This window comes from Streptococcus uberis (assembly GCF_900475595.1).
Lineage (GTDB): Bacteria > Bacillota > Bacilli > Lactobacillales > Streptococcaceae > Streptococcus > Streptococcus uberis.
Window position 1 is genome coordinate 1,131,435 of sequence record NZ_LS483397.1, and the last position, 57,671, is coordinate 1,189,105.

52 protein-coding genes, 1 tRNA gene and 1 pseudogene (2 of these 54 cut by a window edge) are annotated in these 57,671 nt (G+C 37.7%); 9 read left to right on the forward strand and 45 right to left on the reverse strand.

From position 1 onward, the window contains the following. Nucleotides 1-79, forward strand: the final stretch of a protein-coding gene (locus tag DQM95_RS05975) for a YSIRK-targeted surface antigen transcriptional regulator (protein ID WP_037591981.1). Its footprint begins 1,085 nt before the window's first position; the window shows 79 of its 1,164 coding nt (coding positions 1,086-1,164); its start codon lies beyond the left edge, outside the window; the stop codon is at nt 77-79. Between the two features lie 59 nt (nt 80-138). On the opposite strand, the gene DQM95_RS05980 is transcribed toward DQM95_RS05975, so the two are convergent. From DQM95_RS05980 to trpX, 13 genes and pseudogenes are all read right to left on the reverse strand, one after another. Next, nucleotides 139-1,128 (reverse strand): lipoate--protein ligase, encoded by a 990-nt coding sequence (locus tag DQM95_RS05980; RefSeq protein WP_037591979.1) that lies wholly within the window; start codon nt 1,126-1,128, stop codon nt 139-141. Nucleotides 1,129-1,337: 209 nt separating this feature from the next. Continuing rightward, nucleotides 1,338-4,097: a cation-translocating P-type ATPase gene (locus DQM95_RS05985; protein ID WP_111685970.1), complete on the reverse strand. Its 2,760-nt coding sequence runs from the start codon at nt 4,095-4,097 to the stop codon at nt 1,338-1,340. A 134-nt stretch (nt 4,098-4,231) separates the two neighbouring features. Next, a complete protein-coding gene (gene lpdA, locus DQM95_RS05990; RefSeq protein WP_037591976.1) occupies nt 4,232-5,992 on the reverse strand; it encodes a dihydrolipoyl dehydrogenase in 1,761 nt (586 codons plus the stop codon). A 102-nt stretch (nt 5,993-6,094) separates the two neighbouring features. After that, on the reverse strand, nt 6,095-7,510 hold the full coding sequence (locus tag DQM95_RS05995; protein ID WP_037591975.1) for a dihydrolipoamide acetyltransferase: 1,416 nt from the start codon (nt 7,508-7,510) through the stop codon (nt 6,095-6,097). A gap of 110 nt (nt 7,511-7,620) precedes the next feature. Further along, nucleotides 7,621-8,622, reverse strand: a complete 1,002-nt coding sequence (locus DQM95_RS06000; RefSeq protein ID WP_012658589.1) for an alpha-ketoacid dehydrogenase subunit beta — start codon at nt 8,620-8,622, stop codon at nt 7,621-7,623. A gap of 63 nt (nt 8,623-8,685) precedes the next feature. Next, nucleotides 8,686-9,654 (reverse strand): annotated as a pseudogene (locus DQM95_RS06005) (thiamine pyrophosphate-dependent dehydrogenase E1 component subunit alpha). A 223-nt stretch (nt 9,655-9,877) separates the two neighbouring features. After that, nucleotides 9,878-11,785, reverse strand: coding sequence for an ABC-F family ATP-binding cassette domain-containing protein (locus DQM95_RS06010; RefSeq protein ID WP_037591974.1), 1,908 nt, complete (start codon nt 11,783-11,785; stop codon nt 9,878-9,880). Nucleotides 11,786-11,833: 48 nt separating this feature from the next. Next, complete coding sequence (locus DQM95_RS06015) at nt 11,834-12,565, reverse strand: matrixin family metalloprotease (RefSeq protein WP_037591973.1); 732 nt, start codon at nt 12,563-12,565, stop codon at nt 11,834-11,836. A 21-nt stretch (nt 12,566-12,586) separates the two neighbouring features. Continuing rightward, nucleotides 12,587-13,372: an alpha/beta hydrolase gene (locus DQM95_RS06020; RefSeq protein ID WP_012658593.1), complete on the reverse strand. Its 786-nt coding sequence runs from the start codon at nt 13,370-13,372 to the stop codon at nt 12,587-12,589. A 92-nt stretch (nt 13,373-13,464) separates the two neighbouring features. Then, the gene (locus DQM95_RS06025; RefSeq protein ID WP_037591972.1) at nt 13,465-15,129 is read right to left on the reverse strand and encodes a ribonuclease J; all 1,665 of its coding nucleotides are present in this window, start codon (nt 15,127-15,129) and stop codon (nt 13,465-13,467) included. 190 nt (nt 15,130-15,319) lie between these two features. Then, entirely contained in the window at nt 15,320-16,078 is a 759-nt protein-coding gene (locus DQM95_RS06030; RefSeq protein ID WP_012658595.1) for an ABC transporter ATP-binding protein, read from the reverse strand. Continuing rightward, a complete protein-coding gene (locus DQM95_RS06035) occupies nt 16,075-16,944 on the reverse strand; it encodes an ABC transporter permease (protein WP_037591970.1) in 870 nt (289 codons plus the stop codon). Before DQM95_RS06035 ends, DQM95_RS06030 begins: the two co-directional genes overlap by 4 nt. A gap of 15 nt (nt 16,945-16,959) precedes the next feature. Next, nucleotides 16,960-17,955: a tryptophan ABC transporter substrate-binding protein gene (gene trpX / locus DQM95_RS06040; protein ID WP_037591968.1), complete on the reverse strand. Its 996-nt coding sequence runs from the start codon at nt 17,953-17,955 to the stop codon at nt 16,960-16,962. A 330-nt stretch (nt 17,956-18,285) separates the two neighbouring features. Between trpX and DQM95_RS06045 the strand changes: the two genes are divergently transcribed. Continuing rightward, nucleotides 18,286-19,938, forward strand: a complete 1,653-nt coding sequence (locus DQM95_RS06045; RefSeq protein ID WP_037591967.1) for an NFACT RNA binding domain-containing protein — start codon at nt 18,286-18,288, stop codon at nt 19,936-19,938. Between the two features lie 163 nt (nt 19,939-20,101). Here the strand turns inward: DQM95_RS06045 and budA are convergent, their stop codons facing one another. The 5 genes from budA to DQM95_RS06070 form a co-directional block, all read right to left on the reverse strand. Continuing rightward, on the reverse strand, nt 20,102-20,821 hold the full coding sequence (gene budA / locus DQM95_RS06050; protein ID WP_037591965.1) for an acetolactate decarboxylase: 720 nt from the start codon (nt 20,819-20,821) through the stop codon (nt 20,102-20,104). Nucleotides 20,822-20,832: 11 nt separating this feature from the next. Beyond that, nucleotides 20,833-22,509 carry an acetolactate synthase AlsS gene (gene alsS, locus DQM95_RS06055; protein WP_037591963.1) on the reverse strand — a complete coding sequence of 559 codons (1,677 nt, stop codon included), beginning with the start codon at nt 22,507-22,509 and terminating at the stop codon, nt 20,833-20,835. A gap of 107 nt (nt 22,510-22,616) precedes the next feature. Continuing rightward, nucleotides 22,617-23,858: a tetratricopeptide repeat protein gene (locus DQM95_RS06060; RefSeq protein ID WP_037591962.1), complete on the reverse strand. Its 1,242-nt coding sequence runs from the start codon at nt 23,856-23,858 to the stop codon at nt 22,617-22,619. Beyond that, nucleotides 23,848-25,029 carry an AI-2E family transporter gene (locus DQM95_RS06065; RefSeq protein ID WP_012658602.1) on the reverse strand — a complete coding sequence of 394 codons (1,182 nt, stop codon included), beginning with the start codon at nt 25,027-25,029 and terminating at the stop codon, nt 23,848-23,850. The genes DQM95_RS06060 and DQM95_RS06065 overlap by 11 nt, the downstream gene beginning before the upstream one ends. A 37-nt stretch (nt 25,030-25,066) precedes the next feature. Then, a complete protein-coding gene (locus tag DQM95_RS06070; protein ID WP_012658603.1) occupies nt 25,067-25,549 on the reverse strand; it encodes an NUDIX hydrolase in 483 nt (160 codons plus the stop codon). Between the two features lie 82 nt (nt 25,550-25,631). Here DQM95_RS06070 and DQM95_RS06075 point away from each other — a divergent pair, with 82 nt between their 5' ends. Beyond that, nucleotides 25,632-26,639, forward strand: coding sequence for a lactonase family protein (locus DQM95_RS06075; protein WP_111685971.1), 1,008 nt, complete (start codon nt 25,632-25,634; stop codon nt 26,637-26,639). 60 nt (nt 26,640-26,699) lie between these two features. Next, the gene (locus DQM95_RS06080) at nt 26,700-26,891 is read left to right on the forward strand and encodes a hypothetical protein (RefSeq protein WP_012658605.1); all 192 of its coding nucleotides are present in this window, start codon (nt 26,700-26,702) and stop codon (nt 26,889-26,891) included. A 69-nt stretch (nt 26,892-26,960) separates the two neighbouring features. Here DQM95_RS06080 and DQM95_RS06085 read toward each other — a convergent pair. From DQM95_RS06085 to miaA, 17 genes are all read right to left on the reverse strand, one after another. After that, nucleotides 26,961-27,033, reverse strand: a tRNA-Thr gene (locus tag DQM95_RS06085). Between the two features lie 78 nt (nt 27,034-27,111). Next, nucleotides 27,112-28,158 carry a dTDP-glucose 4,6-dehydratase gene (rfbB, locus tag DQM95_RS06090; RefSeq protein WP_012658606.1) on the reverse strand — a complete coding sequence of 349 codons (1,047 nt, stop codon included), beginning with the start codon at nt 28,156-28,158 and terminating at the stop codon, nt 27,112-27,114. A gap of 46 nt (nt 28,159-28,204) precedes the next feature. Then, entirely contained in the window at nt 28,205-28,798 is a 594-nt protein-coding gene (locus DQM95_RS06095; RefSeq protein ID WP_037591959.1) for a dTDP-4-dehydrorhamnose 3,5-epimerase family protein, read from the reverse strand. Next, on the reverse strand, nt 28,798-29,667 hold the full coding sequence (gene rfbA, locus DQM95_RS06100; protein WP_037591956.1) for a glucose-1-phosphate thymidylyltransferase RfbA: 870 nt from the start codon (nt 29,665-29,667) through the stop codon (nt 28,798-28,800). Before rfbA ends, DQM95_RS06095 begins: the two co-directional genes overlap by 1 nt. A gap of 56 nt (nt 29,668-29,723) precedes the next feature. Then, nucleotides 29,724-30,824, reverse strand: a complete 1,101-nt coding sequence (locus DQM95_RS06105) for an NAD(P)/FAD-dependent oxidoreductase (protein WP_037591955.1) — start codon at nt 30,822-30,824, stop codon at nt 29,724-29,726. A 10-nt stretch (nt 30,825-30,834) separates the two neighbouring features. Continuing rightward, nucleotides 30,835-31,656 carry a ZIP family metal transporter gene (locus tag DQM95_RS06110; protein WP_037591952.1) on the reverse strand — a complete coding sequence of 274 codons (822 nt, stop codon included), beginning with the start codon at nt 31,654-31,656 and terminating at the stop codon, nt 30,835-30,837. 12 nt (nt 31,657-31,668) lie between these two features. Next, nucleotides 31,669-32,457 (reverse strand): Nif3-like dinuclear metal center hexameric protein, encoded by a 789-nt coding sequence (locus DQM95_RS06115; RefSeq protein ID WP_012658611.1) that lies wholly within the window; start codon nt 32,455-32,457, stop codon nt 31,669-31,671. After that, nucleotides 32,447-33,133 (reverse strand): tRNA (adenine(22)-N(1))-methyltransferase, encoded by a 687-nt coding sequence (locus DQM95_RS06120; RefSeq protein ID WP_037591949.1) that lies wholly within the window; start codon nt 33,131-33,133, stop codon nt 32,447-32,449. Before DQM95_RS06120 ends, DQM95_RS06115 begins: the two co-directional genes overlap by 11 nt. A 66-nt stretch (nt 33,134-33,199) precedes the next feature. Next, on the reverse strand, nt 33,200-33,856 hold the full coding sequence (gene nth / locus DQM95_RS06125; RefSeq protein WP_037591947.1) for an endonuclease III: 657 nt from the start codon (nt 33,854-33,856) through the stop codon (nt 33,200-33,202). After that, nucleotides 33,856-34,536 carry a DnaD domain-containing protein gene (locus tag DQM95_RS06130; protein ID WP_037591945.1) on the reverse strand — a complete coding sequence of 227 codons (681 nt, stop codon included), beginning with the start codon at nt 34,534-34,536 and terminating at the stop codon, nt 33,856-33,858. The genes nth and DQM95_RS06130 overlap by 1 nt, the downstream gene beginning before the upstream one ends. Nucleotides 34,537-34,592: 56 nt before the next feature. Then, on the reverse strand, nt 34,593-35,111 hold the full coding sequence (locus tag DQM95_RS06135) for an adenine phosphoribosyltransferase (RefSeq protein WP_012658615.1): 519 nt from the start codon (nt 35,109-35,111) through the stop codon (nt 34,593-34,595). Between the two features lie 104 nt (nt 35,112-35,215). Further along, complete coding sequence (gene recJ, locus DQM95_RS06140) at nt 35,216-37,447, reverse strand: single-stranded-DNA-specific exonuclease RecJ (protein ID WP_111685972.1); 2,232 nt, start codon at nt 37,445-37,447, stop codon at nt 35,216-35,218. Beyond that, on the reverse strand, nt 37,444-38,208 hold the full coding sequence (locus DQM95_RS06145; RefSeq protein WP_012658617.1) for an SDR family NAD(P)-dependent oxidoreductase: 765 nt from the start codon (nt 38,206-38,208) through the stop codon (nt 37,444-37,446). Before DQM95_RS06145 ends, recJ begins: the two co-directional genes overlap by 4 nt. Then, nucleotides 38,208-39,137 (reverse strand): ribonuclease Z, encoded by a 930-nt coding sequence (gene rnz / locus DQM95_RS06150; RefSeq protein WP_012658618.1) that lies wholly within the window; start codon nt 39,135-39,137, stop codon nt 38,208-38,210. The genes DQM95_RS06145 and rnz overlap by 1 nt, the downstream gene beginning before the upstream one ends. Before the next feature lie 18 nt (nt 39,138-39,155). After that, nucleotides 39,156-39,788, reverse strand: coding sequence for a cystathionine beta-lyase (locus DQM95_RS06155; RefSeq protein WP_037591943.1), 633 nt, complete (start codon nt 39,786-39,788; stop codon nt 39,156-39,158). Continuing rightward, the gene (gene hflX / locus DQM95_RS06160) at nt 39,781-41,019 is read right to left on the reverse strand and encodes a GTPase HflX (protein ID WP_012658620.1); all 1,239 of its coding nucleotides are present in this window, start codon (nt 41,017-41,019) and stop codon (nt 39,781-39,783) included. The genes DQM95_RS06155 and hflX overlap by 8 nt, the downstream gene beginning before the upstream one ends. Before the next feature lie 72 nt (nt 41,020-41,091). After that, nucleotides 41,092-41,997: a tRNA (adenosine(37)-N6)-dimethylallyltransferase MiaA gene (gene miaA, locus DQM95_RS06165; RefSeq protein WP_037592493.1), complete on the reverse strand. Its 906-nt coding sequence runs from the start codon at nt 41,995-41,997 to the stop codon at nt 41,092-41,094. A gap of 132 nt (nt 41,998-42,129) precedes the next feature. Between miaA and DQM95_RS06170 the strand changes: the two genes are divergently transcribed. Further along, nucleotides 42,130-42,306 (forward strand): DUF3042 family protein, encoded by a 177-nt coding sequence (locus tag DQM95_RS06170; RefSeq protein WP_012658622.1) that lies wholly within the window; start codon nt 42,130-42,132, stop codon nt 42,304-42,306. Between the two features lie 25 nt (nt 42,307-42,331). Here DQM95_RS06170 and DQM95_RS06175 read toward each other — a convergent pair whose 3' ends face one another. The 3 genes from DQM95_RS06175 to trhO form a co-directional block, all read right to left on the reverse strand. Further along, complete coding sequence (locus DQM95_RS06175) at nt 42,332-43,243, reverse strand: TDT family transporter (protein WP_037591938.1); 912 nt, start codon at nt 43,241-43,243, stop codon at nt 42,332-42,334. Between the two features lie 10 nt (nt 43,244-43,253). Next, nucleotides 43,254-44,057: a cation transporter gene (locus tag DQM95_RS06180; protein ID WP_037591936.1), complete on the reverse strand. Its 804-nt coding sequence runs from the start codon at nt 44,055-44,057 to the stop codon at nt 43,254-43,256. 85 nt (nt 44,058-44,142) lie between these two features. Next, nucleotides 44,143-45,129: an oxygen-dependent tRNA uridine(34) hydroxylase TrhO gene (trhO, locus tag DQM95_RS06185; RefSeq protein ID WP_037591933.1), complete on the reverse strand. Its 987-nt coding sequence runs from the start codon at nt 45,127-45,129 to the stop codon at nt 44,143-44,145. A 200-nt stretch (nt 45,130-45,329) separates the two neighbouring features. Between trhO and DQM95_RS06190 the strand changes: the two genes are divergently transcribed. Next, on the forward strand, nt 45,330-45,635 hold the full coding sequence (locus DQM95_RS06190; RefSeq protein ID WP_012658626.1) for a hypothetical protein: 306 nt from the start codon (nt 45,330-45,332) through the stop codon (nt 45,633-45,635). A 46-nt stretch (nt 45,636-45,681) separates the two neighbouring features. Here the strand turns inward: DQM95_RS06190 and glgP are convergent, their stop codons facing one another. The 3 genes from glgP to DQM95_RS06205 all read right to left on the reverse strand — a co-directional run bounded on the left by glgP (nt 45,682) and on the right by DQM95_RS06205 (nt 50,586). Beyond that, nucleotides 45,682-47,946 (reverse strand): glycogen/starch/alpha-glucan family phosphorylase, encoded by a 2,265-nt coding sequence (glgP, locus tag DQM95_RS06195; RefSeq protein WP_037591930.1) that lies wholly within the window; start codon nt 47,944-47,946, stop codon nt 45,682-45,684. Nucleotides 47,947-47,968: 22 nt separating this feature from the next. Next, on the reverse strand, nt 47,969-49,477 hold the full coding sequence (gene malQ, locus DQM95_RS06200) for a 4-alpha-glucanotransferase (RefSeq protein WP_046388136.1): 1,509 nt from the start codon (nt 49,475-49,477) through the stop codon (nt 47,969-47,971). 89 nt (nt 49,478-49,566) lie between these two features. Next, nucleotides 49,567-50,586 (reverse strand): LacI family DNA-binding transcriptional regulator, encoded by a 1,020-nt coding sequence (locus DQM95_RS06205; protein WP_012658629.1) that lies wholly within the window; start codon nt 50,584-50,586, stop codon nt 49,567-49,569. A 196-nt stretch (nt 50,587-50,782) separates the two neighbouring features. Here DQM95_RS06205 and DQM95_RS06210 point away from each other — a divergent pair, with 196 nt between their 5' ends. The 3 genes from DQM95_RS06210 to DQM95_RS06220 all read left to right on the forward strand — a co-directional run bounded on the left by DQM95_RS06210 (nt 50,783) and on the right by DQM95_RS06220 (nt 54,498). Beyond that, a complete protein-coding gene (locus DQM95_RS06210; RefSeq protein ID WP_037591928.1) occupies nt 50,783-52,033 on the forward strand; it encodes an extracellular solute-binding protein in 1,251 nt (416 codons plus the stop codon). A 267-nt stretch (nt 52,034-52,300) separates the two neighbouring features. Further along, nucleotides 52,301-53,662, forward strand: coding sequence for a carbohydrate ABC transporter permease (locus tag DQM95_RS06215; RefSeq protein ID WP_012658631.1), 1,362 nt, complete (start codon nt 52,301-52,303; stop codon nt 53,660-53,662). Beyond that, complete coding sequence (locus DQM95_RS06220) at nt 53,662-54,498, forward strand: sugar ABC transporter permease (protein WP_012658632.1); 837 nt, start codon at nt 53,662-53,664, stop codon at nt 54,496-54,498. Before DQM95_RS06215 ends, DQM95_RS06220 begins: the two co-directional genes overlap by 1 nt. Before the next feature lie 115 nt (nt 54,499-54,613). Here the strand turns inward: DQM95_RS06220 and dltD are convergent, their stop codons facing one another. The 4 genes in view from dltD to dltA are tightly spaced (at most 15 nt apart) and all read right to left on the reverse strand, a layout consistent with a single transcriptional unit that may run on beyond the window. After that, nucleotides 54,614-55,879 (reverse strand): D-alanyl-lipoteichoic acid biosynthesis protein DltD, encoded by a 1,266-nt coding sequence (dltD, locus tag DQM95_RS06225; protein WP_037591926.1) that lies wholly within the window; start codon nt 55,877-55,879, stop codon nt 54,614-54,616. Beyond that, nucleotides 55,872-56,111, reverse strand: a complete 240-nt coding sequence (gene dltC, locus DQM95_RS06230; RefSeq protein WP_012658634.1) for a D-alanine--poly(phosphoribitol) ligase subunit DltC — start codon at nt 56,109-56,111, stop codon at nt 55,872-55,874. The genes dltD and dltC overlap by 8 nt, the downstream gene beginning before the upstream one ends. 15 nt (nt 56,112-56,126) lie before the next feature. Continuing rightward, nucleotides 56,127-57,389, reverse strand: coding sequence for a D-alanyl-lipoteichoic acid biosynthesis protein DltB (gene dltB / locus DQM95_RS06235; RefSeq protein ID WP_037591924.1), 1,263 nt, complete (start codon nt 57,387-57,389; stop codon nt 56,127-56,129). Then, nucleotides 57,386-57,671: the 3' portion of a D-alanine--poly(phosphoribitol) ligase subunit DltA gene (gene dltA, locus DQM95_RS06240; RefSeq protein WP_111685973.1), read on the reverse strand. 1,253 nt of this gene lie beyond the right edge of the window; only the last 286 of its 1,539 coding nucleotides appear in the window; its start codon lies off the right edge, out of view; its stop codon occupies nt 57,386-57,388. The genes dltB and dltA overlap by 4 nt, the downstream gene beginning before the upstream one ends.

A 57,671-nucleotide genomic window follows, 5' to 3' on the forward strand; every position in this document is an offset into this window, starting at 1 on the left:
CTTTTCACGAACTTTTAAGGCCCATGTGGGTTTATCTCCTAAACAGTATCAGAGATCACCCATTAAGGATATTCTTTAGGCAGAAGCATGTGCAGGATATGACAAAAACACCTAGACCGTTTAGTCTAGGTGTTTCTTTTAGGCTACGATGGCTTTGGCTACTTCTTCCACGGTCATGCCTGAGAAGTATTGGGTTGTGTCAATGGTTTTGAGTTTTTCAAGCACATCTTTGTTCTCGTATCGAGTTCCAACAAGAAGTTCTTCAATGTCTTGAACATCTTTGATTCCGAAGAAGTCTCCGTAGATTTTGATGTTTTTGATGACGGATTTTTCAACATTGGCAAAGGTATTGATTTTACCAGCTGGATAGCGGACATTACGTTCGATAGTGTACTCTGGTGCTTTTCCATAAACCCAATCCCAGTTACCGAATTGCTCATCTGCTGATTTTTGGATTTTAGCCAACTCGTCTTCTGATAGGACATACTCGGTCATGTCAGGGTAAGTTTCTTTCATTTTTGCTAGAATTTTATCGGAGAATTCATTAACAGTGATTTTTTCTGGGAGTTCATCTAAGATATTGGTCACACGCGCTCTAACGGACTTAATCCCTTTAGATTCAATTTTATCTTTGCTGACTTTTAGGGCATCTCCGAGGACTGTCATGTCTACATCAAACAAGAGGCAACCATGGTGCATCATGCGACCTTTGTAATAAGCTTGGGCATTACCACAGAATTTTTTGCCGTTGATTTCTAAGTCGTTACGTCCTGTGAACTCTGCTTTAACCCCAAGGTCTGCTAGGGTTTCAATCACGGGTTGTGAGAAGGTTTTGAAGTCAAAGGCCCCTTCTTCTGATTTGTTAGAGATGATGGTGTAGTTGAGGTTGTTCAAATCATGGTATACGGCACCGCCACCTGATAAACGACGGGCAACATGGATACCGTGGGCATCGATGTATTCTTTGTTGATTTCTTGGATGGTGTTTTGGTGTTTACCAATAATGATGGCTGGCTCGTTAATCCAGAGGATAAAAATTTCGTCTTCAGAAAGCAATTCACGAAAAGCATAGGCTTCTAAGGCGATGTTATAAGCCGGATTGTTACTTTTGTTTACAATGTATTTCATTTTATTCTCCTGTTTTTGTCAATAATCACTGTATCTATTTTAATGCAATGGCTACCAAAAAACAAGCCAGTGGCTTGTTTTTTGCCTTACTTTATTGATTTGATTTTTTATACTTTTCTGTGCTCCTTTCACTCGCAATCTTCGCTTTTGAACAGGTGAGGTGTGTTACTATTAGTTTATTTAAATAGCAATAAGTCATCACACCTATTCTATGGTTTTCTACCTTTCTTGATAGCTAGTCTGATTTCTTCCATGCCGACCATGAGGAATGGGCAGAGAAGGAGATAGAGCCAGTCAATAAGGCTAATTGGAGCGGTGTTAAAGATTTTTTGTAGGAAGGGGGTGTAAAGGAGGGCTATAAAGAGGCCAATTTCTAAAAGGATACCTGATGTAATCAATTTGTTGGCAAAGATTGGCAGATGCCTGATGGAATGACCATCTGATCTGGCTATCATAACCATACCCATTTGCGCAAAGATAATGGCACCAAGGGTCATGGTTGTGGCTTCTTTATAAAGACTTCCAGAAGCAGCCAAATACTTGAGATGGCCCTGACTGGTCCAATAGGTCACAAAGAAACCAATCATGGCTAAGAGAGACTCTAACATGCCATACCAGAAGAAGGCTTTCAGAATCAAGGAGCGATCAAGCAGGCGGTCGCTCATCTTACGAGGTGGCCTTTCCATTACCCCTTTGAGAGGCGGCTCAATGCCCAAGCCAAGAGCTGGCAACATATCTGTCCCCAGGTCAATAGTGAGGATTTGCATAACCGTCAAAGGAAGTGGCACCCAGCCTTTTGAAAAGAGGAAAAAGGCGGAAGGCACAGCTTCTGGTCCATTTGAGGTGATGATGTAGGATAGGAATTTTTGGATATTGCGGTAGACGGCACGGCCTTCTTCAACTGCGTGAACAATAGAAGCAAAGTTGTCATCTGTCAGAATCATATCAGCTGATTCCTTGGCCACATCAGTTCCCGTAATGCCCATGGCAACACCAATGTCAGCCTTTTTAAGGGCAGGGGCATCATTGACGCCGTCACCAGTAACAGCTACCACTTCGCCCATTTCTTGCAAGGCTTTGACCACACGGAATTTTTGTTCAGGAGCTACACGGGCAAAGACAACTTCGCCTTTAAGCACCTCTTTGAGTTTCTGATCCGTCATCTTACCTAATTCCAAACCAGAAACCACTTTGGCATCTTGACCTTTAACAATGCCAATTTTCTTAGCAATGCTGAGGGCAGTGATGCCGTAGTCACCTGTCACCATGATGATGCGGATGCTCGCCTTGTGGCAGTTTTCAATGGCTTCCATGACCCCTTCTCTTGGGGGATCACTCATGCTAATTAAACCAACAAAGGTCAAGTCTTGCTCCAAGCTTTCCTGGTCACTTGAATACTTACTGTTGTCATCTAGGTTTTTGTAGGCAAGTGCTAAGACGCGCAGCCCTTCTTGGGCAAAAGTATCATTTGCTTGGAGGGCTTGGTTAAAGTAGTCGCTGGTCATGGGGTGGACACCATTGTCATCCAAATAAGCCGTGGCTTTTTCCAGAATTTCTTTAGGTGCACCTTTGGTGATAGACAGCATTTTTTGGCCATGTTGGTGAAGGGTGGTCATCCGTTTGCGGACGGAGTCAAAGGGGTACTCGTCTAGGCGTGGGTAGTTTTGGTTGTTGGCCTCAAGAGACATGCCCACTTTTTCAGCCAAAACGCTGAGGCAGGCTTCAGTCGGGTCACCTAGAACGCTGTAATGCGGGTTTTCAGCTGTTGGGTCTAGGACCTTGGCGTTGGAACAGAGTTGGGCATAAGTAATCAGTTTTTCCAGGCTTTGAGACTGATTGAGGTCGAAGGCTTTTCCCTCTTTGAGCAACTGGCCTTTTCGGGCGTAGCCGAGTCCTGTGACGTCAATCTTCTGGTCTATGGTCCATAAATGGTTAACCGTCATCTCATTTTGGGTGAGGGTGCCGGTTTTATCGGAGCAAATGACAGAGGTGGCCCCTAAGGTTTCCACAGAGGATAATTTTTTCACCAAGGCATTTTCTTTTGCCATGCGTTGGACTGCCATAGCTAAAGATAGCGTCACAGTTGGCAAGAGTCCTTCTGGGATAAAGGCAACAATCATCCCTAAGGCAAAGATAAAGGCTTGGGCAAAGGGTTGTCCGACAAAGAACATGGAGGCAAGTAGGAAGAAAAGTCCTATGGATACTGCAATGACAGTGATTTGCTTGGTTAAGAGATCCAGCTCTTTTTGAAGGGGACTCTTTTCCTCTTCCATGTTTTGGGTCAGGTGGGCAATCTGACCAAAGGCGGTATCCATACCGATGGCTGAGACTAGCATTTTTCCTGATCCAGAGGAGACTGTTGTTCCGGCAAAGACCATGTTGTCATATTCCAAGTCTGTTTTTTCTGGGTCTAGGTCTGCCTGAGCTGTTTTATCAATTGGATTGGATTCACCTGGTAGGGCAGACTGATTGACTTTCAAGGCCCTTGCAAAAATCAGGCGGCCATCAGCTGATATGCGGTCTCCTTCTTCTATCATGACCAGGTCACCAGGCACCAGATTTTCAGCCAATTCTTTTACTTCTTTGCCATCTCGAACCAGCCGAACATAGGATGGCAACATCTTTTTGAGGGCTTCTGTGGCCTTACTAGCCCGATGTTCTTGAACAAAACTAAAGATACCATTGATGATATTAACCATCCAAATGGCAATACCTAATTCCGGGCTATGGGAATAAATGGCAATGGCTCCGGCTACCCATAAGAGGATGGCCATGAGCCCTGTAAAATTTTTGATGAAAACTAGGATCAATGGTTCTTTTTTAGCCTCATTGATGATGTTTTTGCCCAATTGGGCTTGTCGTTGGCTGGCTTCTTTTTGCGTCAGTCCTTTTTCAGATGTGTTTAATCTCTCATATGCCTCTTTTTCACTACAAGCATGAATTGTTTTGAGAGTCTCATGGTCTATCATCATCATTTCTTGAACCTCGCTTTCTTAAGCGCTTTCATTTTATGACTCAATTATACTCCTTTTTTCAGAAAGTGAACCAAAAAAAGTTTAGGATTTCTCCTAAACTTTATGAGTTTTTTGTCCTGAAATCAGGCTTATTTTTTGCGTTTTGGTGGGTTATGGATAGCTTCACCTAACACATCTGCAAAAGCTTCGTACATAACTTCAGAGAATGTTGGGTGACCATGGATTGATAATAACAATTCATCTACTGTCAATTCTGATTCCATGATTGTTGCTGCTTCGTTGATCATTTCAGCTGCTGCTGGACCAATAATGTGAACACCAAGGATTTCGTGGAATTTAGCATCCGCAATTACTTTTACAAAACCATGTGCTTCGTTAGATGCGATGGCACGTCCGTTACCAGTAAAGCTGTTACGTCCAACTAGGATGTCACCATATTTAGCACGTGCATCTTCTTCTGTGATACCAACCATTGCCACTTCTGGATGTGTGTAAACAGCAGCTGGAGTGAATTGAAGGTTAGCTTTACGCACATTTCCGTGCATTGCATTTTCAGCTGCCACTTCACCCATACGGTATGCAGCGTGAGCAAGCATTTTAGTTCCGTTAACATCACCTGGTGCATAGATACCTGGGATTGATGTTTCTTGATAGTCATTAACTTTGATACGGTTGCGATCCATTTCAAGGTTAAGATTTTCAAGTCCATTCATTTGTGGAACACGTCCAATTGAAAGAAGGGCTTTTTCTGCAACAACTTCTTCACCATTGTTCAATTTCAATGTTAATTGGTTGTTTTCTTCAACAATTTCAGAAACGCCAACTGATGTTTTGATCTTCATGCCTTTCTTAGAAAGGATTTTTTGCAATTCAGTTGATACTTCTTTGTCCATTGCTGGAATGATGCGGTCAGCCATTTCAATAACGGTTACATCAACTCCATAAGATGCCCAAACAAGACCAAGCTCGATACCTACAACACCACCACCCATAACAGCAAGTGATTTAGGCATTTCACGTAAGTCTAAGATATCGTCTGATGTTAAGACAAGTTTAGAATCAATACCTGGGATGTTGATACGTGATACTTTTGATCCTGTTGCAAGGATAACATTACGTCCTTTAATGGTTTGTGAGCCAATTGTAACTGTCTTGTCTGGGTTAACTTGTCCAAGTCCGTTGAAGATAGTTACTTTGTTAGCTTTAAGAAGCCCTTGAACGCCACCTGTTAAGGTTTTAACAACAGAGTTTTTGAAATCAACAGTTTTGTCCATGTCAATGGTATAGTTTGTTGATGCTAAATTGATACCACGACCTGCTGCAATCTTGATACCATCAAGAATTTCAGCATTTTTAAGGTAAGTTTTAGTTGGGATACATCCAACGTTTAAGCAAGTACCACCAAATTCAGATTTTTCAACAATGGCAATTTTACCACCAAGTTGTGCACCACGGATGGCAGCATAGTAACCAGCAGGTCCGCCACCAACGACAATGATATCATACTCATCGTCTGCTAATGGAGCTTTGTTTTCTTTAGCAGGTGCTTCACTTGCTACAGGTGCTTTTGGTACTTCAAGACCAGCTGCTTCTAAGTCTGCTGTTGCTTTTTCAGTTGCAGCACTTGAACTGTTATCTTCAACAACTTCACCTTCAGCACCAATGTAACCAATAACTTCTGTTACAGGAACAACATCACCTTCTTGGCGAACAATTTTAAGAAGTACACCTGAATCTTCTGCTTCAATTTCCATGTTTGTTTTATCTGAATTGATTTCAAGAAGAACGTCACCTTCGTTTACAGTATCACCGACTTGTTTTTTCCACTCGATGATTTCACCTTCTTGCATGTCAACACCAAGTTTTGGCATAATAATTTCAACAGCCATTTTTTTCTCCTTCTTTGTTTACCAGCCTTTCAGTTTTGTTGTTCTGAAAGACTTTATGCTTCTATTATATCGCTTTTTACTCTGCTTAGTCTTTTAAAAAACTTAGATTAACAAACCAAATGGGTTTTCCATTAAGTTTTTAAGGTCAACCATGAATTTAGCACCATTCATACCGTCAACTAAACGGTGGTCGATGGTCAAGCACATTGCCATGATTGGACGAGGCACAATTTCACCATCAACAACTGTTGGTGTTGGAATGGTTGCACCGATACCCAAGATAGCTGAGTTTGGTTGGTTGATAATTGGGTTAAAGGTTTTCGTTCCAAACATACCAAGGTTGGTGATTGAGAATGTTGAACCAGACATTTCTGCAGCTTTTAGCTTACCAGCTTGTGTTTTCTTGATAACATCTTTTGAAGCGACCACGAAGTCTGCTAGTGTCATTTTATCTGCATTGTGAACAACTGGTACAATCAATCCATCATCTAATCCTACGGCAATACCAATATTGACAAATTTGTGTAATTCAATTTCTTGAGCATCATTGATTAATGAAGCATTCATGTAACGGTGCTCAGGTTTCATCAAGGTTTTAACGACTGCCATACCGATCAAATCAGTGAAGCTGACTTTCAAGCCAGTTTTTTCCATGATTGGATCAATTAATTTCTTACGAAGTGCAATCATCTCTGTCATGTCGATGTCATAGTTAAGCGTGAATGTAGGTGCCGTCAAGTAAGAGTTGGTCATACCTTTAGAAATGGCTTTACGCATTGCAGACATCTTAATGATTTCCACACCTTCAGGTAATTCTGCTTTAGCTTTTTCTTCTTTAGCAGGTTTTGCTGCTACAGCTTGGGCAGGCTTGCTTGCTTCGATGGCAGCAAGGATATCTTCTTTCATAACTTTGCCTTTGAAGCCTGTTCCTGAAATGGATGCTAGGTCAAGACCTGCATCTGCAGCCATTTTACGAGCAAGTGGTGATGCTTTAGGTTGTGCATTTTTGAAGTTTTCAACGTCTTCAACATGTACACGACCTTTTGGTCCTGAACCTGGGATTTGACCAAGGCTAAGTCCCATTTCTTTTGCAGCTTTGCGGGCAGCTGGTGTGGCACGAATTGGAGAACCGTCATCTTGAGGAAGAGTTGTTTGCGCAGTAGCAAGAGCTGGTCTTTCGACATCTTCTTTTGGTGCTACTGTTGGTGCTGCGTCTGCAGATTGTGGTGCAGGGATTTCACTTGTTTTTTCGCTTGAAGCAATGTTGTCAACGGATTCACCTTCTGCACCGATGTAACCAATAACTTCTGTTACAGGCACCACATCACCTTCTTGACGGATGATTTTAAGGAGGACACCTGAATCTTCCGCTTCGATTTCCATGTTTGTTTTGTCAGAATTAATTTCAAGGAGGACGTCACCTTCGTTTACAGTGTCACCTTCTTGTTTTTTCCACTCGATGATTTCGCCTTCTTGCATGTCAACACCGAGTTTGGGCATAATGATTTCGACTGCCATAATTTTCCTTTCCTATTATCTCAGACCATGAATTCTTCAGAAGTCATGTCGTCATAATTCTCTACCGAATACACTGAAGGAAGCCTCCAGATAGAGACTTCATTCTTTTGTTATGCATTACCATTTTTTGCCATTTTAACAATAGCAGCTTTGATTTTTTCAACATCTGGTAAGATAGCTTGTTCTAAGACACGTGCATATGGTACTGGCACATCTTCACTTGCCAAACGTACGATTGGGTGATCAAGGTAATCAAAGGCTTCGCTTTCTGTGATCATGGTTGCAATTTCACCAATGTATCCACCAGTTTTGTAAGCGTCGTTGACTAACATGACTTTTCCAGTTTTCTTAACTGATTCGATGATCAATTCTTTGTCAAGTGGTACTAATGTACGTGGGTCAAGTACTTCAACATTGATGCCTTCTTCTGCAACTTCTTCTGCTGCTTGAAGAACGCGTTCTAACATACGTCCGTAAGAGATGATTGTTAAGTCGGTACCTTCACGTTTGATTTCACCTTTTCCAAGTGGAATGTAGAAATCAGGATCTTGGTTAACTTCTTCTTTTTTACCATAAAGGGCTTTTGGCTCCATGAAAAGAACGATATTGTTATCTTGGATGGCAGATTTTAACAAACCTTTAGCGTCGTTAGCATTTCCTGGTGCGACTACTTTGATACCTGGAATGTGTGTTAACCAAGCTTCTAATGATTGTGAGTGTTGTGCTGCTGATCCGATACCTGAACCTGATGCCACACGGAATGTTACGGGAGTTTTAAGTCCTCCACCAAACATGTAGTTGTTTTTGGCACCATTGTTAACGATTGCATCCATCATGATGGTTAAGAAATCCATGAAGGTTACGTCAACGATTGGACGAAGTCCTGTGATGGCAGAACCAATTGCTGCACCTGAGATAGCAGCTTCTGAGATTGGTGTGTCTTTAACACGTTTTGGTCCAAACTCTTCAATCATTCCTACTGATGTTCCAAAGTCACCACCATAAATACCAACATCTTCTCCCATGAGGTAGATGTTTTCATCTTTGCGCATTTCTTCTGTCATGGCAAGATTGACAGCTTCACGTAAAGCCATTAATTTTGTTTCACTCATTATTTACTCCTAGTTTTAATCGTATTCTTGTTAATCTAAAACGGTTTACGGCTAAATCCGAATTTAGTCTACCCAAACGTCTTCAAAGGCTACTGAAAGTTCTGGGTCTGGACTGTTTTGAGCATATTCATAAGCATCATCAATTTCTTTAACGACCTGTGCTTGAATTGCATCCAATTCTTCTTCAGTTGCAATGCCTTCTTTTGTAAGGTATTGACGGTATTTAACAATTGGGTCTTTTGCTTTCCAAGAATCAACTTCTTCTTTAGTACGGTATTTACCAGCATCGGCAGTTGAGTGACCAAACCAACGGTAAGATTCTACTTCGACAATTGCAGGTCCGTTACCACCACGAACGTGTTTAACCGCTTGATCCATAGTTTCGTAAACTGCTAATACATCATTTCCATCTTCACAGTAGAAACCTGGGATACCTTATGCTTCTGCACGTGTGTACAAGTGTGGTGTGTTAGTAGCATTGTTAATGTTCATTGAGATACCATAACGGTTATTAATGATAAAGAAGATAACAGGTAGTTTCCAAGTAGCTGCCATGTTAACAGACTCATGGAATGATCCTTCGTTAGTTGCACCGTCTCCTGAGAAGGCAACAACGATGTTGTTTGTTTCTTTATATTGTTGTGTTAAGGCTGCACCTACTGCAAGAGCGTAACCACCACCAACGATACCGTTAGTTCCGTAGTTTCCTTTTTCAAAGTCTGCTAAGTGCATTGAACCACCACGACCTTTAGAGACACCTGTAGCTTTACCAGCTAACTCAGCCATCATTTTGTTAAGGTCCATGTCTTTTGCGATTGATTGTCCATGTCCACGGTGATTTGAGAAAATAATATCATCATAAGTTAAGTGTGCTACTGCACCAACATTGGCCGCTTCTTCACCTACTGAGAAGTGAGTCATTCCTTGTACAAATCCTCGACGTACAAGCTTGTTAATTCGTGAATCAAATTCACGGATACGTTCCATTTTTAAAAACATATCCAAATGTTGTTCTTTAGAAACTGTTACCATTTTGGCCTCCATTTTTTCATATTACTCATTAATACTAACTTATTTTTTCACTATTTGCAAGAATTTAAAACCGCTTTCTATACCGTAAAATAAGCATTTCAATAAAATCCACTCCTTGTGAATAGGATAACAAAATCTGTTATAGTGCCAAAGCTATTTATATATAACAGATAAAAAAGAGAGGATTCCTTTTGTCATCCCCTCTTTGGCTATTTTTTTCTTTTTACAAATCTAATTGTGTACCAATTTCTTCCCACTCCAACATGAGACTCTCTTGTTTCTGATTTAAGAGATCTAATTCTTTTTGGTCATCAATTAATTGTCCTGGATCATTGGTTGATTGCATGCGGTTTTCAATTTCTACAATGCTTTGATCCACTTCTTCTAACTGGTTTTCCACTTCTTGTAATCGTCTTTGCAGTTTGCGGATTTCCTTTTGGTTTTCTTTTTGTAAGTGATAATTATTCTGAAGGGTCTCCGCTGGCTGCTCACTTTTTTCTTCTTCCTGGAGGCGAGCTAATTCTTCTAGCTCTGCTTTCTTCTCTAGGTAATAATCATAATCACCTAGGTAAAGGGTGGAACCTGTTTCAGAGATTTCCAATACTTTGGTGGCTATGCGATTGATAAAATAACGGTCATGGCTGACAAACAAGAGCGTGCCATCGTAGTCCAAGAGTGCATTTTCCAGTACTTCTTTGCTGTCGATGTCTAGATGGTTGGTAGGCTCATCAAGGAGCATGACATTTTTATTTTCCATGGACAATTTGGCTAGTAAGAGGCGGGCTCTTTCTCCCCCTGATAGCATGCCAACAGATTTTTTGACATCGTCCCCGGAAAAAAGGAAGGCTCCTAGTCGGTTATGAATGTCGACTTCTGCTGTTCTTGGGAAGTCTCCCCAAAGTTCTTCTAAGACACTATTGCTTTTAGTGAGTCGAGATTGGGTTTGGTCGTAATAACCGATGTCCACATTTGCACCATATTTGACTTGACCTTTGATAAATGGAATCTGTTTGATAATGGATTTCATTAGGGTTGACTTTCCAATACCGTTAGGTCCCACAATAGCAATGGCATCGTATTTTGTTACTTCTAGATTAATGGGTTCTGACAAAACCTCTTGGTCATAGCCAATGGCGGCATCCGTCACCGTTAAAACGACATTTCCTGATGGTTTTTCAGCATGAAAGGTCATGTGAGCAGACTTTTGTGAAGAAACCGGATTATCGAGCCGTTCTATTTTTTCCAACTGCTTGCGTCTTGCCTGAGCCCGTTTAGTAGTAGAAGCCCGAACAATATTTTTTTGGACAAAGTCTTCCAATTTGGCAATTTCTTTTTGTTGCTTTTCAAATTGTTTGGCTTGACTAGCAATTTTCTCGGCCTTTAAGTCAATGAATCTTGAATAGTTCCCGACATAACGATCAATCCCTTGTCGGTTCAAATCCAATGTAATGGTTGCAACCTTATCTAGGAAATATCGGTCGTGACTAACAATGATTAGGGCACCTTGATAGTTAGCTAAGTAATTTTCCAACCAGGCAATGGTGTCAATATCCAAGTGGTTTGTCGGCTCGTCCAAAACTAATAACTCTGGTTTTTCCAGAAGCATTTTGGCTAAAGCCAGACGGGTGTTTTGTCCCCCTGATAAGGCAGCAATGGGCATATCCCACATGGACTCATCGAATTTAAAACCATTCAAAATGGCTTTAATATCTGATTCATAAGAAAAACCGTTCCTAAGGCGAAAGCTTTCTGTCAGACGGTCATAATCATGCATCAGCTTGTCAAGATCAGTGCCTGTTAACATGCCCATATCCGCTTCCATTTGCCGCAATTTTTGTTCATCTTGGCGCAAATCATCAAAGACATGTAACATTTCTTGGTAAATGGTTTGATCCGACTGGAAACGACTATCCTGGGCTAAATAAGATAAGGTTAAATCCTTCTTGCGTGTGATTTCTCCACTGGTTGGACTTTCTTCACCAACCAAAATTTTTAATAGCGTGGATTTCCCGGCACCATTAGGACCAACCAGGGCAATGCGGTCACGCTCATCTACTTGGAGATTGATATTTTCAAAAAGGACGTCACCTGAAAAAGAACGTTCAATTTTAGAGGCTTGTAAAATAATCATACCTCCATTGTAGCAAAAAATACCCCGTTCTGGGGCATTTTTAGAATGCTATTTCTCATTTTGATAAAGAGCACGCACAGCTTCCATATCTGTCTCTTGAATCCCATAAAAAGATCCTGAAGATTGCATGACGGATTCCTTATCGTCTTTATGGTCTAAACCAATACTATGACCCAGTTCATGCTCTGCCGTATGGACAATCCTTTCAGAATTATAGCCGTACTGGTTATCAAGCAAATAATAGGCGTTCAAGTATACATCAGCATGACGAATCACTTTTAAGAGTTCTTGACTCTGTACCTTGGCAATGCCGGCCGCATCAAGACTGGCATCACTAGTCTCATCCGCAACAATATCAGCCTGGTCTTCTGAATCAACTAGCTTGAACTGAAAGAGTCCTGTACTGTTCCAATTATTTAGGGCTGCTTGATAAGCATTGACAAAAATGGGATTTGTGGTTTTGATGTAAACACCGGCCTCATTTTTAGTCCATTTAACCCCATCTTGATGCTGGTAATGATCAGAAGTTACTTTCTGACTAAGTTTGTCTTGCAACTTAGCATCCGAATCTTTCCAAATATTATAGAAAGTAACGACCTGATTACTGATGTTAGAGATGGTATTAGCCAACTGAGAATCACTATGGTTAGCATAATAAAGCAAGCCAAAAATAATAATGGCTAATAAAAGGATAGTTTGAATAAACCCCCAAATAATAGACCAAAGCCATTTTAAGAGGGTTAAAGGTAACCACAAAATAGCTTTAATAAATCGTTTCATATCACATCCAACTTCCTATCTTTAAGACAGCCTTTCTTCCTTCACATAATGTATTGGTAGCCAATCTAAAAGACGATCCAACTGTTGGTTCCAGTAATACCAATCATGTGTACCATGATCTTTTTGATAGTCAAGGTCTAAGCCCATGTCTTTTAATTGAGCAACAGCTATCTCATTAGCCTGGAACAAAAAATCCTCATAGCCACACCAAGCATAGAATTTGGTTTTCAAGTCAGATTCCGAAACCATGCTTGTCAAGAAATGCTTTTCAATGTCTGGCATTTCAATGGAACCAAAAACGCCTGTCCAATAAGCCTTTTCCTCTTCTAATACCTCTTCTAAAGCAAAGTCAGGACTTGCTAGGGCTCCTGAAAAAGAAGCAGCATAAGAAAAACGATTGGTCTTCAAGGCCAATTTAAAGGCACCGTAACCACCCATCGATAAACCAGCAATAAAGGTTTTCTCGCGTTTTTGTGTCATATTTGGAAAGAAATTATACAAAACTTCCGGTAACTCTTCTGCAATGGCTTTATAGTATTTCAAACCATAGGCTGTATCGGTATACCATCCTAAATCAGTGGAAGGCATAACAATAATAAGATTGGTATGACGCACTAAGCGTTCAATATTAGTCCGTTTTTGCCAAGAATTTTCATTACCACCCATGCCATGCAAGAGGTAAAGAACAGGAATATCCTGATCCCCTCTTTCAGCCTCTTCAAGACTAGATTGATCTGGATAGATGACATTAACTTGTCTTTCCATTTGCAAGACTTCTGAACGGTATTCAATATGAATGGATGCCATAACTCCTCCTAAATTTATATGAACTGATTTGTGATAAAGAAAGAGGTTATCACTAACCTCTTAAGTAAGATATCATTTTTGTCTTCTTTATGTTACTGACGCACTTCCATGACAACAGGTAAAATGGCTGGACGACGTTTGGTTTGATCAAACAAGAACTTCGATAATTCATCTCGAACAGAAGCTTTCAATTCACCCCAATCAAAATTATCTTGTTGCAAGTAATTTTCAACAGTCGTGTTAACCAGATCAGCACTTTCTCTTAAAATGTCACGGCTTTTCTTAACATAGACAAAGCCTCTTGTGTTGACTTTAGCTTTAGAAACAATGCGTTTTTCACGTTTATTAACGGTAATGGCCACGATAAAAATCCCATCTTCGGATAAGACTTTACGGTCTCTAAGAACGATATTACCAACATCACCGATGGCATTACCATCAATCATGACATCACTTGCTGGAACGCCCCCTTCGTGCAGGAAACCTTCCTCATTTAAGATCATAATATCGCCACGTTTCATAATGTAGATATTTTCAGGGTAAAGACCAACTTCCTCAGCCAAAGCCGCATGAGCGGCCAAGTCCCTGTATTCCCCTTGAACTGGGAAGAGATACTTAGGTCTAATCAAGTTAATCATTAGCTGCAAGTCACGACTGTTGGCATGACCAGAAACCCGTAAGTTTTGTGTAATGAGTTTAACACTGCCACCTGCTTTATAAATCAAGTTTTCAACACGCGCTACCATAGCTTCTTTTGACACATTTGGAGTTGTCACGATATAGACCAAGTCTCCTGTTGTGATGTTCACATAACGGTGACGACCCGATGCCATTTTTTGCAAGCTATTAATAGGTTCACCCATTCGACCAGCTTCTAAAATGATGAGCTCATGATCTTCATATTTTGCCATATCTTTTGGTTTGATCAATAATTTTTCATCAACGATGGTCAATTTTTTCAAACGAATGGCTGTACGGATAATATTCTCAATATCAGACCCCGTTAAAACAACACGTCTGCCATGACAAGCCGCTGAATCAAAAACTTGCTGAATACGAACCAAGTTGGAAGCAACCGCAGCTACGATCACTCGTCCTTCTGCTTCACCGATAACATGATCCATTTCCTCACCAACTTCTGATTCACTGGCAATTTGGATGTTTGATGTGGCATTGGCTGACGCCGAAAGCAGAGCTAAAACACCTTCCTTACCGATTTCAGCAAGTCGGGAAAGATCAGTTTGGTAAAACTCACGCGCTGCTTGGTCAAATTTAAAATCACCAGTATAAACAATATTCCCTTGGTCAGTACCAATGACTATCCCTAAACTATCTGGAATAGAATGGGTGGTTTTAAAGAAAGAAACCAATCCATCTTTAAACTCAATTTCTGTTTCACTGTCAACCACATGGAAATTTTTGAATTTCTTAGTGCTATTGTTGGCTTTGACAAATAATTTGGCCAACTCAATGGTCAACTCAGAACCAAATACAGGCACAGAGACTTCTGATAATAAGTAAGGCAAAGCACCAATAGCATCCGCATGTCCATGGGTCAGGAAGACACCTTGAACCTTGTCTTTGTTTTCAATCACATAATCTAAATTAGGGATGACAACATCAACCCCCAATTGTTCATTTTCTGGGTATTTCAATCCTGAATCCAAGATAAAAATTGACTCATTCACTTCAACCAAATAGAAGTTTTTCCCATACTCACGCACGCCACCAAGGGCGATTATTTTAATATCACTCATGTTACTCCTTTAAACATTTTTTATTACATACGGTCCTTATCATTGTAAGTCGATTTACTGCTTTGTAGCTAAGCTACAGTCTTAAATAGTATACCACATTTTTCCAACTTTTTCTTGGGTGAATGCCCTATTAAGGCCACTTTTTTTAAGGAAAAAAGCCTCTAACCTAAAGGCTAGAGACTAATCTTTTTTAGTCAAATAATAAATAGTAATCCGAAATAGTCATTTGAGCTTTCTGCTCTTTATTGAGATCTTTGATGATTTTACCATCTTTCATGACAATGAGACGATTGCCATAAGTCAAAGCATCTTCCATATGGTGTGTAATCATGAGGGCTGTTAATTGGTCCTGACTAACAAAATGATCCGTTAAAGCCATGAGGGAACGGCTGGTCCTAGGATCTAGAGCTGCAGTATGTTCATCTAATAACAATAGGTCCGGCTTCTTTAAAGTTGCCATTAACAGACTTAAAGCCTGACGCTGACCTCCAGATAAGAGACCTGTCGGCGTGTCTAAGTGATTTTCTAAACCATTGCCCGTTCGTGCCAATAATGCCTTAAAGGTATCTTTTTTGCTAGCGATACTGCGTTTTAGCAATTGTCGTTTCTGTCCCCGTTTTTCTGCAATCAAGAGGTTTTCAGCAACCGTCATACGAGGTGCTGTTCCCATTTTGGGATCCTGAAAAACACGTGCTAAGAAGCTGGCTCTTTTTTCAGCTGGCATATAGGTCACATCTTGCCCCAAAATCTTGATTTGACCACTGCTCAAAGTGAGGTTGCCAGCAATAACATTAAACAACGTCGATTTGCCTGCCCCATTACCACCTAAAACGGTAATGAAATCATGTTCATAGATGGTCAAGGTAACCTTGTCCAAGATGGTTTTAGAATCGTCAAATCCATTATTAACCACCAAACTAGCATCAATGAGTTCAATTATTTTTTTCATCTGCTCACCTTAATCCCTTTAAAGAAACGTTGTCTCAAAACAGGTACCATGAGACAAAGCGCTAAGACAATGGCACTAAATAATTTCAAATAGTTGGTATTGAAGCCCAAGGCAATTACAAGCATAATAAGAAATTGGTAGAGGATTGAACCTACTATAATAGCGACCAAGCGTTCAAAAAGCGTCAATCCTGTCGAGTAGAGAACTTCACCAATAATGATGCTTGCCAAACCGATGACAATAACACCAATCCCTTTGGAAACATCTGCATAACCATCTTGTTGACTGACAAGAGCACCTGATAAACCAATCAAGGCATTTGAGACAAGCAGTCCCATCATTTCCATGCGGTCCGTATGTATGCCAAAACTCTTAGCCATCTCACGGTTATCACCCGTGGCAATATAAGCCTGGCCAAGATCAGTATAGAGAAAATAAATCAGTAAGAAGATAATGACCAGAACGGCTAGGAATCCCATGAGAAGATTATTAACCTCTGAAGAAAATGGAAGGTAATCTTGCAGGCGTTTTAAGTCATGAAGCCCTAAATTGGCCCGTCCCATAACCATTAGCATAATAGAGTTACAAGAGGTCATAACCAAAATCCCCGCCAAAATAGTTGGAATTTTTCCCTTGGTATATAAAAGACCCGTTATGAGACCTGCCAAAGCTCCCGCTGCCATCCCTAAAATGGTTGCTAATATAGGATTAAGGCCCTGATTAAGGGCTGTAACAGCTACTGCTCCCCCTAAAGGAAAGGAGCCTTCTGTGGTCATATCAGGAAAATTTAAAATACGAAAGGTCAAATAGATGCCTAAACCAAGTACACCCCATAAAAGACCTTGTGAAACTGCTGAGATAATCATAAGTACCCCTTTCTCCTATTTGTTAAGAATATCAGATTCTTTTTGCAAAGCTTCTGGGATCGTCACTCCCAGTTTATCAGCCACAGCTTTATTAATGACGGGTTTCCCATTGTCAACGACTTTAACAGGTACTTGTGAAACGGATTTACCAGCCAATAACTTCTTAACCTGCTTGGCTGTTTCTACCCCTAGTTGGTATTGGTTTTGGTTAACGGATGCCAGACTACCATCTCTAACCATAGTATCGACGCTGGAGTAGACTGGCAAGTTGGCAGCATTGCTTGCGCTGACCACAGAGGCAAAGGCCGAAGCAATGGTGTTGTCTTGTGGGATAAATAAAGCATCTACCTTCTGTGTCAGAACTGACATGGTTGATGGTACTTCATTTGTTGAAGGAACTGCATAAGGGATAACTTCAAACCCTTTTACTTTGGCAAAAGCTGTAAAGTCTTTAACTTGTGAAAGGGAATTGTCCTCATTGCTAGCATAGAGCACTCCGATTTTTCTCACTTGTGGCGTTAGACTTTTAATCAGTTGAACGGTTTGTTTTAAGGGCACCTTGTTGGATAATCCTGTAACATTTCCCTCTGGTTTGTCTAGGTTTTTTACTAACTTTGCACCTATGGGATCCGAAATAGCCGACATGACAACAGGTACTTTTTTACTGCTAGTTGCTAATCCTTGGGCTGCTGGTGTAGCAATTCCAATGACGATATCATTGCCTTTGTCTACCAGTTGGTGGCTCATGGTCTGTATTTTACTTTGGTCGCCTTCAGCATTCATTAGTGTGATTTGCAGTTTTTGATGAGAACTTGGATTTTTTTGCAGTTCGTCTTCAATGCCTTTTTCAATTTGGTCAAGTGCCTCATGAGTTACCAATTGTAAGATACCGATTTTGACCACTGGTTTTTGTTTTAATGCTAGTTGTTTATTGTCTTTCTCAAAAAAGAGGGATAAAAAAACCAGACTTGTGATCATAATGAGTGTTGCTATTAAACTTTTATTTTTCATTCATATCTCCTTTCATTGTCCTGTTTATGCAAAAAGAAAAAGCACCCAGTCAGAGAATCTACTAAGCGCTTTTTTATCAGAGTATTAGCGCATAGATACTTTTTAGAAGTGCTCTAAAAGTCGTATCTATGCGAGTCCATAAACACAACTTTATCTATGCCAGCTTTGCCAATTTGTCATCATAGTTGTGTTCATTTCTTGGACTTCCTTTCGTTTTTTTATTCATTATAGCTTAATTTTTAGAAATTGCAAGACTTTAGAGAAAATTTTTTCAAGTGGGACCTGCCTTTATGTTATAATGATAGGACGAAACGACAGAAAGGAGAAACCATGTCTTTTGACGGCTTTTTCTTACATTATTTAACTGAGGAGCTTTCTGATAAACTTCTGAATGGACGAATTCAAAAAGTGAACCAACCCTACGAGCGTGAATTAGTTCTAGGCGTCCGAAATCATCGCCAGAATTTTAAAGTCCTCATTTCAGCCCATCCTGTTTTTGGGCGCATTCAATTAACGGATAGCAATTTTCAAAACCCACAGGTGCCAAACACCTTTACCATGATTATGAGAAAATACCTTCAAGGTGCTGTCATTGAATCATTTAAGCAAATAGATAATGACCGAATTATCGAGATTGGTGTCTCCAATAAGAATGAAATTGGTGATGACATCAAAACGACCTTAATCATTGAAATTATGGGTAAGCACAGCAATATCATCTTAGTAGATCGCAATCAAAATAAAATTATTGAGTCTATTAAGCATGTTGGCTTCTCACAAAATTCTTACAGAACTATTTTACCTGGCTCAACATATATCGAGCCACCTAAGACAGGGGCAAAAAATCCTTTTACCATTGAGGATGAACCCCTTTTTGAAATCTTACAAACCCAGGACCTTTCTCCTAAAAACCTTCAAAAACTTTTCCAAGGCTTAGGTCGTGATACAGCTAACCAACTGGCAGAGCGGTTGACAACAGATAAATTAAAGGTATTTAGACAGTTCTTCAATCAGGAAGTCTCACCTCATCTCACTCAAAATGCTTTCTCAGCAGTTCCTTTTTCAGATAGTGGCCAATCCTTTGAACAGCTCTCTGAACTTTTAGATTATTACTACTTAGAAAAAGCAGAGCGTGACCGAGTTAGTCAACAAGCCAGTGATTTAATACACCGTGTCCAAAATGAATTGGATAAAAACCGTCTCAAATTAAGGAAACAAGAAGCCGAATTGAAAGCTACTGAAAATGCTGAAGACTTTCGGCAAAAAGGAGAATTGCTGACCACCTATCTTTCCTTGGTTCCTAATAATAAAGAATCGGTTACCTTAGATAACTATTACACTGGTGAACCACTTACCATTTCTTTAGATTTAGCCCTTAGCCCTAATCAAAATGCCCAACGCTACTTTAAAAAATACCAAAAACTAAAAGAAGCTGTTAAACATTTATCTGGCCTAATTGAAGAAACTAAGCAAAGCATTCATTATTATGAAAGTGTTGAGTACAATCTCTCACAGGCTAACCTTGATGAAATCGAAGATATTCGAGAAGAATTGGTTCAAGCTGGTTTTATGAAGCGTCGTGCAACAGACAAACGCCACAAACGTAAAAAACCAGAGCAATACCTTGCTAGCGACGGCAAAACCATTATCTTAGTTGGACGAAACAATCTCCAAAATGAAGAGCTGACCTTCAAAATGGCTAAAAAAGGAGAACTCTGGTTCCATGCTAAAGATATTCCCGGTAGTCACGTCATCATCAAAGATAATTTAAATCCTAGTGATGAGGTTAAAACGGATGCCGCAGAGTTGGCAGCTTATTTTTCTAAAGGGCGCTACTCCAACCTCTTACAAGTGGACATGATTGAAGCCAAAAAATTGCATAAACCAAGTGGAGCAAAACCAGGTTTTGTAACTTACACAGGCCAAAAGACACTACGGGTAACTCCGGAAAAAGAAAAAATTGACCAAATGAAAATCAATTAAAGGCAGTGGAATCATTCCACCGCCTTTTAGTATTGATCATATATAGGACTATGATTATATCTCCTTTACATTGACTATAAACTGTCACAAAACCTTTGATTGAATAAAAAACACTCATCAAGTCTGTATCAATCAGTCAAGAAAGGCTTTCCTAGACCTTTCGTTATTCTGAATCACTAATATCGTTTTTCAGTTGTTCCACATTAAAACTTGCCTCTTTAAAATTAGCATCCTGACTTGGAAAATCTTGAACCAAGGCATCAATGTGGCCAATTTCGACACTAGCCTGATCACAGACAAAATCCATAACATGTCCGCCGAAAGTTTTATCATCCGAAATAAAATGCAAATGATAGCCTGCCACACTTACTCCATGAAAAAGTTCAGGAGTCCAAAATCCGACCAAAGTACCTGAAATATCTTCTTCTGTAAACTCAGGCTGTTGGTTAGAAATCTCTGCAAAGCGTTTGCCAATTGGCGATTTTGGAATCATGCGCACATGCATTTGCTTGAAATGACCTTTAATCTTAATGGATTGGAATAAATTTTTACTTGAAAAAAAGCTTTCCAACTGAGCTTTTAAAAGCTCGTGATCCATAGGTTCGTTTAAGTCAAATCGTTGATCTGCCCTATGATTGACAATGGCAGCATATGGAACAGTTTCATTACCCGAAAGTTCAATCACTTCTGCTTGCTGACCAGTACCAATAGCTTGATAAGCTTTTCCATCACAAATAATTAATTCACCATCAATACCATCTAAGGTTCCAATTCCCAAATCACCATGTTCTAATAATTTTTCTAAAGGAAGGGTACCCTTGTAGAGACCAGCCATTAAAGAAGCTAATGTATTATGTTGAAATAAAATACTGCTATTAGACATTTTGCACCTTCTTAATAAAATTCGTCTGGTAAAATCGTCTCGCCAAGACGACCATTATCTTTGTAATCAATTGGGATATCAATTAATACTGGCCCGTTTGCTGATTCTTTGATGGCTTGTTCTAAAGTCTCTTTGAAACTTTCTTTGCTATCAACACGGTAACCTTTTGCTCCAAAAGCCTCTGCGTATTTAACAAAATCAACATCACCCAATTGAACGCCAGCTGAACGACCATACTTCATTTCTTCTTGGAATTCTACCATGTTGTAACGGCCATCATTCCAGATCATGTGAACAATTGGTAATTTCAAACGAACCGCTACTTCTAATTCTTGTGCAGAGAAGAGGAAGCCACCATCACCTGATACAGAAAGCACTGTTTTGTTAGGTCTCACTAAGGCTGCAGAAATAGCCCATGGTAAAGCAACACCTAATGTCTGCATACCATTTGAGAAAAGCAAATGACGAGCTTCGTAGGATTTAAAATAACGGGCCATCCAAATATAGTGGCTACCGACATCAACTGTCACAGTCATATCATCTTTTGCTTGATCTTGAAGAATATCAATAACATCTAATGGATGCACAAGTCCTTCTTTTGATTGACGATCAAATTTAATATCACCATCTAAGTTTTTCTTCAAATTTTGAAGGTATTCAACTGATCCTTGAGGTAGAGCATAGCCATTGACAGCTGGAAGCAATAAATCAATGGTATCAGCAATATTACCAATCAATTCTCTTTCTGGTTGGAAGTAAGTATCAATTTCAGCTTGTGCCACATCAATAACGATGACACGGGCTGAAATTTCAGCATTCCAGTTGCGTGCCTCATATTCAATTGGATCATAACCAATCGCAATGACCAAATCAGATTTTTTCAATAACATATCGCCAGGTTGATTACGGAAAAGTCCGACACGACCAAAGAAGGTTTCTTCCTCTAACTCACGGGATACAATCCCAGCACCTTGGAAGGTTTCAACAACTGGTAATTTAACAGATTCTAATAATTTACGGATAGAGGCTGTTACTTTCTCATCAGAAGCACCATTTCCTAAAAGTAAAACAGGTAGAACAGCATTACGAATGGCCTGTGCTAGATAATTAATATCTTCCACAGAGGCAGAACCCAACTTGGGAGCAGTTAATGGTTTAATAGCTTTGACGCTGACAGGACTATCAGTCACATCCTGAGGAATGGAAATAAAACTTGCTCCAGGTTTGCCTGATTTGGCACGTCGGTAAGCATTTGCAATCGTTTCAGAAAGTGTATTAGCGTCTTGAACCTCAGCTGAGTACTTCGTAATAGGCTCTAACATAGCCACGTTATTCATGGATTGGTGAGAACGTTTCAATAAATCACTACGCTTAACTTGACCACCAATAGCCAGCACGGGATCTCCTTCAGCTGTTGCTGTAACAAGTCCAGTTGCAAGGTTTGAAATACCAGGTCCACTTGTCGCAATGACAACACCTGGCTTGCCTGTGATTCGACCAATTCCTTGTGCCATGAAAGTTGCGTTTTGTTCATGTCTAGAAACAATCAATTGTGGTCCTTTATCCTCTAAAGTATCAAAGACACGGTCGATTTTAGCTCCAGGAATACCAAAAACATATTTGACATCATGGTTAATTAGACTATCAACAACTAAGTCAGCCCCGTATAATTTTTCTGAATCTGTCATTTTTAACTCCTTATTTCACAATATGAAACTATTATAGCACTTCAAAAATCATAGTTCCTGAAATTGATTTGTGAATATTTTCATTTTTTCTGTAAATTTTCAGGAAGTTAAAAATCACTCTTTAAATCATCTAAGAGTACTTGCATGTTCATATCGTCTGGAACTAAGTTCAAATACGTTTTAGCGACTGATATTGCTTTATCTTTCATTCCAAATAGACGTAACATCCTAAGATAATCTTCAAGGAATTCTGGGTTGTCAGCCAAATCTTTTTCCAAGTCTCGATATAAGCTTAATGCTTGGTCATCTCTTTCTAATTCTTGATAGGCACGGGCGATATTCCATTTGGTTAAAAGATTTTCAATATCATTTTCCTCTAAAGCAATCACATCATGATACCGCTCATTATCTAAATAAAGCGTCGAAAGTCGCATATGGACCTCTTCCAAATCAGTGGCCACTCCTTTTGCCTTAAGTAAATACGATTCAGAGGCCTCCGTATCATGATTTTCAAATGCCAATTGAGAAGCTAATAATAATAACTGACTATCAAACTCATTTTTTCTTAAGGCCTGTTGCACCAGTCTCATAGCTTCCTCAGCTTTGTGTTCTGCATGAAGACTTTGAGCATAAACATATTCATAACCCAAATAATCCGGATTCATGGTTTCTAATTGTTTAAAATAGAGGTTGGCTTTCTGATACTCCTCTTGTTCAAAAAGCAAGGTAGCTAATTCGTAAACCGTATCATCATCATACTCAATGCTATTAGCTTTTTCTAAGAACTCGATGGCAGCCTCAAATTTTCCTAAAGCAGCATAAGCTCGACCAATCCGTTGGTAAGTTGAAACGCCTGTAATAGCTAAAATGTCACGATTATCCAAAGAGGCATATAGATCAATAGCTTCTTTAAAATGATTAAGGGACATCTCGGTCTCAGCAAGTCCAAAAATAATTAAAGGATCCTGACTGATTTTACGAGCTTCTAACAGTTTTTCTCTAGCAACATCTGTCAAACCTTCTAAATCATATAAGTCAGCCATGACCAAAAGTGCATTGACATAATCATCACTTTCAGGTGAAATATGGTCTAAATATAAAAAGGCTTCTTCAATTTGATTATCATCAGCAGCAATTTGTGCTAAATTCAGATATACTTCCGGATAGTCTTCCTTTAATGCCAAATAGATTTCTTTTGCCTGTGGGAAAAAACCAATTGACTCCAAATAGTCTCCTAAAGCCAATAAAGTCTGATCATCATCCGTTTTCAAAGCTTTTTGAAAGTATTTATTGGCATGTTCCAAATCTTGTTGTTCTATTGAAGCAATCATTTTTTCACTATTTAACACGTTCTTTTTTCTCCTTTATGATAATTTTCTTATCAACATACAAATTACTTACCGATTTATACCATTCAAACAATTCTTTAACAATGACTTTGACTGAAGCATAGAAAGGAATAACGAGGAAGACTCCCCAAACACCAAACATAGCACCAGCTGTTAAGAGTAGGAACATAATGGTAATGGGATGAATACTTAATTTATTACCTAAGACTAATGGTGTGACAAAACGCCCTTCAATGGTTTGCTCAATTGTAAAGATAATAAGGACTTTGATTAACATAATAGGACCTTGAACCATAGCCATAATAACAACAGGAATCATAGCTAAGAAACTCCCTAAGTAAGGGACCATATTTAGAAATCCAGCTGCAATACTAAAAGTAATGGAATATTTAAGACCAACTATACTAAACATGATGCCAAACATAAATCCAACAATAATAGCAACGGTCACTTGACCTTGGACATAGCCTGATAGTTGCTGGTTAATATCACCCAAAACACGTGAAATTGGAATTCTTACTTTTGTTGGTAAGACATTAACAAGGCCATCTTTCATCATGCTACTATCTCTTAAGAAATAAAAGAGAATAAAGGGGGAAATAATGATTGAAACTGTAATGCGAGCAATGGCGCTAGCAAAATTACCAGCCCAATTAATGGCATTTTTTGAAAAACTTTCTGCATAATCCAATGCTTTTTGACTAATATTAGTCAGCATATCTTGCAATTCTGCTTTATAGTTGACCAACCATTTGTTTTCGAGCAATTTGGTTGCTTCTTTGTCCATCGTTTCAACATATTTAGGAAGATCTGATATAAATGTGGTCGTCTGATCACTGATCATAGGTATCAATCCTGAAAAAGCCCATATCAAAACACATATAATCAAACCAAAGACAATGACTATTGAAACAGAGCGATTTGGTCCTAATTTTTCAATAAAATCAACTAATGGTTTTGTTAAATAATACAGGATTGTCGAAATGACCAATGGTAGCATTAAAATGGTCAAAAAAGAACCAACTGCTGAAAACAGAAAAGAAATTTTTGTAAAGACAAAAATGGTTAGAAAAACCACTAACAAAATCATCAGACCGACAACAGCCTTATTATTTAAAATCCACTTGTAAAACCAACTTTCCTTCAACTGATCGTTTGTATTTTTTTGCATTAACAATTATCCTCACTTATCTATTCGAAATCTATTTCTATTTTTGATAAAATGTAACCTGTTTTTCGATTAATTCGTTAGCTTGGTTATAGTGAAACTTTGCTGAGAAAAATGGACGGTCTTCCAAAATCCATTTAAAGATTTCATAATCCCCTTCCCAAGTTGGTTTTTCTAAGACTTGTTCATAAGGAACCCACTCTAATGTCCCTTCTCGAGATTCTTCGTTGGAAATCAAGTCACCTGAAAAACCTGTTATTTTAAAAACATAGGTATACCAATCATGTCCTGGCGTAAACTCTGGAAAGGTAATAATGCCTCTAAAATCCATTTTTTCAACGGTTAAATGTGTTTCTTCATAAATTTCACGAATGGCACATTCCTCAGGTGTCTCACCTTCTTCCAATTTACCACCTACTGAGATCCATTTGCCTTCGTGGACGTCATTCTCTTTTTTATTGCGATGCAACAATAAAAGGGACTCTCCGTTATCAATGTAACAAATGGTTGCTAATTTTGTCATACTATTCTCCCTTTTTTCTTTGTATCTATTATACCAATCTAGGAAAAATATGCTATGATAAAATCACTTGGAGGACTTAAGCATGAAAACAAAAGTATATTTCGGTACATATACACATGGAAAATCGGAAGGTATCTATCAGGCAGAATTGGATGAAAACAGTGGTCAACTACATAATCTCCAATTGCTGGTCAAAACAAATAGTCCAACTTATCTTGGTATTTCAAAGGATCTTATCTATTCCGTTCATAAAGATGGTGAGCAAGGAGGCATTGCTGCACACCATAAATCCGGTCAATTAATCAATACTGTTTTATTGGATGGGGCCCCACTTTGCCACTTATTCGTAGATGAAAAAAGATCCCTAGTTTATGGGGCCAATTACCACAAGGGACAAATCACTGTTTACAGAAAAAAAGATGATGGGGCTTTAACTCTAACAGATTTGGTACAACTTGAAGGCAGTGGGCCTCACCCAAACCAAAAAAGTGCCCATGCTCATTTTGTGGGGCTAACCCCTGATCAATATTTAGTGACATGTGATTTGGGAACTGATACAGTAACTAGCTATGATATTAGTGCAGAAGGAAAGCTTAAACCAATTGCAACCTATCATTCTCTGCCAGGAGCTGGCAGTCGTCACTTGGTTTTCCATCCCAAAGAAAAATTGGCTTATCTCCTGTGTGAATTGAATGCCCAAGTTGAAGTCCTTATATACAATGGTTGCGGTCACTTCGAAAGACTTCAGACCATTTCAACACTTCCTGAAAACTTCCAGGGAGACAATGCAACAGCTGCCATTCGTATTTCATCAGATGGCAAATTCCTATATACGAGCAATCGTGGGCATGATTCCATTGCTTCATTTAAAATTCGAAAAGATGGCCAACTCGAAAAATTGGAAATCGTTCCCTGTGGCGGACATATACCAAGAGATTTTAACATCAGTCCAAGCCAGGATTATCTGATCGTTGCCCATCAAGAATCTGACAATGCAAGTGTCTTCAAAAGAGATAAAGAAAATGGGCAATTAAGCCTATTATCAAATGATTTTTACCTTCCAGAATCAATTTGTGTTTTCTTCGACTAAATTGCTTGAATGGTAAGCTATTTTATGGTTTAATGAGGATAGAAAGAGAGAGGTAAAAAAATGAACCCACAAGAATTATTCGACCAAGTTAAAGACCTTATTGCTAACAAAGATTTCGCTGGTGCCAAAGATTTTATTGAAGAACATAAAGGTGATTTAGGTAACTATTTTGAACAAGCTAAATCATTGATTGAAGGTTCTGAAGGTGTTGGTGGCATTATGGACAAAGTTAAAGGTTTGTTCGGAAAATAAAACGTCATAATTATTAAAAAAGGCATCTTTTAAAAAAGATGCCTTTTTGATATGCTTAGTAATCATCTATGCCGATTGCAGGGATCGAACCTGTGACCTACGCGTTACGAGTGCGTTGCTCTACCAACTGAGCTAAATCGGCAAATATCTAACAGAGATATTTTATCACTTTCATCTTATTTGTCAATCTAAAAAAACTCCTGAAAATCAGGAGCTTTCTTTATTTGATAACTTTTTGAGTTTGGGCATATTTAGCTTCAACAGCTTCTTTTTCAGCCTTCCACCAATCTTCATGATCAGTATACCATTTGATGGTTTCTTCTAAACCTTCCTCAAAGTTTGTGAATTCAGGAGTCCATCCTAATTCATCACGCAATTTGCTAGAATCAATGGCATAACGAAGGTCATGACCGGCACGGTCTGTAACGTGGTCATAAGCATCTTTAGGTTGTCCCATTTTTTCTAAAATCAATTCAAGGACTTCTTTATTGTTTTTCTCACCATCTGCACCAATAAGGTAAGTTTCACCAATTTTACCTTTGGTTAAGATTGCCCAAACACCAGTTGAATGGTCATTAGTATGGATCCAGTCACGCACATTTTTCCCTTCACCATAAAGTTTTGGTTTAATACCAGCTAAGATATTCGTAATTTGGCGTGGAATGAATTTTTCAATATGTTGATAAGGACCATAGTTATTTGAACAGTTTGAAATGGTTGCCTTAACGCCAAAAGAGCGAACCCAAGCTTTTACAATTAAGTCTGAAGCTGCTTTTGTTGAAGAATAAGGAGATGATGGGTTGTATTTCGTTTCTGCAGTGAATTTTTCACCCTCACCTTCACCATGACCAGGTAAATCTTCACGAAGAGGAAGATCACCATATACCTCATCCGTTGACACATGATGGAAACGAATATCATACTTACGTGCTGCTTCTAAAAGCGTATAGGTTCCAATAAAGTTGGTGTGAATAAACGGACTTGGATCGTTTAATGAATTATCATTATGACTTTCAGCTGCGTAGTGGACAATAGCATCCGCTTTGGAAGCTAGTTGATCAACTAAAGCTGCATCAGCAATATCACCCACAACAAGTTCAACACGATCACCTAAAATAGAAGCAATGTTTTCTTTGTTACCTGCATATGTTAATTTATCAAGGACCGTTACGTGAACATCAGGATGATTGTTGTAAACATAGTGCACAAAGTTAGAACCAATGAAGCCTGCTCCACCAGTAACAATAATATTTTTAAATTCCGACATGTCTAATATTTCTCCTAAATTTAGAGTAAGACTCTAAATGATATACTTATAAATCTTCTTTTTTAAGGGGTTTCACATCCTTCAAGAAAGGATGGTTTTTATCTGCTTCTGAAACTTCTGCTTCTTCCAAATTTTCCCATGAAATATTCAAACTTGGATCAGCATAATTAACAAAGGCATATTTAGGTTTTAATTCCAGTGCCCAATAATCATTGACAAGGTAACTGTAGGCTACTTTATCAGAAAGAACTTGGAAGCCATTGGCAACACCGCGAGGAACAAAAATTCCTTTCGAAGCATCAATAACAGTTTGATAAACCTGACCAAAACTATCCCCTTCACGAAGATCAACCCAGGTGCCTAACACTTTTCCTTCATCAGCAACTGAGATGTATTTATCCCATGGTTCTGCGTGTAGGCCACGTAAAACATGTTTACGTGAAAAACTAACATTGTTTTGAAGTTTATCTTCAGCGAAAAATGACTCAGGAAATCCTAAAGGAATCATTTTTTCTTTTTGAAAGTTCTCTTTAAACCAGCCACGATTATCACCATGTACAGGGATATCAAACTCAATTAGACCTGGAATAGCATCAATAGGATGAGCGGCTAATTCTTTACCAAAAAAAGTTTCTGACATTAAGCTTCTCCAATCAATCGTAACAAGTATTGACCATATTCATTTTTCTTAAGGGGTTGAGCCAATTCTGAAACTTGTTCTTTAGTAATGTAACCCATACGGTATGCAATTTCTTCAAGGTTAGCTACTTGTGCATTTTGTAGACGTTGTACGGTTTCTATGTATTGTGCCGCTTCAAGAAGGCTTTCATGTGTACCTGTATCAAGCCATGCGAAACCACGACCCATTAATTCAACTGACAGATCGCCACGTTCCAAATAAGCTTTGTTAACATCGGTAATTTCAAGTTCGCCACGTTCTGATGGTTTAATGTTTTTAGCTATCTCAACAACATCATTATCATAGAAATACAAGCCAGTTACCGCAAAATTGGATTTAGGCACTTTTGGTTTTTCTTCAATTGAAATGGCATTCATTTGCTCATCAAACTCAACAACGCCAAAGCGTTCTGGATCTTTTACTTGATAACCAAAAACTGTTGCTCCTGTTTCTTTTGAAGCAGCTTTTTGAAGCATTTTCGTTAGGCCATTTCCATGATAGATATTATCACCTAAAATAAGTGCAACATTATCATCACCAATAAAGTCTTCACCAATAATAAAGGCCTGTGCCAATCCATCTGGACTTGGTTGCTCAGCATATGATAAAGAGATTCCAAATTCACTACCATCACCTAGTAAATCTTTAAAACGCGGAAGATCTTGAGGTGTTGAAATGATTAAAATATCCTTAATCCCTGCTAACATAAGTGTTGATAATGGGTAATAAATCATTGGTTTGTCATAAATTGGCATCAACTGTTTTGAAGCTGCACGTGTTAGTGGATATAGACGAGTCCCTGATCCACCTGCTAGAATAATACCTTTCATTGGTTATCTCCTATTCTTTGATATCTTTAACATTTTACCATTTTTTAGGTGTGATGTCACATATTTCCGTAGCTTATATAGTTTTGGATGGGGTAGTTTTCAAATGGCAAGCGTAATGGGTCCCCCAGTAGCATTGCGACTAGTTCTCTGGCGATGAGTGGTCCTACTGTTAAACCAGACGATCCAAGGCCACTGCTGGCATAGCAATTGCTCATTCCGGGAATTTGACCATAGAATGGCAAGAAATCACTGGTATAGGCTCTAGTTCCAACCCGATAGTCCTTTTCATCACTAGTTGCTAGTTTAGGAAGAAAGGCTCTTCCATCTTTTTCTAACCCTTCTAAAACCGATTGATCTGGGGTCAGATCGTAGCCAAGCTCATTTTCATGACTAGCCCCTATAGACACACGGCCATCTGTAAAGGGAATAATATCAATTTCTCCCTCTGGCATTACCACTGGCAAGTGGTCACTTTCAAAACTTAAAAGACGAAAATCTATGAGCTGCCCTTTTTGTGGCCTAATATCTACTTGATAGCCTAAGGGTTCAAGTATTTCTGGTAACCAAGCACCGGTTGCTAAAAGAACTTTGTCATAAACCTGACCATCAACAAGATATTGCTTGCCTTGTCTTTGAATTGTGACTTTCTTTGTAATGACGGGATATTGTGATGCGGCTATTAATTGTTGGCATAATTTTTTACCATCAACTCTTGCTCCGCCTTCTGCGTAAATAGCCTTTTCACAGCCTTGCAAATGAGGAAAAAAAGCTTGAATCTCACTTTTGGTTAAAAGAGCCAGTTCACCAATCAAAGGAGATTGGCTTTTACGATTTTGTGCAAGCTGATAAAGTTGGTCTAGTTTACTTGGGTCTTTTTTTAATAAAAGAACACCATTACGTGCATAAAAATCGCAAGCAATTCCCATGCACTCTAAATCTTCTATTAGCTCTAGGTAAAAATCGGCCCCTTGACTGGCTAATGCATACCAAGCTTTGTTGCGTCTTTTGGAAAACCAGGGACAAATAATACCTGCTGCAGCTTTCGTAGCCTGTCCTTTACCATAATCAAAGATGGTCACATCTGACATCTGATGTTTTCTCAAATAGAAGGCTGCTGTTGCACCTACTATTCCTGCTCCAATGATTGCAATTTTCACTTCATTCTCCTTATCCTAATGCAACATCCATGACCATCATAATAACAAAACCAAGCATCAATCCCATTGTGGCCAAGTCTGTATTACCGTTTGTTTGAGATTCAGGAATTAATTCTTCGACAACTACAAAAAGCATGGCTCCCGCTGCAAAAGACAAAGCATAAGGTAAAATGGGCAACATCATAATCACTAAGGCAGCGCCAATGACTGCACCAATAGGTTCAACAATGGCAGACATGGACCCCCAATAAAAGGCTTTAAGGCGTGATTTCCCATCGGCTCTAATTGGAATAGAGAGTGCCGCTCCTTCTGGTATATTTTGTAAACCAATTCCAAGTGCGAGACTTAAAGCACCTATCAAAGCTGCTTGTGTCATATTCCCTTGTGATAGTGCACCAAAAGTGACACCAACAGCCAATCCTTCTGGTATATTATGAATAGTGATTGCTAAAAAAAGCAAGGCTGTTTTGGACAATTTTTTATCAGGTTGTATCCCTTCCATTTGTGATAACTCTTTATCCAAATGCAAGTGGGGGACAATAGCGTCGATGGCTCTCAAAAATAAAGCACCAAATGAAAAACCAACTGCTGCTGGTATCCAGGCTAGAGAACCATAATCCGCCTTAGCAAAGTCAATCGAAGGAGCCAATAAGGACCAAAATGATGCCGCTATCATGACTCCAGCGGCAAAGCCCATCATGGTATCTAGCAATTTTCGACTAATTCTTTTGAAAAAAAATACGATAGCGGCTCCAAAAATTGTACAGACCCATGTAAAGAGACCTGCTAAAAAGGCTAAAAAGACTGGATTTTGCTGATGTAACCAGTTCATGAGAAACTCCTACTATAGATGTGAAAATGGGTTGGTTGAAACTTGACTGGCAATAATGTCAATAGACCACTTGTCTTCATTCTTCCATTTTTCTAATAATTGACAGATGTTACTGATAAAAAGCGATTCAATATGATGACCAGGATCAATTGCCAAAAGGCCATCCGTTAGCATTTCTTGAGCAGTATGGTAATAGATATCTCCAGTCACATAGAGATCTGCACCTTTGGCAAGGGCATCTTTATAAAAATCATCGCCACTGCCACCACAAATAGCAACTCGTGATATGCTCGGATTTTGCTTATCATAACGAATTAAACGAACAGCATCTAGAGAAAAAGTGTCTTTCACCTTCAATGCAAAATCTTCCATAGGCATTGGTTCGATATCTCCAACACGACCGATGCCTTGACCTTCCTGTGTTTCAGATAAATATTCTGTATTTTTGATGTCTAAAAGCTGACAGAACCAGTCATTTAAACCATTGTTAACAATATCAATGTTGGTATGACTAACATAAACAGCAATATCATGCTTAACCAGATCCAATAAGATATCACGTTGTGGACTGGAGACCAAATCTTTAATACCTTTAAAAATAGGGGCGTGTTTGGTAATGATTAAATCTACGCCTTTTTCGATGGCTTCAGCCACGGTTTGTTCTCGAACATCTAAAGTGACCATGACCTTCTGAACATCCTGATCAAGATGGCCAATTTGAAGTCCTACCACATCTCCAGACATTGATAATGCCTTAGGACAGTACGCTTCATAGCGTTCAATGACTTGACTAGCTTTCATATTGGATCATCTCCTTTATTGTTTCTATTTTTTGGAGAATGGCTGAGCGGTCATCCTTGTTTTCAAGTGGAACACACGCTAGGGCTTGTTGCCATTTTTCAGACTCACGTTGCCACTTAGCCATAAAGTGGGGTGATTTTTCTTTTGCCAAGAAAGGACCAAAACGACATTCGGTCTCATTGAGTCGCATTTCCCCAGGTTCTACAACTATTATTTCGTAAAATTTGTCGTTTTCATAGACTATTTTTTCAGCAACAATGCGAAGGTTATTCTCACATAACCATTGGCGTAACTCATCTTCACGGTTATTGGGTTGTAAAACAAGTCGGTCAATCTTTTCTAATTTTGATTTGCCAGCTTCTAAAATGTTACTGATCAATCTGCCACCCATACCACAGATAGTAATGACATTGACCTGATCTGAAGCTTCCATAGCATCTAAGCCACTGGCTAAACGCGCCTCAATCTGATCAGCATAGTCTGTTTGCGCGATATTATGTTGGGCTGATTCAAAGGGGCCCTTGACAACTTCACCGGCAATTGCTGCAGTGATTATTTGCTGTTCCAAGAGATAAAGGGGTAAATAGGCATGATCGCTTCCTACATCTAATAATTTAGTCCCTTTTGGAATAAAGGCTGCTACTTCTTGTAAACGGTGTGATAAATTAATTTCCATGTGTCATATCTTTCTAATGGTGTCTTGTTTTATTATAACAAAATCAAGCCTATAAAAAAAGAAAGCTTACGGTTTCAGCTTTCCTTCTTTGTTTTTATAATAAAGACAATAACTTTGAAGTGGGCAAACCTCACATTTAGGATTTTTAGCCAAACAATGGTAACGGCCGAAAAAAATCAAACGATGATGACTGATAACCCAATCCTTTTTAGGAATTTTTTGCATTAAGTCAGCTTCAATTTCTTTAACATCAGCATCTTGCGAGGAAATATTGAGTCGTTTAGCTACTCGAGAGACATGTGTATCTACTGCAATTCCAGGAATAGCATATACTTCTCCAAGCACAACATTTGCCGTTTTTCTACCAACTCCTGGTAAGGTTTCCAATTCTTTGTGCGTTTTGGGCACTTGACCATTGTAATTGTCCACTAAAATTTGAGCTGTTTTGATAATATTTCGAGCCTTGGTTTTGTAAAGACCAATACTTTTTAGGATTAATTCGACATCAGTAAGATTTGCACTCGCCAAATCCTCTAAATTAGGGTATTTTGCCCATAAAAATGGGGTAACTTTGTTAACAGCTTTATCTGTCGTTTGAGCTGACAAGATGACAGCAATTAATAACTGATAGGGTTTTTCCCATTCCAGTTCTCCTTTTGCTTCTGGGAACATGTCAGTAATAATAGCCATTATTTTTTTAAGCCTTACTTTTCCAATCTTCATTAGTCACTCCAAAGATTCATTGCTGAAAGAAAATCATCTGAAAGGGAAACTTGAGACGTATTAGCTTCTTCACGCGCCCTCTTTCTTTCTTCAACTTGATAAAGATTGGTAATGCCTTCTTTACGCCAATTTCTTAAAATGGCTTGAATGTATTTCCAGTTTGTTTTGCCATTAAAAACAGCTTCCTTTAAGGCTTCACGAATCAGGTCGATATCAGTTTTATCCTCTTTAACAGTCTTTTCCAAGTCTTCCAATTCAAAAGGACTGAGAAAACGTCCAAGTTCTCTTTCAAATTCCGAAACAATCTGTTTGAACTGATTTCCTTGATCCTCATCATGAACTGGTTGCTCCTTAGATTGGGTCACCAACTGATCCAATTTTTCTAAAACTGGACTAGCATCAATAATGGTCTCTATTTCATCTCCCACTTTGATGGTTTTGATATCTAAAAGCTCCTGACTGGTTAGACTGGAAATGGAACGATTGACATCAGCTACTGATTTACCGAGTGCGGTAGCAATCTGACTTGGGGCTAGGTCATCTATTCGTGTTGTATTTTGCAAATAGAAAAACTGCCAAACCAGAAAATCGTCTGTATTTGTAAAAATATCTTTAAAATGAAAAAGTAAGGCACTTGGATAAACCAAATTGCCTGACTTGTAGTTTTCAAAAAAGCTCATAATACCTCTACTCTAAGATTTTACAAGGAAAATCTCTTCTTTTTTAGATGAAAGGCTTAGCCAGGGAAGTTCATTAGAACCTTATAATCAATATCACCAAGAGCTTGGCGACCATTTAAACCATCTAGTTCAATAAGGAAGGCACAACCAGCAACAACACCACCAAGCTTTTCAACCATTTCAATAGTGGCTTTGACCGTTCCTCCAGTTGCTAACAAGTCATCTACAATCAAAACGCGTTGGCCTGGTTTAATGGCATCAGAATGCATTGTTAAGGTGTCTAAACCATATTCTTTCTCATAGTCTGCTGAGACAACTTCACGTGGCAATTTACCTGGTTTACGAACTGGTGCAAAACCAATTCCTAATTCCACTGCAACAGGGCATCCAATGATAAATCCACGCGCTTCAGGTCCGACAATCATGTCAATTTCTTTATCAGCAGCGTATTGACAGATTTCACGAATAGCATAGCTATAAGCTTTACCATCAGCCATTAATGGGGAAATGTCACGGAAGGTAATCCCTTCTTTGGGATAATTTTCAATTGATGCAATGTAATGTGTTAAATTCATAATCTTTCTTGTTTCTTTCTAGCAAAAGTTGCTTAATAAAATACTCTTTATTATATCACGAATAATAGCTTTCGTAAATTCTGAAAAAGCAGGGAAGCTCAATCTCAACTGTCTACTTCATTCTCCTTAGCTTTGCTATTTTCCTTGAGAAATTGATAGATTTCTTGTGGTGTTCCTAAGGCCATTATTTCTTGAATTTTAACCAATTCTTTTAGATTTTGATAGATTTGACTGTTTGCTATTGCTTTTTTGCTTGCCCCTTTATTGACAGTCATAACTCCATCTATAATGGTAACAAATTCCAGTTCTTCAAATATTTGAATCATTTTGATTAGTAATATTTTATCAATTTTCAAATAGTTGCTCAGTTCAGTTAGTTTATAACGGACATCAAATTCTGGAAATTGGTAAATGGTTTTATAAAGTCTGGTAAATTGATCCTTTGTCCCATAACCACTTAGGTAATAGGGCTTATCGATGAGATTTTTGAAATAGATAGCTGTGAATTCGCGATCCTTAAAAGCTTCAAATAGACGGTGCGTCTCCTCTGGTATATAATCCAAAACAGCTTCTTTACTGTCATTACTGTCAAATACGGAATGCAGGTGATTTGGAATGTCATATTTCTTTGCCCTAATATCATATAATTGAATTCCCATCACACGCGCATCAATCAGCATTAATTGCAGACTAGTGCATCCATTCCAGACATTGACAGAAAGGGTAACTGCTAATTCTAGTCCTTGACTTTGTTGGAATTCTTGCAAGAGATGACCTTGGTTAAAGGCCAAAACATCTACCTCTGAGGAACCCTTTCTTATTCTAAATTTCAAGTGTTTATTATCAGCGCCCAGGGTCCTAGCTTGAATGACCTGAAAATCTTTCATCAGAAAAATAGGCTGAGGATGATCCATACCAAACGGTGCCAAAAAATTGAGGTTTTTAATGGTTTCAAGGCTTATCTCTTCTAACTGAAGTTCATGATCAATCTTGAGACTATTTTTAACAGTCCAATCTATTTCATTCTCAGTCACATAATGACAAAGGGCCTCAGATAATAAGGGAATATTTTCAACGGGTAAGGTCATTCCGGCTGCACCTTCATGCCCACCGAAAGCTGTTAATAAGTCCTTACTATGGTTTAAAGCCTTAAAAATATTAATAGCTTCAATACTGCGTGCCGAACCCTTGGCGAAACCATTCTCGATAGCTAAAACTAGGACTGTTTGACTCGTTTCCTCCATGATGCGGCCAGCAACAATCCCCAATACTCCAGGATGCCAACCTTCTTTAGCCAAGACTTGAACAGGTTTCTGAGTGTCCACCATGGCGATAGCTTCCTCAAAAATGGTTTGAACCAGAGCTTTCCGCTCTTCATTCTTACCATTAATCATCCTGGCTATGCCTTGCGCCTCTTCCTCATCAAAACCCGTTAACAGTTCAATAGCTGGATTTGGATCATCCAATCGTCCTAAAGCATTTAGTTGAGGGGCTAATTTAAAACCAACCACTTCTTCATCAAAATGGTCAAAGTCCACTTGTGATAAAGCCATTAACTCTTGAAGGCCCACTCGCTCACTTGATTTCAAAACATGAAGCCCATTTTTGACTAAAATCCGATTTTCATCTGTCAAACTGACCATATCAGCAATGGTGCCAATGGCGACTAAATCCAATAATTCGGTAGGAACACCATCAAGCAAAGCCGTAGCTAATTTAAAAGCAACGCCACAACCCGCTAACTTTTTAAAAGGGTAATCTGCATTTGGATGCTCTGGGTGGATAATAGCAAAAGCTTCTGGTAGTTGATTAGGAAGACTATGGTGATCGGTCACAATCACATCAACCCCATTGGCTTGCGCATAAGAAATAGCCTCATGCCCAGAAACACCATTGTCAACTGTCAGAATCAAGGAAACCTTCTCTTGATTCATAAAATATTTATAAACACTCAGATTAGGACCATAGCCATCAGTGAATCGATTTGGGAGATAGACTAAGACTTCTGCCCCTAACATTTCAAGGGTTTCTTTCATAATAGATGCTGATGTCATACCATCAGCATCATAATCACCATAAATCAAAATCTGTTCATAGTTTTCAATAGCTTGACGAATCCTATTAACGGCTTTTTCCATGTCATTGAGCAGAAAAGGATCATGTAAATCAGCTAAATCCGCTCTTAAGAAATGGTCCATAGCTTCTTGACTACTAATACCTCTCTCAAAAAGAATTTGCGCAGACAGTTCAGTTAGTCCATTTTTTTTGGCAAGCTTAAAGAAGCCATCATCTGGCTTCTCTTGCTCTATTTTCCAATCATATTTGGCTTCTATCATTTATAATTGAATACCTTTCTTGCAAGAAAATCAGAAATATGCGGAAAGAGGGTGTAGCATTTGTGGGTCACAGCAAGCGTCAATGGGAGATTGATTTCCCGCTTATTTTTTCCAAAAGAAGCAACAATTTTTTTAGCAACTTGTTGGGGTGATAAGGTGAACTTTTCAACACTTTTCAGGTAGTTACCACTTGGATCCGCTTGATCAAAAAATTGGGTGGCAATAGGTCCAGGATTAACAGTTGTGACAAAGACATGGTGGTCGGCAAGTTCTAAACGTAAAGCATTTGAAAATCCAATCATGGCAAACTTAGTTGCCGAATAGATACTGGATTTGGTAGATGCTATTAATCCAGCCATTGAAACAATATTGATAATATGTCCCTGTTTTCGCCTTTCCATATCCTTGGCCACTAATCTAGCAAAATCAATGGAAGCCAAGGTATTAACCTTAAACATGTCTTCGATTTCAGATCTAGTAAATTCCTGATAAGTCTTAAAAGCCCCAAAGCCGGCATTGTTTATGAGAATATCAATGAACCCATAACGGTTTTGAATGTCCGCTAAGGTCTGTTGAATGGCTTGACCATCTGTGATATCCAAACCAATACATACTTTATGGGGATGATTGACATACATTTCTTCCAGTTTATCTTGATCACGACCAAGTAATATTAAGAAATCTTCTTGGGGCAGTTGATTAATGATAGCTTGCGCTAATCCTCCTGATGCCCCAGTTATTAATATTGTGCGTTGTGACATTATATTGTTACTTCCTCTAGATCTTTGACAATTTTAACATTTTCAAACAGGCTAGCCGCATCTTTTTCCATTTGACGACAATCACGACTCAAAAATCGTGCTGACACATGATTTAAGAGTAGACGTTTTACATTGGCATCTTTTGCAATTTGTGCTGCTTGCATATTTGTAGAATGACCATGATTTCTAGCAATTCGGTCATCACCTTTCCCATAGGTGGATTCATGAACTAAAACATCTGCATTTAACGCCAAGCGTTGGCTAGCAGGTGTTTTTCGAGTATCTCCAAGAATGGTAATGACCTTCCCTTTTTTAGGCTCAGAAATATAATCTTTTGCAAGTATCTGGCGACCATCATCTAAAACAATGTCTTGCCCATTCTTAATTTTCCCAAATAGGGGACCGAAAGGAACTCCAGCTTTCTTTAAAGCCTCTGCGTCCAAGGTTCCCTCTAAATCTTTTTGGACGACTCGATAACCCATACAAAAAATGGTATGCGCTAGCTTTTCGGCATAGACAAGAAATTTATCCGTTTCCATGATTTTACCCATATCTTTGTCCGTAAATTCATGAAAATGGATTTTATATGGCAAACGTGTCCCAGAAATGGCTAAACTATTTTGGACAAAGGATTTAATACCCAAGGGGCCAAATATTTCAATATCTGTCTGCTCTTCACTGGCTTGAAAGGCACGACTTGAAAGAAAACCAGGCAAACCAAAGATATGATCCCCATGTAAATGGGTAATAAAAATTTTTTGAATTTTACGAGGTTTGATGCTTGTCTCTAAAATCTGTCTTTGTGTTCCTTCTCCGCAATCAAACATCCAGACTTCGTTAATTTCGTCTAATAGTTTCAAAACAAGGCTAGAGACATTGCGCTGTTTTGCTGGCTGTCCCGCACCTGTTCCTAAAAATTGTAATTCCATTGGTCTTATCTGTTCCTTCTAATTCACTTGATAGATGATACATTCTCTTTGGTGAAACTGATAATAGCTTTTTCCAGGGTAGTTTTTGGCAAGTTGTGATACTTCGTCAGCATTATATCCCTTTATAAGCGTTAAATTGTCTCCAACAAAGACACGGCTTAAGAGTACTTCAGGCAGATTAAGTTCTTTAAGATTATCATCATTAAAGGTCAATTCCTGCATTTTGATAGTGTTTTCTTCTTGGTAAATGACATAATGGGGAAAAATTTCTGCTAACTGAAAAAGGAGAGTTTCATTAGTTGTCGTCTCTTTTTCAGCAAAAACCCTAGCAATTTCCTGTCCTTTTTCATAGGAAAAACCATAGGATTCTCCAGCTAAATTCAAGCGAACAAAGGGTTTAAACTCCTTAAAGGAGGGTTGATCCTGATAAAGTTCTAAAGCCTGTGTTAGCTGAAAATAATAATCTGTAGCAGCTTTCGGTCCTTGTTTTTGATACATCTCTGCAAAATAAGCATTGATAACACTTGGTGGAGGCGTGATTACTTTTAATTTTTGATCATGTGTCAAACCTGTCAAAAGAACATTGAGGTATTGACTATCTAAGGTGGTAAAACCTCCATAGGTCTTTGCTAAATTGATGTAATCAATCATATAATTCTTCTAATCTCCATCTGTTTTTTGGGGCAATATAACCCGAAATCATTTCGTATTCCTCTTCAAAATCATAAGGCTCAAGCAAGGCAACTTTGTTTAAATCAAAGAGTTTGTAGGCTTTATCTTGATGCACATTAATACTAAATGGCTCTAAAATATCTCTGATTTGATCAACAATGATACGCCGTAAAAGATTACGGCTTCCTTTTTCTTTAGCAGAAAGCCTTACGTTTGGAAAAGCTGTCGCTGTTAGATGATTGGTCTGATCCATTTTATTGTAAATAGCTAATCGAGGAATGTCTAACATCTCTAAATCTTTTAAAATATCAAGAACCACTTTTTCGTGTTCAGAATGATTTGGATCACTCGCATCAATAACATGTAAGAGTAAGTCAACGTGTCGACTCTCTTCTAATGTCGATTTAAAAGCTGCTACCAATTCTGTTGGTAAATCTTGAATAAAACCAACAGTATCCGTTAAAGTTGCCTGGAACTGGTTTTGTAAATAGATTTGTTTAGTAGTGGCATCAAGTGTTGCAAACAATTCATTAGCTTCATACTGCTTATCATCTGTTAGAACATTCATAATGGTTGATTTACCAGCATTAGTGTATCCAATTAAGCCAATTTTAAAGGTATCAGAAGCAATTCTTTTATCTCTAATGGTTTGACGGTTTTTTTCAACCAAGGCCAGCTGTCTTTCAATATCAGAAATTTGATGCCGAATAGACCGTCTATTTAATTCCAACTGACTTTCACCAGGTCCTCTACTCCCGATCCCGCCCGCTTGACGACTGAGCATGATCCCCTGTCCCACTAATCGTGGCAGCATGTATTTGAGTTGCGCTAGATGGACCTGTAATTTACCCTCATGACTCCTAGCCCTCATGGCAAATATATCTAAAATTAACTGCATGCGGTCAATGACTTTCACTTCCAGTGCAGCTTCTAAATTAGAATTTTGCCGCGGTGTGAGACGATTATTGACAATAACAGTATCCACTTCCTCAGCTTCTACCATTGCTTTTAATTCTTCTAACTTTCCAGATCCAATAAAGGTTTTACTGTCATATTTTTCACGCTTTTGAGTATAGGAGCCGACAACTTCCGCACCAGCTGTTTTGGCTAAACTAGCTAATTCTTCCATAGACATGTCGACATTTTCTGTTTTTTGAAGAGCTACCCCTAACAGAATGACCCGTTCTTGTTTGACATTTGTTTCTGTCATTACCATTGCTCTTTCCTCCAAATTCCGTAATCTCTATTATAACATAATTTCTGAAGCTAATAGGAGGAAAAGCTAGTCATCTTGAGCCTTATTTTCCAGAAATATCTTGATATCATTTATGATTCTTATGGGATAGGATTCTTCACTAATAGGATAGAAGGTTACATCCATTCGGTTACGAAACCAAGTTAATTGTCTCTTAGCAAAGCGTCGCGTATTTTGTTTCAAGTTTTGACTAGCTTCTTCAAGAGAGATTTCTCCCTCAAAATAAGGAAAAAGTTCCTTATAACCAATCCCACGACTAGCCTGGACCTGAGGATAATGTTCATAGAGCCACTTTGCTTCTTCAATGAGACCCATTTCTAGCATTTGGTCTACCCGTTGATTAATACGTTCATAAATGTAAGAACGGTCATCATTTAATCCAATGAGCATGAATTCGTAAGGAAATTCCTGATTCTGCAGATCTTTACCAAAACGGTCTAACTCTATGGCTCGTATAGCTCGCCTTCTTGTCCATTCCTTTAGGGAAATGTTTTTTTCAGCCATTAAATCAAGTAATGCCTCATCAGATAATGATTCAAGCTCTTGACGATAAGCTAATAGAGCGCTTTGATCCAGGTTTCCACCTAAATGATAGCCCTCTAATAGACTTTGGATATAAAGACCTGTGCCACCTACAATGATTGGAATTTTCCCTCTTGAAAGGATGTCTTTAATAGCCTCTAGAGCATCCTGAACAAAATCAAAAGCCGAATAGTTTTGGGTTACATCTCTGATATCAATAAGATGGTGTACCGCACTTTCTTGTTCTTCTTGGCTAGCCTTTGCAGTACCAATGTCTAAATGGCGGTAGACCTGCTGACTATCTCCAGAAATAATCTCTCCATTAAAGGCTTGAGCCACTTGGATCCCCAAAGCTGTTTTACCAACTGCAGTGGGTCCGACAATTACAATAATTTTTTCTTTTTTTGTCATTTCAAACTTTCTGATGAAAAAGCCTGCTAAAAACATCTTTTTCTTGATATTTAACCTTTTTTTCGTTACCATATATTATAACATAAGACTTGGCCTAATTTTTAGGGCTAAAGTTAGAAACGGAGAAAGATTATGTCAAAAAATTATTCATTTATTAAAGGGTTAGCAACAGGAGTTGTGGCTACCGCTGCAACAGTCGCTGGTGCTGTCTTTGCGGTTAAAAAAACCATCATCGACCCTGAAGAAGAAAAAATGGCTTTTGTTGAAGAAAATCGCAAAAAAGCTGCACGTCGTCGTGTTGCTCGTTAATCATTGTTTTACAAAAGAAGTAAGCCTATTGGCTTACTTCTTTTTTGCATAAATAAATGAGATAGGTCACTAGGACATAGGCAACTAATCCAGTTGCAATCAGAACTTCTATCGTCACTAGCAAACCGAGCATCTTTTCCAATCGGCAATAATGAACCGCCATTCTTAAGGAGGTTGCACTAATGACAAAGGGGAATGTGAAGGCTGAAAATCCTGGATTGAAAGGACGATTGAGTAGTTTGGGGAGCTGAACCAAAACAAAAAAATAGACAGCTTGGGAAATGACCATCAATAAGATGACAAGTAAGGGATTTGGAGTAGCGAAAGTCACCAAATACCCAGCTAATAAGAGAGATAATGGGGCACAAAAGGTCGAAATGTTTGGGAGATTTGCTTCGGGTAGGCCTATGTGATAGGTCTTTTTGTAAATGACTGGAAAAATAAGAAAGGTTGCTGAAAGACAAAGCCAAAAAACGCATTGTCCAAGAAAGTAGGCACCAGAGGTAGGGGCTGTTAAGGCCGTCATGGCTATGCCGACAAACAAGACCGTCCAGGATGGAAAGACATTATCCCAAGAAAAAGCAAGAACAAAACGGAGGATGTAATAAGTCATCAAGACCAAATCCCCAATGCATCCAAACCACCAAAGGACTTGGCCAGGGCCTTTCAAATGATAGTGAACCAATTGGCTAGCTAAGAGCATAGTCACCATGAAAAAGGTGGGGAATACAGAAGCGACTAAAGGTGACTTTAATTGTTTCATCGCTATTTCTTTATTCCTTACAATTCCATAAATTAGTAAGCCATATAAGCATAGTGCAATTGCCATCAGTGGTAATTTGACATGATTATTATAATTCGAAAGGAGATTTGCTAAAGCGACTAGCCCTAGGATTAATCCTGATAAAACTAATGGTGGTTTCTGAAAATGATACATATAGACCTTCTTACTTTGAAATGCTTAAAATCTTGAAAGCCCCTTTGAGGACAATGGCAAAAACAATGGTACCAATAAGAAGATCTGGTATTGGGGAATGGAGCAAATGCACGAGAACAGTACTTACAATTAATCCAAGATTTATAACAATGTCATTGGAGGTGAAGATTTTGCTTGCTTTCATATGGACTTCTTCTTGATTGGTTTTTGCTAAAAAAAGATAGGAAACAAGGTTAGCTGCTAAAGCTAAAATGGCAACAAAAAGCATGCCATAACTGTTTGGTACATAATCATGGTTAATAACTCGGAAAATCACTTGGCTAAAACCAATGGTTGCAAGAAACATTTGCAAATAGCCTGCTAAGGAGGCAACTCTTTTTTTATTTTTGAATGGTTTTCCAATGGATAACAAGGCTAATAAATAGACAAAACTATCTGCCAACATATCCAATCCATCTGCCGACAAGCCAACTGATTTAAAGAGATAACCTGATAACACTTCAATGATAAAAAATGTCAGATTAATAAGAAGGACTTGTCCTAAAATAACCCCTTGGATTTCTTGATTGCCTGATGAAAAACTATCTTCATTTATCTCTTTGTCACTCACCAAGTGTGCATCGAGGTTTAAGGTATCAATGGCAGAAAATAATGCCTGAGAATCTTCCTCATGAATTATCTTAGCTTGCCTTTTGTCAAAATCCACTGTCATGAGATCAACCTTTTTGAAATCTGATAAAGCCATTCTTACGAGTTGTTCCTCACTTGGGCAATCCATTTTGTTTATTTGAAAAATTGATTCTATTTTCGCCACACAACCACTTCTTTCTTAGTATTGTAGACAATATTATAGCATATTTGAAAACAAAAAAAATCTAGATATAAAATCTAGATTTCTATTAAACAGTTTCTACTTGTGGAAGTGTTTCACCTATGGCTTCAAGTCTAGCTGCCCATTCTTGACGGCTCAAACCATTTTCTGAGACATAACGATTTCTCTCATGGGCACGGCATTCTGGTGAGCATCCACGCACATATTTAGCTTCATTTTCTTCAGAAGCAAAGATTTGTTTATTACAGAATGGATTAGCACAATTGACATATCGTTCACATGGCCTACCATCAAAGTGGTCTTTAGCGATGACTGTTGGATCAACGTGGTTAATTGGTACTGAAATTCTTTCATCAAAAACGTACATAGCGCCATCCCAAAGTTCGCCTTGCACTTCAGGATCTTTACCGTATGTTGCAATACCACCATGAAGTTGACCAACATCTTTAAAGCCTTCACGAACCATCCAACCAGAGAATTTTTCACAACGAACACCACCAGTACAGTAAACAACAACACGTTTTTCCATGAACTTGTCTTTGTTATCACGTACCCATTGTGGTAACTCTCTAAAGTTACGAATATCTGGGCGAACAGCTCCTCTGAAATGACCTAAATCATATTCATAGTCATTACGGGTATCCAGGACAATAGTGTCTTCATCCAAGAGCGCTTCTTTGAATTCTTTAGGATTAAGGTATTGACCTGTAACTTCTAAAGGATTAATATCTTCATCAAATTGATTATCCTCTAGACCTAGGTGAACAATTTCTTTTTTGTAGCGAACAAACATTTTCTTGAAAGCTTGTTCTTCTTCTTCATCCATTTTAAACCAAAGGTCTGAGAAACGTTCATCACTATGAACCCAATCCATATATTTTTGAGTTGTTTCATAGTCACCTGAAACTGTTCCGTTAATCCCCTCATCAGCAATAATAATACGACCTTTTAGTCCTATTGATTTACAAAACTCTAAATGTTTTGCTGCGTATGCTTGGGCATCTTCGATGGGAACATATTTATAATAGAGTAAGACTCTGATTTTTTCTGACATACTATCTCCTATACTAACAAAAGTTTTACATTCTATTATAACCGTATCTGCTTTCGAGAAGCAAAATATTAGCTTGACCACTTTTTCACAAAATCCAAAATAATTGACGTCTTCTCCAATTTGTGACAAAATGACATTAAGAAAGGGATTTCATTTCGAGAATGACTTCCAAATACCTTTCATTTTAAAAGGAGAAACTCATGACCTACGAACTTTGTTTAGAATATGGAACTTATCCCTTAACCGTCAAAGACCCTTTTTTAGGACAAGATCAAGAATTGCCTGACGTTTTTCAAAAAGATCAAAAACTCGTAGACATGCTGGATCTTATCAATGATTTATTTCATGAATTGTTCCTAACCATTGAGTGTCAGTTCCACTATATTGGGCATGAATTTCCAGAAAAAAGAGCGAAGATTGCCAGTCTCTATCAGGAAATTGTTGAATACTTGAAAGAACATTTCTCTGATCAAGACATCATTTTCCATTCACTCTTAATACACTAAGGATGACATATAGACAAAAAAATCAGGAATTATTCCTGATTTTTTCTTAGTTTGAATGCCAAATATCTTGATTGTATTGTTCAATTGTACGATCAGAAGAGAAGAATCCAGCATTGGCAATGTTATGAACAACTTTTGTCATCCATAAGTCTTGGTCCTCATAATCTGCCAGCATTTTTTCTTTCACGTCAATGTATTCAGCAAGGTCAATGAGAGTCATAAACCAATCTTTGTTGATTAATTCTTTGTAAAGACGTTCTAAACGTTGAACATTGCCGACTTCTAACATTTCTGGGCTAATAATAAAATTAACTGCTGCTTTAATTTCTGGATGTATATCATAATAGTGTTTAGACACATAACCACCATCTGCATAGAGATTAATGATGGTATCTGAATCTTTACCAAAGGTATAAATGTTATCCATTCCTGCTAATTCAGCAATTTCAACATTGGCACCATCCATTGTTCCCAATGTTAAAGCACCATTGAGCATGAATTTCATGTTACCTGTTCCAGATGCTTCTTTAGAAGCCAATGAGATTTGTTCTGAAATATCACTTGCAGGAATTAAGTGTTCTGCAACGGTTACATTATAATTTTCAACAAGATGAACATTTAAGTAAGGGCTCACTTCAGGATCGTTATTAATGAGCTCTGACAAGCATAGAATTAAATGGATAATATCTTGAGCAATGATGTAAGCTGGTGCTGCTTTTCCACCAAAAATAACAGTGATTTTACGTTTAGGTAAGTTACCCTTTTTGATTTCTAAATATTTATGAATGACATAAAGAGCATTCATTTGTTGACGTTTGTATTCATGGAAACGTTTAATTTGAGTATCAATGATTGAGTTTTCATCCAACTCAATACCTTTATTATCTTTTAAATAACGTTTTAGGGCTAGTTTGTTTTGGTGTTTAATCTCAGCCAATTTAGCATGTACTTGACGATCATCTGCAAAAGCTAATAATTTTTCAAGCTTGGTGGCATCCGTTAAATAGTCATCACCAATCAATTCTTTAATATAATCTGCTAAATCTTGGTTTGCAAATTCTAACCAACGACGGAAGGTAATGCCGTTCGTTTTATTATTAAATTTTTCAGGATATAATTGATAGAATGCTTTTAATTCACTGTTTTTAAGGATTTCTGTGTGAAGTGCAGCTACCCCGTTAACACTTGTTGCAAAATGAATATCCATATGTGCCATGTGAACACGTCCAGCTTCATCAATAATCTGAAGTTCCGGTTCACTAATTTCAGAAGCAATGAAATCATTTAATTTTTCAATAATTGTGACAAGGTGTGGAACAACTTCATTCAAGTAATCTAAAGGCCATTTTTCAAGAGCTTCTGCCAAAATGGTATGGTTTGTGTAACCAACCATATTTTTAACTATAGATACTGCTTTTTCAAATTCAAATCCATGTTTTTCAGTCAGTAGACGAATCAACTCTGGGATAACCATTGAAGGATGTGTGTCATTAATTTGAACGTAAGCGTATTCTGCTAAATCTTCAAGATTTGATCCACGTTCTATTGCTTCATCAATAATCAATTGAGCAGCATTTGAAACCATAAAGTATTGTTGGTAAATACGTAACAATTCCCCATTACGGTCAGAATCATCTGGATATAAGAAAAGTGTTAAATTCTTTTGAATTTCTGTTTTATCAAAGGAAATACCATCTTTAATTAAATGGTAATCAACAGATTCAATATCAAAGAGATTTAAATAATTTTTAGTATCACGTTTATACCCTAAGACATCTATACGATCTAAACGTGATGTCAAAGTAAAGTTTTTAAACGGCACTTGATAAGAAATTTCAGTTGGTACCAACCAAGATTGATCCTCAATCCAATAGTTTGGTTCTGCTTCTTGTTGGTTATCTTTAAAGACTTGTTTGAAAAGGCCACAATGATAATTTAAACCAACACCTTCACCATTAATCCCTAAACTTGAAATAGAATCAATGAAACATGATGCTAAACGTCCAAGCCCTCCATTTCCCAAGGATGGTTCTAATTCAACATCTTCCACTTCAGCAATGGATTTTCCAGCTTGAGCTAATTCCTCTTTGATTTCTTTATAAATCCCTAAGTTGATGAGATTATTTGACAGCAATTTACCAATCAAGAACTCAGCTGAAATATAGTAAACTTTGCGTTTTGCTGTATTTTTTGATTTTTCACTAGCTGCATTTTTGACAAAGTTAAGTAATGACAGATAAATTTCTTCATTGCTTGCTTCTGCTAATGGTTTTCCAAGTCTTTTCTCAGTAAAAGTTGTAAATGTTGTCATGTTATCCTCTTTTCCTATTTTGTTAATGTAACTCTTTCTGATTAACACGGCCATACAATTCCGTTAGATAAACTAAATAGTCTTTATGGGCTGGAGTTAAGTCATTTTCAAGCATACGCCATTGCCAATTGCCTCCAACTGTATTTGGCATATTCATGCGAGAGTCAGCGTCTTTATCAAGCAAATCTTGCATACATAAAATAGCTATATCTCCTACGGATGCAAAAATGGTTCGAAGCATAGCTTCTGTAATAGACTCCTCATGAGATCTATTGAGGTATGCATCCACGAATTGAGCTTGTTTAACCGTAAGGTTTTCATACCAACCGTTAACTACTTCATTATCATGAGTTCCTGTGTAAACGACACTATTTGTTTCATAATTATGTGGTAAATCAAAGCTTTGACTCGTTTCATCATATAAACCAAACTCAAGTATTTTCATTCCTGGGAAACCAGTCGAAGCAAGAAGACGCTCTGCTTTCTCATCAATATAACCTAAGTTTTCAGCAATAATAGGCAGTTCTCCTAATTCTTTACGAACGGTTTCAAATAGTTCGAAGCCAGGAGCTGATTGCCAACGGCCATTTCTTGCAGTTGTATCTCCCCCAGGAATTTCCCAGAAATCAGAAAATCCTTTAAAATGGTCAATCCGAACTTTATCATATAGTTTACAAGATTCTTGAATGCGATAAACCCACCATGCAAAATCTGTTTTTTCGTGATTTTCCCAATTGTAAATAGGATTGCCCCAAAGTTGGCCATCTTCACTGAAACCATCCGCTGGAACGCCAGCAATATAAAGTGGTTTTTTATGACTGTCTACTTTAAATAATTCTGGCATGGTCCAAACTTCTACACTATCAGCCGAAACATAGATAGGCATATCTCCAATAATGTCAATACCATTTTTATTGGCATAAGCTTTTAAGGCAGACCACTGTTCAAAAAAGAAATATTGACAAACTTTATGATAATTTATCTGATCACTCAATCTTTCACGATAAGTTTCCAAAGCTTTTTCATCTCTTTTAATAATGGATTCATCATCCCACTCTTGTAGTGCTTTGTTACCAAAATGTTCTTTAATGGCCATAAACTCTGCAAAATCTTTAACCCAGCTTGCTCTTTCTTCAAATTGAGCTAATGCCTTAAGACCCTCTGGTTTTTTCAAAAAGGTTGATACAGCTTTTTCCAAGATTGGGCGACGTTCTTTAAAAATTAAGGCATAATCGACACTTTCGGGATTATTGCCAAATGAAATCCCTTGGTAATCACTTTTTTCTAAGTAACCATTTTGTTCAAGTTCTTCGAAATCAATAAAATGGGTATTTCCAGCTATTGCTGAAAAAGATTGATAAGGTGAATCTCCAAAACTTGTGGTTGTTAGAGGTAGTATTTGCCAATAAGTTTGTTTGCTTTCTTTCAGAAAGTCGACGAAATCATATGCAGACTTACCAAATGTACCAATACCAAATTGACCAGGTAAGGAGCTGATATGCATTAAAATTCCACTTGCACGATTGTTCATATGTTTCTCCTCAGTAATGTGACTATGATGAAATTATAACGCAACCGTTTGCGTAAGTCAACATTAAAAAGTGACATTCCTGAAAAATGTCACTTTTTGATGTTTCGTATGCTTTCCCTGACTTTTAAGGTAAAGGGGACAAAAATCTTTTGACTTAGGGTTTGTTCCTTAGTGTTAATAATTTCCATTAATTGTTTAAAACTGGTCTTACCTAAGTTTTCTACATTAATGTCAAATGTTGTTAAATAGGGATGAACTAATTTACAATAAGTTGAATTATTAAAGGTAATAATTGAAATATCATCAGGAACTTTTAAGCCATAATAAGACAATAATTGAATCATTCTGACTGACAAAACGTCTCCAATTACGATTAAAGCTGTCGTTTTTTTCTTAGAAATTGTTTGCATCAATTCTTCAACATTTATTGGATCAGATCTGTCAAAAAGAAGCATTTGATGAGATTCTAAGCCTAATTTGATGCACCCTTTTAAATAGCCAATATAGCGTTCTGATGCGACCTCTGACTGTAAATCATCTGTTATAAAGAGAATGTTGCTGTGGCCTTTTTCGTAAAGATAATTGACAGCTGTTTTTGCCATGAGTTGATTATCATTATCAATGTAAGTAATTTTATTTTCATCACCTTCTGGAGCTCCGACAATGACAAATGGGATTTTGTTAGCCATCAAATACTTTCTAACAGGATCATTTTGTTCCGAATACAAAATGATAAAACCATCCACTCTCTTTTGCAGATGCATTAATTTTACTTGCTCTTCTAACGCATCAACAGTCATACCAGTTGCAATTGAAACCGTAAAATGGTGAGACTTTGCTTCATTAGTTATGGTTGTTAAAATTTGCATAAAGAAGGGTTCGCTCAAACGATCAGTAACCGTAATTGGAGGGAATACAAGTCCAATATTATGAGTCAATCCACTTGCTAGCATTTGTGCAGCGACGTTTGGTACATAGCCTAAATCATGCATGGCTTTGCGAACCTTTTCTTTGGTTTTTTCCGAAATTGAATGATTGTCTTTTAATACTCTACTAACGGTTGAAGGATTTACTCCAGCTTTTTGAGCAACATCTTTAATTGTTACCATTTCGTTTTTCCTTTTATCGAATTGTTTTCATGAAATACTTATTTTTTCCATTATACCCTTATCTTTTAAAAAAGCAAGATTTGACAAGAAGACTTCAGGAAAGATAAAAAATCAAAAAAATGATAAAAAACTATTGACTTTTTCTGCAAACGGTTGCATAATATAATTATAAAATATTTCTTAGGAGGAAATGGCTATGAAATCATGGCAAAAAATTATCGTTAGCGGAGCAAGTTTAACACTTGCAAGTACACTTTTAGTGGGCTGTGCTTCTGACTCAAAAGGAAAAACAGAATCAGCATCATCAGATTCAAAAACAATTAAATTGTGGGTTCCAACTGGGGCTAAAAAATCTTATGCAGATACTGTTGCTAAATTTGAGAAAGATTCTGGTTATAAAGTAAAAGTTATTGAATCAGAAGATCCAAAAGCTCAAGAAAAAATCAAAAAAGATGCTACTACTGCTGCTGACGTATTTTCACTTCCTCACGACCAACTTGGTCAATTAGTAGAATCTGGAACTATTCAAGAAGTACCAGAACAATACACTAAAGATATTGTTGCAACTGCGACTGATCAAGCAATTGTAGGTGCTCAATATAAAGGCAAAACTTATGCTTTCCCATTTGGAATTGAATCACAAGTTCTTTTCTATAATAAAGAAAAATTAAGCGCTGAAGATATCACATCTTATGATGCAATTACAAGCAAAGCAACATTTGGTGGTACCTTCAAACAAGCTAATGCTTACGTAACTGGTCCTTTATTCATGTCTGTTGGCAACACATTGTTTGGTGAAAACGGTGAAGATACTAAAGGAACTAACTGGGGTAACGAAAAAGGTGCAGCAGTACTTAAATGGATTGCTGATCAAAAGAACAACAAAGGATTTGTTAGCTTAGATGCTAATAACGTTATGTCTAAATTCGGTGACGGTTCTGTAGCCTCATTTGAATCAGGTCCTTGGGATTACGAAGCTGCACAAAAAGCTATCGGTAAAGACAAACTTGGTGTTGCTGTTTATCCAAAAGTGACTATCGGTGGTGAAGAAGTTCAACAAAAAGCATTCCTTGGTGTTAAATTATACGCTGTTAACCAAGCACCTGCTAAAGGTGATACTAAACGTATTGCAGCAAGCTATAAACTTGCTTCTTACTTAACAAGTGCTGAAAGCCAAGAAAATCAATTTAAAACACGTCATATCGTACCTGCTAACAAAGAGATTCAATCATCAGAAGAAGTTCAGTCAAATGAACTTGCCAAAACAGTTATTACAATGGGATCTTCAAAAGATTACACAGTTGTAATGCCTAAATTAAGCCAAATGGCAACATTCTGGACTGAAAGTGCAGCTATTTTAAGTGATACTTTCAATGGTAAAATTCAAGAAGCTGATTACCTAACTAAATTACAACAATTTGATAAAGATATCGCTTCTACAAAATAATAGTTCACTATTATCAGATCATAAACAAGACTGAGTGAGGAACTACTCAATATAGGTTGTCTACTCATCCTAAGGAGTGGGACCGTACTCCGTAATGATTATCTGGGGTTTGGTTCCACTCCTACTTGTTTTATCTGTTTAAGTAGCATAGTGCTACTTAAATCTTTAAGCTTTTAAAGATTTAAGTAACATTTATCTACTGAGTGACCCTTTGCAACTATTTATTTTGAGATAATTGAACACTAAGTCCTAGAAAAGGAGATTTTTATGAATCACACTAACTTGAAAAAACAAGTATCTGTGAGTGAAGCCCTAAAAAATGGAGGCTGGGATATTAAACTTTCAGCTATCATCATGGGGTTTGCAAATTTAGTGAATAAGCAATTCATTAAAGGAACACTTTTCCTCATCAGTGAAATCGCATTTCTGATTGCTTTTGTGACCCAAATTATACCTGCCATTAAAGGTTTAATAACCTTAGGTACCCAAACACAAGGAATGGTAACTAAAGTTATCGATGGTATAAAAATGCAAGTTGCTGTAGATGGGGATAATTCGATGTTAATGCTCATCTTCGGTTTAGCCTCACTTATTTTTTGCCTTGTTTTTGCCTATATTTACTGGTGTAACCTTAAAAGCGCAAGCCATCTTTTTGAACTAAAAAATAAAGGTGAAAAGATTCCTAGTTTTAAAGATGATTTTAAAACCCTGGCAAATGGTCGTTTCCACATGACCTTGATGGCTGTACCATTGATTGGTGTTTTATTATTTACCATTCTTCCCTTAATCTATATGATTTGTTTAGCATTCACCAATTTTGACCATAACCATTTACCTCCTAAATCACTTTTTGATTGGGTTGGCTTCACCAACTTTGGTAACATTTTTTCTGGTCGAATGGCTGACACCTTTTTCCCAGTCTTTTCTTGGACATTGATTTGGGCCGTTTTTGCTACCATTACAAACTTCTTCTTTGGTATTATTTTGGCTTTATTGATTAATACCAAAGGTTTGAAATTTAAAAAGATGTGGCGAACCATTTTCGTCATTACTATCGCAGTTCCTCAGTTTATCTCCCTTTTAATTATGAGAAACCTGCTTAATGACGAGGGTCCCGTGAATGCATTATTGCATAAGCTTGGCCTTATTCACCATTCTTTACCATTTTTATCTGATCCTATTTGGGCTAAATTTTCAATCATCTTTGTTAATATGTGGATAGGTATTCCATTTACCATGTTAATTGCAACAGGTATTATTATGAACCTACCAAGTGAACAAATTGAAGCAGCTGAAATTGACGGGGCAAGTAAGTTCCAAGTCTTTAAATCAATTACCTTCCCGCAGATATTACTCATTATGACGCCAAATTTGATTCAACAATTTATTGGTAATATTAATAATTTCAACGTCATTTATTTGCTTACTGGTGGTGGTCCTACAAACTCTCAATACTATCAAGCGGGAACAACTGACTTATTAGTTACTTGGCTATACAAATTAACCGTTACTGCTGCGGACTATAACCTCGCTTCTGTCGTTGGTATCTTAATTTTTGCAGTTTCTGCCATCTTTAGTCTTTTAGCCTATACTAGAACGGCATCATACAAGGAAGGAGCTGTTAAATAATGAAAAATAAAAGACGTTTCCAATTAGGCTTGGTTTATGCCATTCTGATTGTCCTATCACTTTTTTGGCTCTTTCCAATTGCTTGGGTTGTTCTAACCAGTTTTCGTGGTGAAGGTACAGCCTATGTTGGTTATTTTTTACCAAAAACATTCACTTTAGATAACTATATCAAACTCTTTACCAATGAAACCTTCCCATTTGGAAGATGGTTTATCAATACCTTCATGGTAGCAACTTGGACTTGTATCATTTCAACTTTTATCACAGTTGCTATGGCTTATTCTCTCAGTCGAATCAAGTTTAAACACCGTAATGGCTTTTTGAAGCTGGCTTTGGTACTCAATATGTTCCCAGGCTTTATGAGCATGATTGCTGTTTATTATATTCTTAAAGCCTTAGGCTTAACCCAAACCCTTACGGCTTTGGTCTTGGTTTACTCAGCTGGTGCTGCCCTTGGTTTCTACATTGCAAAAGGTTTCTTTGATACAATCCCATATTCGCTCGATGAATCTGCCATGATTGATGGAGCGACTCGTATGGATATCTTTTTCAAGATTACGCTACCGCTATCAAAACCAATTATTGTTTATACTGCTTTGTTAGCCTTTATGGGACCTTGGATTGATTTCATCTTCGCGCAAGTTATCCTTGGCGACGCAACTAGCAAATACACTGTTGCTATTGGACTATTTTCAATGCTTCAACCAGATACCATTAACAACTGGTTCATGGCCTTCACTGCTGGCTCTGTCCTAATTGCTATTCCAATTACCCTACTCTTTATCTTCATGCAAAAATATTATGTTGAAGGTATCACTGGGGGTTCTGTTAAATAAGAAAGAGAGGTTTCTTAAACCTCCTTTTTCTTATCTCAATTCAAAAAACTTTCTCTTATGAGAAAGTTTTTTTACTTAGGTTTTAATGAAAAATCATTATCTGATGGATTGAAACTTACTTCAATTGATTATTGACGAGACTATCTCTTTTTGCCCAGTCTTGAGAATAAAAGTATGGATCAAGATGATAATCTAAGACTTGATTTTTTCTTGCCATAAATGAATGCAATTGTTTGTCTAAGGCCAACCAACCATTCCAACCAAGATGGATAGTATCTTCCATGAAATAAGGATCACCACCCTTAGTTGAAAAATCAGCAATCTGTTCAAATCCTTGGGACATGAGTTGAAATTTAATTTTGTGAACTGCGGCTTGGTATTTTTCCTGATTCAAGCCAGTATATTTAGCCCATTCCTGATTGACTGGTGGAATAACAAATAAGACATCTGTTTTCTGTTTTGCAAATTCTGATAAAATCAATTGAAAATCATTATATTCTGGAGAACTTGTGTAAACAAAGTTTTTTTGGAAGAGTTTATACTTATTAACCTTTTTACCAATCCGTTTGGTGTAGAAACTATTTTTAATCTTAAATGGATTATTTGAAGTTGCTGCTTCTCCACGTTTTATTGCTAATTTCTCTAACTTATCATACGAGAATGTCTTGGGTAAACCAGCGACTCTTGGTTTGATACGTTTTTGATAATTATCAGACGTCACTAGGAAACTAAATAACGATTCTTCTCTTAAAGCTATTTGATATTGGCATTTTAATAAGAAGCAATCCAAGGAACTTAATGGCTTACCTTGACTAACCTTTCTTAAGAGATTTGCTTTGGCGATACCGGGATTCAATTCTAGCATTCTTTTAGCAGCAAATGATGCACTTGAATCACCATTAGATTTTAAGAGAAATTGAAAAATTTGCGTCTTTGATAGATACATTTGAACTGCTGCAGAATTGGATCCTTGTGGTGTAAACCATTGCGGAGAAATCACAAAAACAGCTTTCCCACCCTTTAAATCCTTTGATATCTGTTGCATACCATAGTAATGTGTTAGAGATTGCGATCCCCTATTTCCAATTAAAAATGGTCGATAAGAACGGTGATAGCGTTCCGCAATAACAGAAGGATGCATACTGTCCATACGACTCCATTCACTTGAACCAAAAAAGGGTACAAAGTGATGTTTGGAATCACCTAATGCTTGATGTTTAATCACGCCATTTTTAAAGGAAGCATCCGAAATGGCCACAGCACTATTTTTTTCTTGTTTAAGATTTGGTGATAATGACGTTGGAAAGCTAAATATGGTAACGAGAACTAACAATAAGGCCAAAACCACCGGACCAACTATTGTCAATAGTTTTCTAAGCATTTTGAAGTTCCTTCACACCTTCAACAATTTTATTGACCGTATTCCAATCTTCTCGACCAAATTCTGAAATCGGAACCTTTATCTCAAATAGGTTTTCCAATTCAACAATTAACTCAACCGTACCTAAGCTATCTAAAACACCGGCATCAAAAAGGTCCTCATCTTTGATGTCAGAAACATCTTCCATAAACAAGCGATCAAATGCATCAATAATTTTTTCTTCAACAGTCATAATAAACTCCTTATATTAAAAATGAATGGGGTGGAACCAAAACTGGTCTAAAAATCCAGAAAACAGTAACAATGATACCATAACAATATGGAAGGTAACCATTATAGACAAATAGTGATAAGCTTTACTTGTAAATCTAGGTGGTAAACCTTTTTCTTTTCGTTTGCGGTTAATGGTTTTCTTCTTCCTGATCCAAGCATCCGTTAAGATTAAACCAAGTCCATGAAAAATGCCATAAGCAATATAATACCAGGTGATACCATGCCAAAATCCCATAATAGTCATATTAACAAGGTAGGCAACTCCAGAAGTGACATTCCTATTTTTGAAAACCTTGTGTTTAATGAGAAAATGAACTAAACGCATGAAGACATAATCTCTAAACCAAAAAGACAAGGTCATGTGCCATCTGTTCCAGAACTCTTTTAAATTTGGTGACAGAAATGGTAAATGAAAATTCTTAGGAGTTTTAATACCCATTAATTGTGAGATAGCTATTGCAAACATTGAATAGCCAGCAAAGTCAAAGAAAAGATTCAAGCCATATAAGTACATGACATATATGACAAAATGATTAAAATAGCCTCCTGTTGCCAAAGCTTGAGATTCAGCAAGAGGTAATAATACCGTTCCTAAAAAATACGAAATAATAAATTTGTAGAGAAAACCTAGCATTATTTGCATTACTGAACTATTAATCATCTCTAAATATTCTTCTCGTTCAGGAAGTGTCCTATAGTTTTCTTGAAATCTTCTAAACCTATCGATAGGACCACTTGAAAAAGTAGGTAAAAAGATTAGGAAGCGCAAGTATTCCCATAAAGAGAACTCTTTAAGAATGCCATCACGCATTTCCATGATCATTCCAACACTTTTAAAGGTTAAGTAGGAAATACCTAAAAAACTAAAGAGCGAATGATGATGAGGTCCCTGACCTAATAGAGGATTAACTTTAACGAAAAAGAGCGGAAGCAAAATCAGAACAACTGTACCTATAAAAATACCAATATGATTATAGCGAGTCCGATACCACTTATAAAAGAAAACAGTTAGTGTTTGCCAGACAAGGTATAGCACAAAAGCTTTTAATTGTGATGTATGGCCTTGACCAAACATTGCCAGAATGAAGAAAATCGTTACGACACTCTCATAAATCTGAAATCGTTTTTTGAAAAATAGACCGATAATGATGGGTAATAAAGCAATAAGGATATAGATAAAATAAATGGGATTTGAATACGGATCTAGATATGGAATTTGATTGAAAAATCCCATCATTTTTGATTTACCTCATTGATTAAAGCTTTGATATCAGTTTTCCCATTTGGTGTTAGTGGTAAAGTATCTCGATAGATAAATTTTGATGGCATCATATAAGACATCATTTTATCTTTCAAAGATTCTTTTATGGCTTTTGTCAAATCCAGATCACGATTAAATTGCTTTCTCACATCATTTTTCAAGACAACATAGGCTAATAAATTTTGAACCTTGTGTTCAGTATTATAACGTGGAACTGCTACCGCTGACTCAATAAAAGGTGATTGCATTAATTGTTGT

Bases quoted from the DNA above. Each gene is read 5' to 3' on its own strand.
- DQM95_RS06120 (WP_037591949.1), bottom strand. From the start codon at position 33,133: ATGGAAATTAATTTATCACACCGTTTACAAGAAGTAGCAGCCTTTATT.
- DQM95_RS06080 (WP_012658605.1), top strand. From the start codon at position 26,700: ATGAACCCACAAGAATTATTCGACCAAGTTAAAGACCTTATTGCTAAC.
- DQM95_RS06210 (WP_037591928.1), top strand. From the start codon at position 50,783: ATGAAATCATGGCAAAAAATTATCGTTAGCGGAGCAAGTTTAACACTT.
- DQM95_RS06070 (WP_012658603.1), bottom strand. From the start codon at position 25,549: ATGACAAAATTAGCAACCATTTGTTACATTGATAACGGAGAGTCCCTT.
- DQM95_RS06045 (WP_037591967.1), top strand. From the start codon at position 18,286: ATGTCTTTTGACGGCTTTTTCTTACATTATTTAACTGAGGAGCTTTCT.
- DQM95_RS06020 (WP_012658593.1), bottom strand. From the start codon at position 13,372: ATGGCATCCATTCATATTGAATACCGTTCAGAAGTCTTGCAAATGGAA.
- dltD (WP_037591926.1), bottom strand. From the start codon at position 55,879: ATGCTTAGAAAACTATTGACAATAGTTGGTCCGGTGGTTTTGGCCTTA.
- DQM95_RS06145 (WP_012658617.1), bottom strand. From the start codon at position 38,208: ATGTCACAACGCACAATATTAATAACTGGGGCATCAGGAGGATTAGCG.
- DQM95_RS06035 (WP_037591970.1), bottom strand. From the start codon at position 16,944: ATGATTATCTCAGCAGTTTCACAAGGTCTTTTATGGGGTGTACTTGGT.
- DQM95_RS06135 (WP_012658615.1), bottom strand. From the start codon at position 35,111: ATGAATTTAACACATTACATTGCATCAATTGAAAATTATCCCAAAGAA.
- DQM95_RS06010 (WP_037591974.1), bottom strand. From the start codon at position 11,785: ATGATTATTTTACAAGCCTCTAAAATTGAACGTTCTTTTTCAGGTGAC.
- rfbB (WP_012658606.1), bottom strand. From the start codon at position 28,158: ATGTCGGAATTTAAAAATATTATTGTTACTGGTGGAGCAGGCTTCATT.
- DQM95_RS06025 (WP_037591972.1), bottom strand. From the start codon at position 15,129: ATGAGTGATATTAAAATAATCGCCCTTGGTGGCGTGCGTGAGTATGGG.
- DQM95_RS06215 (WP_012658631.1), top strand. From the start codon at position 52,301: ATGAATCACACTAACTTGAAAAAACAAGTATCTGTGAGTGAAGCCCTA.
- DQM95_RS06115 (WP_012658611.1), bottom strand. From the start codon at position 32,457: ATGAAAGCTAGTCAAGTCATTGAACGCTATGAAGCGTACTGTCCTAAG.
- rfbA (WP_037591956.1), bottom strand. From the start codon at position 29,667: ATGAAAGGTATTATTCTAGCAGGTGGATCAGGGACTCGTCTATATCCA.
- hflX (WP_012658620.1), bottom strand. From the start codon at position 41,019: ATGACAGAAACAAATGTCAAACAAGAACGGGTCATTCTGTTAGGGGTA.
- DQM95_RS06190 (WP_012658626.1), top strand. From the start codon at position 45,330: ATGACCTACGAACTTTGTTTAGAATATGGAACTTATCCCTTAACCGTC.
- lpdA (WP_037591976.1), bottom strand. From the start codon at position 5,992: ATGGCTGTTGAAATTATTATGCCAAAACTTGGTGTTGACATGCAAGAA.
- DQM95_RS06075 (WP_111685971.1), top strand. From the start codon at position 25,632: ATGAAAACAAAAGTATATTTCGGTACATATACACATGGAAAATCGGAA.
- trhO (WP_037591933.1), bottom strand. From the start codon at position 45,129: ATGTCAGAAAAAATCAGAGTCTTACTCTATTATAAATATGTTCCCATC.
- DQM95_RS06030 (WP_012658595.1), bottom strand. From the start codon at position 16,078: ATGAAAAAAATAATTGAACTCATTGATGCTAGTTTGGTGGTTAATAAT.
- DQM95_RS06000 (WP_012658589.1), bottom strand. From the start codon at position 8,622: ATGAGTGAAACAAAATTAATGGCTTTACGTGAAGCTGTCAATCTTGCC.
- DQM95_RS06220 (WP_012658632.1), top strand. From the start codon at position 53,662: ATGAAAAATAAAAGACGTTTCCAATTAGGCTTGGTTTATGCCATTCTG.
- trpX (WP_037591968.1), bottom strand. From the start codon at position 17,955: ATGAAAAATAAAAGTTTAATAGCAACACTCATTATGATCACAAGTCTG.
- glgP (WP_037591930.1), bottom strand. From the start codon at position 47,946: ATGACAACATTTACAACTTTTACTGAGAAAAGACTTGGAAAACCATTA.
- nth (WP_037591947.1), bottom strand. From the start codon at position 33,856: ATGAAGATTGGAAAAGTAAGGCTTAAAAAAATAATGGCTATTATTACT.
- DQM95_RS06170 (WP_012658622.1), top strand. From the start codon at position 42,130: ATGTCAAAAAATTATTCATTTATTAAAGGGTTAGCAACAGGAGTTGTG.
- budA (WP_037591965.1), bottom strand. From the start codon at position 20,821: ATGTCTAATAGCAGTATTTTATTTCAACATAATACATTAGCTTCTTTA.
- DQM95_RS06175 (WP_037591938.1), bottom strand. From the start codon at position 43,243: ATGTATCATTTTCAGAAACCACCATTAGTTTTATCAGGATTAATCCTA.
- DQM95_RS06155 (WP_037591943.1), bottom strand. From the start codon at position 39,788: ATGATTGATTACATCAATTTAGCAAAGACCTATGGAGGTTTTACCACC.
- DQM95_RS05980 (WP_037591979.1), bottom strand. From the start codon at position 1,128: ATGAAATACATTGTAAACAAAAGTAACAATCCGGCTTATAACATCGCC.
- DQM95_RS05995 (WP_037591975.1), bottom strand. From the start codon at position 7,510: ATGGCAGTCGAAATCATTATGCCCAAACTCGGTGTTGACATGCAAGAA.
- malQ (WP_046388136.1), bottom strand. From the start codon at position 49,477: ATGAACAATCGTGCAAGTGGAATTTTAATGCATATCAGCTCCTTACCT.
- DQM95_RS06065 (WP_012658602.1), bottom strand. From the start codon at position 25,029: ATGCAAAAAAATACAAACGATCAGTTGAAGGAAAGTTGGTTTTACAAG.
- DQM95_RS06015 (WP_037591973.1), bottom strand. From the start codon at position 12,565: ATGAAACGATTTATTAAAGCTATTTTGTGGTTACCTTTAACCCTCTTA.
- dltB (WP_037591924.1), bottom strand. From the start codon at position 57,389: ATGATGGGATTTTTCAATCAAATTCCATATCTAGATCCGTATTCAAAT.
- miaA (WP_037592493.1), bottom strand. From the start codon at position 41,997: ATGACAAAAAAAGAAAAAATTATTGTAATTGTCGGACCCACTGCAGTT.
- DQM95_RS06205 (WP_012658629.1), bottom strand. From the start codon at position 50,586: ATGGTAACAATTAAAGATGTTGCTCAAAAAGCTGGAGTAAATCCTTCA.
- alsS (WP_037591963.1), bottom strand. From the start codon at position 22,509: ATGACAGATTCAGAAAAATTATACGGGGCTGACTTAGTTGTTGATAGT.
- rnz (WP_012658618.1), bottom strand. From the start codon at position 39,137: ATGGAATTACAATTTTTAGGAACAGGTGCGGGACAGCCAGCAAAACAG.
- DQM95_RS06110 (WP_037591952.1), bottom strand. From the start codon at position 31,656: ATGAACTGGTTACATCAGCAAAATCCAGTCTTTTTAGCCTTTTTAGCA.
- recJ (WP_111685972.1), bottom strand. From the start codon at position 37,447: ATGATAGAAGCCAAATATGATTGGAAAATAGAGCAAGAGAAGCCAGAT.
- DQM95_RS05985 (WP_111685970.1), bottom strand. From the start codon at position 4,097: ATGATAGACCATGAGACTCTCAAAACAATTCATGCTTGTAGTGAAAAA.
- dltC (WP_012658634.1), bottom strand. From the start codon at position 56,111: ATGACTGTTGAAGAAAAAATTATTGATGCATTTGATCGCTTGTTTATG.
- DQM95_RS06095 (WP_037591959.1), bottom strand. From the start codon at position 28,798: ATGTCAGAAACTTTTTTTGGTAAAGAATTAGCCGCTCATCCTATTGAT.
- DQM95_RS06130 (WP_037591945.1), bottom strand. From the start codon at position 34,536: ATGAGCTTTTTTGAAAACTACAAGTCAGGCAATTTGGTTTATCCAAGT.